This is a genomic window from Sulfurospirillum halorespirans DSM 13726, assembly GCF_001723605.1.
GTDB classification, from domain to species: domain Bacteria; phylum Campylobacterota; class Campylobacteria; order Campylobacterales; family Sulfurospirillaceae; genus Sulfurospirillum; species Sulfurospirillum halorespirans.
On record NZ_CP017111.1, the window covers coordinates 2,870,963 to 2,928,633 of the forward strand.

At 42.1% G+C, this 57,671-nt stretch carries 58 protein-coding genes (2 of these 58 running past the window's edge); 20 read left to right on the forward strand and 38 right to left on the reverse strand.

Annotated features, from left to right (window positions below):
• The 6 genes from SHALO_RS14405 to SHALO_RS14430 all read right to left on the reverse strand — a co-directional run.
• On the reverse strand, nucleotides 1-558 hold the 5' portion of the coding sequence (locus SHALO_RS14405) for a permease (protein WP_174543309.1). The gene continues 402 nt to the left of window position 1, outside the view; the window shows 558 of its 960 coding nt (coding positions 1-558); the start codon lies at nucleotides 556-558; its stop codon lies off the left edge, out of view.
• A gap of 11 nt (nucleotides 559-569) precedes the next feature.
• Complete coding sequence (locus SHALO_RS14410) at nucleotides 570-1,010, reverse strand: thioredoxin family protein (RefSeq protein ID WP_069479142.1); 441 nt, start codon at nucleotides 1,008-1,010, stop codon at nucleotides 570-572.
• A gap of 8 nt (nucleotides 1,011-1,018) precedes the next feature.
• Nucleotides 1,019-1,699, reverse strand: a complete 681-nt coding sequence (locus SHALO_RS14415; protein WP_238585254.1) for a cytochrome c biogenesis CcdA family protein — start codon at nucleotides 1,697-1,699, stop codon at nucleotides 1,019-1,021.
• Between the two features lie 23 nt (nucleotides 1,700-1,722).
• Nucleotides 1,723-2,121, reverse strand: a complete 399-nt coding sequence (locus SHALO_RS14420) for an arsenate reductase ArsC (RefSeq protein WP_069479144.1) — start codon at nucleotides 2,119-2,121, stop codon at nucleotides 1,723-1,725.
• A gap of 62 nt (nucleotides 2,122-2,183) precedes the next feature.
• The gene (locus SHALO_RS14425; RefSeq protein WP_025346168.1) at nucleotides 2,184-3,434 is read right to left on the reverse strand and encodes an arsenic transporter; all 1,251 of its coding nucleotides are present in this window, start codon (nucleotides 3,432-3,434) and stop codon (nucleotides 2,184-2,186) included.
• Nucleotides 3,435-3,555: 121 nt separating this feature from the next.
• Nucleotides 3,556-3,990 carry an arsenate reductase ArsC gene (locus tag SHALO_RS14430; RefSeq protein ID WP_238585255.1) on the reverse strand — a complete coding sequence of 145 codons (435 nt, stop codon included), beginning with the start codon at nucleotides 3,988-3,990 and terminating at the stop codon, nucleotides 3,556-3,558.
• Between the two features lie 294 nt (nucleotides 3,991-4,284).
• On the opposite strand from SHALO_RS14430, the gene SHALO_RS14435 reads away from it, so the two are divergent.
• Entirely contained in the window at nucleotides 4,285-4,770 is a 486-nt protein-coding gene (locus SHALO_RS14435; RefSeq protein ID WP_025346170.1) for an arsenate reductase (azurin) small subunit, read from the forward strand.
• Between the two features lie 10 nt (nucleotides 4,771-4,780).
• Entirely contained in the window at nucleotides 4,781-7,252 is a 2,472-nt protein-coding gene (locus SHALO_RS14440; RefSeq protein WP_069479145.1) for an arsenate reductase (azurin) large subunit, read from the forward strand.
• A 34-nt stretch (nucleotides 7,253-7,286) separates the two neighbouring features.
• Here SHALO_RS14440 and SHALO_RS14445 read toward each other — a convergent pair whose 3' ends face one another.
• From SHALO_RS14445 to phnD, 7 genes are read right to left on the reverse strand one after another with little or no spacing between them, the layout of a single operon-like run.
• Nucleotides 7,287-8,393, reverse strand: coding sequence for a hypothetical protein (locus SHALO_RS14445; protein ID WP_069479146.1), 1,107 nt, complete (start codon nucleotides 8,391-8,393; stop codon nucleotides 7,287-7,289).
• Complete coding sequence (locus SHALO_RS14450; RefSeq protein ID WP_069479147.1) at nucleotides 8,394-9,110, reverse strand: outer membrane lipoprotein-sorting protein; 717 nt, start codon at nucleotides 9,108-9,110, stop codon at nucleotides 8,394-8,396.
• A gap of 9 nt (nucleotides 9,111-9,119) precedes the next feature.
• Nucleotides 9,120-10,358, reverse strand: a complete 1,239-nt coding sequence (locus SHALO_RS14455) for an ABC transporter permease (RefSeq protein ID WP_069479148.1) — start codon at nucleotides 10,356-10,358, stop codon at nucleotides 9,120-9,122.
• On the reverse strand, nucleotides 10,355-11,041 hold the full coding sequence (locus SHALO_RS14460) for an ABC transporter ATP-binding protein (protein ID WP_069479149.1): 687 nt from the start codon (nucleotides 11,039-11,041) through the stop codon (nucleotides 10,355-10,357). The genes SHALO_RS14455 and SHALO_RS14460 overlap by 4 nt, the downstream gene beginning before the upstream one ends.
• Nucleotides 11,042-11,098: 57 nt before the next feature.
• Entirely contained in the window at nucleotides 11,099-12,481 is a 1,383-nt protein-coding gene (locus SHALO_RS14465) for a sigma-54-dependent transcriptional regulator (RefSeq protein ID WP_069479150.1), read from the reverse strand.
• On the reverse strand, nucleotides 12,478-13,845 hold the full coding sequence (locus SHALO_RS14470) for a sensor histidine kinase (RefSeq protein WP_069479151.1): 1,368 nt from the start codon (nucleotides 13,843-13,845) through the stop codon (nucleotides 12,478-12,480). Before SHALO_RS14470 ends, SHALO_RS14465 begins: the two co-directional genes overlap by 4 nt.
• Nucleotides 13,842-14,714, reverse strand: coding sequence for a phosphate/phosphite/phosphonate ABC transporter substrate-binding protein (phnD, locus tag SHALO_RS14475; RefSeq protein ID WP_069479152.1), 873 nt, complete (start codon nucleotides 14,712-14,714; stop codon nucleotides 13,842-13,844). The genes SHALO_RS14470 and phnD overlap by 4 nt, the downstream gene beginning before the upstream one ends.
• Nucleotides 14,715-14,833: 119 nt before the next feature.
• Here phnD and nrfD point away from each other — a divergent pair, with 119 nt between their 5' ends.
• From nrfD to SHALO_RS14500, 5 genes are all read left to right on the forward strand, one after another.
• Nucleotides 14,834-15,673 carry an NrfD/PsrC family molybdoenzyme membrane anchor subunit gene (gene nrfD / locus SHALO_RS14480; RefSeq protein WP_084010981.1) on the forward strand — a complete coding sequence of 280 codons (840 nt, stop codon included), beginning with the start codon at nucleotides 14,834-14,836 and terminating at the stop codon, nucleotides 15,671-15,673.
• 7 nt (nucleotides 15,674-15,680) lie between these two features.
• Nucleotides 15,681-18,242, forward strand: a complete 2,562-nt coding sequence (locus tag SHALO_RS14485) for a molybdopterin-dependent oxidoreductase (protein ID WP_238585256.1) — start codon at nucleotides 15,681-15,683, stop codon at nucleotides 18,240-18,242.
• A gap of 14 nt (nucleotides 18,243-18,256) precedes the next feature.
• On the forward strand, nucleotides 18,257-18,955 hold the full coding sequence (locus SHALO_RS14490; RefSeq protein ID WP_069479155.1) for a 4Fe-4S dicluster domain-containing protein: 699 nt from the start codon (nucleotides 18,257-18,259) through the stop codon (nucleotides 18,953-18,955).
• Nucleotides 18,956-19,145: 190 nt separating this feature from the next.
• Nucleotides 19,146-19,943, forward strand: a complete 798-nt coding sequence (locus SHALO_RS14495) for a phosphate ABC transporter substrate-binding protein (RefSeq protein WP_069479156.1) — start codon at nucleotides 19,146-19,148, stop codon at nucleotides 19,941-19,943.
• Nucleotides 19,944-20,071: 128 nt separating this feature from the next.
• Complete coding sequence (locus SHALO_RS14500; protein WP_158513729.1) at nucleotides 20,072-21,646, forward strand: methyl-accepting chemotaxis protein; 1,575 nt, start codon at nucleotides 20,072-20,074, stop codon at nucleotides 21,644-21,646.
• 52 nt (nucleotides 21,647-21,698) lie between these two features.
• On the opposite strand, the gene SHALO_RS14505 is transcribed toward SHALO_RS14500, so the two are convergent.
• Complete coding sequence (locus tag SHALO_RS14505; protein WP_069479158.1) at nucleotides 21,699-22,706, reverse strand: rod shape-determining protein; 1,008 nt, start codon at nucleotides 22,704-22,706, stop codon at nucleotides 21,699-21,701.
• Complete coding sequence (locus tag SHALO_RS14510; protein ID WP_069479159.1) at nucleotides 22,706-23,449, reverse strand: TerC family protein; 744 nt, start codon at nucleotides 23,447-23,449, stop codon at nucleotides 22,706-22,708. The genes SHALO_RS14505 and SHALO_RS14510 overlap by 1 nt, the downstream gene beginning before the upstream one ends.
• 293 nt (nucleotides 23,450-23,742) lie before the next feature.
• On the opposite strand from SHALO_RS14510, the gene SHALO_RS14515 reads away from it, so the two are divergent.
• Nucleotides 23,743-24,399 carry an MqnA/MqnD/SBP family protein gene (locus SHALO_RS14515; protein WP_069479160.1) on the forward strand — a complete coding sequence of 219 codons (657 nt, stop codon included), beginning with the start codon at nucleotides 23,743-23,745 and terminating at the stop codon, nucleotides 24,397-24,399.
• Between the two features lie 34 nt (nucleotides 24,400-24,433).
• Nucleotides 24,434-25,795, forward strand: a complete 1,362-nt coding sequence (gdhA, locus tag SHALO_RS14520; RefSeq protein ID WP_069479161.1) for an NADP-specific glutamate dehydrogenase — start codon at nucleotides 24,434-24,436, stop codon at nucleotides 25,793-25,795.
• 47 nt (nucleotides 25,796-25,842) lie between these two features.
• Here gdhA and upp read toward each other — a convergent pair whose 3' ends face one another.
• The 3 genes from upp to gltX are packed head-to-tail and all read right to left on the reverse strand — an operon-like array spanning nucleotide 25,843 to nucleotide 29,146.
• Nucleotides 25,843-26,475: a uracil phosphoribosyltransferase gene (gene upp / locus SHALO_RS14525; protein ID WP_069479162.1), complete on the reverse strand. Its 633-nt coding sequence runs from the start codon at nucleotides 26,473-26,475 to the stop codon at nucleotides 25,843-25,845.
• On the reverse strand, nucleotides 26,476-27,753 hold the full coding sequence (locus tag SHALO_RS14530; protein WP_069479163.1) for a malic enzyme-like NAD(P)-binding protein: 1,278 nt from the start codon (nucleotides 27,751-27,753) through the stop codon (nucleotides 26,476-26,478).
• A complete protein-coding gene (gene gltX, locus SHALO_RS14535) occupies nucleotides 27,743-29,146 on the reverse strand; it encodes a glutamate--tRNA ligase (RefSeq protein WP_069479164.1) in 1,404 nt (467 codons plus the stop codon). Before gltX ends, SHALO_RS14530 begins: the two co-directional genes overlap by 11 nt.
• Nucleotides 29,147-29,346: 200 nt before the next feature.
• Between gltX and SHALO_RS14540 the strand changes: the two genes are divergently transcribed.
• Nucleotides 29,347-30,201 (forward strand): peptidyl-prolyl cis-trans isomerase, encoded by an 855-nt coding sequence (locus SHALO_RS14540; protein ID WP_069479165.1) that lies wholly within the window; start codon nucleotides 29,347-29,349, stop codon nucleotides 30,199-30,201.
• Between the two features lie 76 nt (nucleotides 30,202-30,277).
• Here the strand turns inward: SHALO_RS14540 and SHALO_RS14545 are convergent, their stop codons facing one another.
• A complete protein-coding gene (locus SHALO_RS14545) occupies nucleotides 30,278-31,609 on the reverse strand; it encodes an acetyl-CoA carboxylase biotin carboxylase subunit (protein ID WP_069479166.1) in 1,332 nt (443 codons plus the stop codon).
• A complete protein-coding gene (accB, locus tag SHALO_RS14550; RefSeq protein ID WP_069479167.1) occupies nucleotides 31,609-32,076 on the reverse strand; it encodes an acetyl-CoA carboxylase biotin carboxyl carrier protein in 468 nt (155 codons plus the stop codon). The genes SHALO_RS14545 and accB overlap by 1 nt, the downstream gene beginning before the upstream one ends.
• 91 nt (nucleotides 32,077-32,167) lie before the next feature.
• Between accB and dcd the strand changes: the two genes are divergently transcribed.
• The 3 genes from dcd to SHALO_RS14565 are packed head-to-tail and all read left to right on the forward strand — an operon-like array spanning nucleotide 32,168 to nucleotide 33,840.
• Nucleotides 32,168-32,728 carry a dCTP deaminase gene (dcd, locus tag SHALO_RS14555; RefSeq protein ID WP_025346215.1) on the forward strand — a complete coding sequence of 187 codons (561 nt, stop codon included), beginning with the start codon at nucleotides 32,168-32,170 and terminating at the stop codon, nucleotides 32,726-32,728.
• A gap of 6 nt (nucleotides 32,729-32,734) precedes the next feature.
• Entirely contained in the window at nucleotides 32,735-33,373 is a 639-nt protein-coding gene (locus tag SHALO_RS14560; protein WP_069479168.1) for a GNAT family N-acetyltransferase, read from the forward strand.
• Between the two features lie 11 nt (nucleotides 33,374-33,384).
• Complete coding sequence (locus SHALO_RS14565) at nucleotides 33,385-33,840, forward strand: hypothetical protein (RefSeq protein ID WP_069479169.1); 456 nt, start codon at nucleotides 33,385-33,387, stop codon at nucleotides 33,838-33,840.
• Nucleotides 33,841-33,842: 2 nt separating this feature from the next.
• Here the strand turns inward: SHALO_RS14565 and SHALO_RS14570 are convergent, their stop codons facing one another.
• Genes SHALO_RS14570 through SHALO_RS14585 form a run of 4 tightly spaced genes read right to left on the reverse strand, consistent with a single transcriptional unit; the run spans nucleotide 33,843 to nucleotide 37,124 of the window.
• Nucleotides 33,843-35,015 carry a class I SAM-dependent rRNA methyltransferase gene (locus tag SHALO_RS14570; RefSeq protein ID WP_069479170.1) on the reverse strand — a complete coding sequence of 391 codons (1,173 nt, stop codon included), beginning with the start codon at nucleotides 35,013-35,015 and terminating at the stop codon, nucleotides 33,843-33,845.
• On the reverse strand, nucleotides 35,008-35,790 hold the full coding sequence (locus SHALO_RS14575; protein WP_069479171.1) for an alpha/beta hydrolase: 783 nt from the start codon (nucleotides 35,788-35,790) through the stop codon (nucleotides 35,008-35,010). The genes SHALO_RS14570 and SHALO_RS14575 overlap by 8 nt, the downstream gene beginning before the upstream one ends.
• A complete protein-coding gene (locus SHALO_RS14580; RefSeq protein ID WP_069479172.1) occupies nucleotides 35,787-36,374 on the reverse strand; it encodes a class I SAM-dependent methyltransferase in 588 nt (195 codons plus the stop codon). Before SHALO_RS14580 ends, SHALO_RS14575 begins: the two co-directional genes overlap by 4 nt.
• Nucleotides 36,375-36,404: 30 nt before the next feature.
• Nucleotides 36,405-37,124 (reverse strand): flagellin, encoded by a 720-nt coding sequence (locus SHALO_RS14585; RefSeq protein ID WP_069479173.1) that lies wholly within the window; start codon nucleotides 37,122-37,124, stop codon nucleotides 36,405-36,407.
• 114 nt (nucleotides 37,125-37,238) lie between these two features.
• Here SHALO_RS14585 and pseB point away from each other — a divergent pair, with 114 nt between their 5' ends.
• Genes pseB through SHALO_RS14620 form a run of 7 tightly spaced genes read left to right on the forward strand, consistent with a single transcriptional unit; the run spans nucleotide 37,239 to nucleotide 43,459 of the window.
• Nucleotides 37,239-38,228 carry a UDP-N-acetylglucosamine 4,6-dehydratase (inverting) gene (gene pseB / locus SHALO_RS14590; protein WP_069479174.1) on the forward strand — a complete coding sequence of 330 codons (990 nt, stop codon included), beginning with the start codon at nucleotides 37,239-37,241 and terminating at the stop codon, nucleotides 38,226-38,228.
• Nucleotides 38,225-39,346, forward strand: a complete 1,122-nt coding sequence (pseC, locus tag SHALO_RS14595; RefSeq protein WP_069479175.1) for a UDP-4-amino-4,6-dideoxy-N-acetyl-beta-L-altrosamine transaminase — start codon at nucleotides 38,225-38,227, stop codon at nucleotides 39,344-39,346. The genes pseB and pseC overlap by 4 nt, the downstream gene beginning before the upstream one ends.
• Nucleotides 39,334-40,041 carry a pseudaminic acid cytidylyltransferase gene (pseF, locus tag SHALO_RS14600; RefSeq protein WP_202968805.1) on the forward strand — a complete coding sequence of 236 codons (708 nt, stop codon included), beginning with the start codon at nucleotides 39,334-39,336 and terminating at the stop codon, nucleotides 40,039-40,041. The genes pseC and pseF overlap by 13 nt, the downstream gene beginning before the upstream one ends.
• Entirely contained in the window at nucleotides 40,019-40,882 is an 864-nt protein-coding gene (pseG, locus tag SHALO_RS14605) for a UDP-2,4-diacetamido-2,4,6-trideoxy-beta-L-altropyranose hydrolase (protein WP_069479177.1), read from the forward strand. Before pseF ends, pseG begins: the two co-directional genes overlap by 23 nt.
• Nucleotides 40,839-41,312, forward strand: coding sequence for a UDP-4-amino-4,6-dideoxy-N-acetyl-beta-L-altrosamine N-acetyltransferase (pseH, locus tag SHALO_RS14610; protein WP_069479178.1), 474 nt, complete (start codon nucleotides 40,839-40,841; stop codon nucleotides 41,310-41,312). The genes pseG and pseH overlap by 44 nt, the downstream gene beginning before the upstream one ends.
• Nucleotides 41,309-42,370, forward strand: coding sequence for a pseudaminic acid synthase (gene pseI, locus SHALO_RS14615; RefSeq protein WP_069479179.1), 1,062 nt, complete (start codon nucleotides 41,309-41,311; stop codon nucleotides 42,368-42,370). Before pseH ends, pseI begins: the two co-directional genes overlap by 4 nt.
• A gap of 30 nt (nucleotides 42,371-42,400) precedes the next feature.
• Nucleotides 42,401-43,459 (forward strand): NAD-dependent epimerase, encoded by a 1,059-nt coding sequence (locus SHALO_RS14620; protein ID WP_069479180.1) that lies wholly within the window; start codon nucleotides 42,401-42,403, stop codon nucleotides 43,457-43,459.
• Here the strand turns inward: SHALO_RS14620 and SHALO_RS14625 are convergent.
• From SHALO_RS14625 to SHALO_RS14690, 14 genes are all read right to left on the reverse strand, one after another.
• Entirely contained in the window at nucleotides 43,456-44,520 is a 1,065-nt protein-coding gene (locus SHALO_RS14625) for a DUF354 domain-containing protein (protein ID WP_069479181.1), read from the reverse strand. The two genes, SHALO_RS14620 and SHALO_RS14625, sit on opposite strands and share 4 nt — an antisense overlap.
• A complete protein-coding gene (locus SHALO_RS14630; protein ID WP_069479182.1) occupies nucleotides 44,507-45,202 on the reverse strand; it encodes an O-methyltransferase in 696 nt (231 codons plus the stop codon). The genes SHALO_RS14625 and SHALO_RS14630 overlap by 14 nt, the downstream gene beginning before the upstream one ends.
• An 8-nt stretch (nucleotides 45,203-45,210) precedes the next feature.
• Nucleotides 45,211-47,001 (reverse strand): asparagine synthase (glutamine-hydrolyzing), encoded by a 1,791-nt coding sequence (gene asnB / locus SHALO_RS14635; RefSeq protein WP_069479183.1) that lies wholly within the window; start codon nucleotides 46,999-47,001, stop codon nucleotides 45,211-45,213.
• Nucleotides 46,986-48,143 (reverse strand): glycosyltransferase, encoded by a 1,158-nt coding sequence (locus SHALO_RS14640; RefSeq protein ID WP_069479184.1) that lies wholly within the window; start codon nucleotides 48,141-48,143, stop codon nucleotides 46,986-46,988. Before SHALO_RS14640 ends, asnB (SHALO_RS14635) begins: the two co-directional genes overlap by 16 nt.
• Before the next feature lie 2 nt (nucleotides 48,144-48,145).
• Entirely contained in the window at nucleotides 48,146-48,898 is a 753-nt protein-coding gene (locus SHALO_RS14645; RefSeq protein ID WP_238585257.1) for a class I SAM-dependent methyltransferase, read from the reverse strand.
• An 8-nt stretch (nucleotides 48,899-48,906) separates the two neighbouring features.
• Nucleotides 48,907-50,055 (reverse strand): FkbM family methyltransferase, encoded by a 1,149-nt coding sequence (locus tag SHALO_RS14650; protein WP_069479186.1) that lies wholly within the window; start codon nucleotides 50,053-50,055, stop codon nucleotides 48,907-48,909.
• A complete protein-coding gene (locus tag SHALO_RS14655) occupies nucleotides 50,045-50,989 on the reverse strand; it encodes a methyltransferase domain-containing protein (RefSeq protein ID WP_069479187.1) in 945 nt (314 codons plus the stop codon). Before SHALO_RS14655 ends, SHALO_RS14650 begins: the two co-directional genes overlap by 11 nt.
• A gap of 140 nt (nucleotides 50,990-51,129) precedes the next feature.
• Nucleotides 51,130-52,164: a dTDP-glucose 4,6-dehydratase gene (locus SHALO_RS14660; RefSeq protein WP_069479188.1), complete on the reverse strand. Its 1,035-nt coding sequence runs from the start codon at nucleotides 52,162-52,164 to the stop codon at nucleotides 51,130-51,132.
• Between the two features lie 6 nt (nucleotides 52,165-52,170).
• A complete protein-coding gene (locus SHALO_RS14665) occupies nucleotides 52,171-53,592 on the reverse strand; it encodes a GNAT family N-acetyltransferase (RefSeq protein ID WP_145923270.1) in 1,422 nt (473 codons plus the stop codon).
• Nucleotides 53,573-54,583 carry a radical SAM/SPASM domain-containing protein gene (locus SHALO_RS14670; RefSeq protein WP_069479189.1) on the reverse strand — a complete coding sequence of 337 codons (1,011 nt, stop codon included), beginning with the start codon at nucleotides 54,581-54,583 and terminating at the stop codon, nucleotides 53,573-53,575. The genes SHALO_RS14665 and SHALO_RS14670 overlap by 20 nt, the downstream gene beginning before the upstream one ends.
• A complete protein-coding gene (gene asnB, locus SHALO_RS14675) occupies nucleotides 54,570-55,982 on the reverse strand; it encodes an asparagine synthase (glutamine-hydrolyzing) (RefSeq protein WP_158513730.1) in 1,413 nt (470 codons plus the stop codon). Before asnB (SHALO_RS14675) ends, SHALO_RS14670 begins: the two co-directional genes overlap by 14 nt.
• 4 nt (nucleotides 55,983-55,986) lie before the next feature.
• Entirely contained in the window at nucleotides 55,987-56,310 is a 324-nt protein-coding gene (locus tag SHALO_RS14680) for a class II glutamine amidotransferase domain-containing protein (RefSeq protein WP_069479191.1), read from the reverse strand.
• The gene (locus SHALO_RS14685) at nucleotides 56,310-57,572 is read right to left on the reverse strand and encodes a hypothetical protein (protein ID WP_069479192.1); all 1,263 of its coding nucleotides are present in this window, start codon (nucleotides 57,570-57,572) and stop codon (nucleotides 56,310-56,312) included. Before SHALO_RS14685 ends, SHALO_RS14680 begins: the two co-directional genes overlap by 1 nt.
• Nucleotides 57,559-57,671, reverse strand: the 3' end of a protein-coding gene (locus SHALO_RS14690; RefSeq protein WP_069479193.1) for a hypothetical protein. Its footprint extends 1,165 nt past the window's final position; only the last 113 of its 1,278 coding nucleotides appear in the window; its start codon lies off the right edge, out of view; its stop codon occupies nucleotides 57,559-57,561. The genes SHALO_RS14685 and SHALO_RS14690 overlap by 14 nt, the downstream gene beginning before the upstream one ends.

Genomic DNA, 57,671 nt, shown 5'->3' on the forward strand with positions numbered 1-57,671 from the left:
CCTTTTTTGCATCGTCATCTTAATCTCGACATCTTCCAAATCGCCACTCATCGGCACAACAGGAATCAGCACGTATTTTTCCATACCCAGCTTACCCACGATAAACCCGCCAATGATGGCGACCAAAAGCCCAAATCCGATGTACAGTGCTGTGATTTTCCAGCCAAAAAGCCCAAACAGAAGTGCGATCGCCACTTCGTTATTCATCGGACTTGAGATCAAAAAGCTAAAGGTGATGCCAAGTGGAATCCGCGCTTGCATAAACCCTAAAAAAAGCGGTATCGCCGAACAGCTGCAAAACGGCGTGATGATGCCAAAAAGAGCCGCCAAGATATTGCCTGTAAACTCACTTTTACCTTGCAGATAAATCCTGACCTTATCGGTATTAAAATAGGTTCGCAAAAAACTTACCGCAAAAATAATCAGCACCAAAAGGATGTAAATCTTCACCGTATCGAAGATAAAAAAGTGCAACGCTTGTGCTTTTTGCGTGCTCGCATCCAGTCCTAAAAGCCCGTATACCAGAGTATCAACCATTTTTTCCCACAGATCAAACATCTTCATACTCCTTAAAAAATAACGTTTTGCGCTTTAAGCTTAGCGATCAATTGTTCATAATTCACAGCACCTATATGTCGATCAGACTCCGTGCCCTTAGCATCGAGGTAAATTTGTGTTGGAATCATCTGTATTCTATAATCACGCGTCGCTGGTTGGTCATTGTAAACCTCTACAAAATAGATCGCACTTTGCGGATACTCTTGTTTCGCGCGGTACAACAATTTTCCCATCTCCACACATGAAGCACAACTGGTAGAGCCAAACTCAACAAGCATCGGTGTTTTACCGATGTTAGGAGCGATCTGCGCGTACGGCGTTGCTTCTAACATCGCTGAAGCCTCTTGAGTCTTTTTCAAAGGCGACGCGATAGGCGTTTTGGATTCTACTTTTGCCTCACCACACCCGACTAAAAGAAGCGTTAAAACCACTAAAATAATCTTTTTTTTCATCTTTTTTCCTAAAATACAAGATACGTTTGGTAGAGAAAATAAAAACCAATCCCCACCAAAATCACGATAAAAAAGCCATTGATAACGCGGCTCACCCTGCCTATTTTTTGACTTGAAACCACACTTTGTGTAAACCCAAGTGACGTTCCTGCCACCAAAAGCAACATGCCATGTCCTAGGGCAAATGCCAACACAAGCGCGTACGAATAAACCCAACCGCTTTGACTTGCAATGGTGATGATGGCAACCAACGGCGCCGACGCACAGGGTGTGCTCACCAGTCCAAAAATAAGCCCGATGATGACCGCACCCAAAAGTTTAAATCTCAAAAATTTGCGTGCCACTTTGTCTTTATCAAACCCTTGAATCCATCCAAGGGCATAAGCCACCACCGTAAATGTCGCAAGGGAAGCGAGCAGATACGCCCAAAAAGGCGCAAGGGAGAGCATCATGCCCATCTTGGAGACAAGCAGCATCAACAGTGAAAAGCTAATGACCAAACCTAAAACAAAAAGCAATGAGTATTGGTAAATAAAGACTTTTTTTTGCTTGGCGTTTAAATCTTGTGAAAGCCCCAAAACACTGCCTGCAAGCAGTGGCAAGGTAATGATGGAACACGGAGCCAAAGAGGTTAAAAGACCGATGCCAAACGAAGCAACAATCGCCCATGCCCCGAACTGCGAGGTCATTTCAATGAGTATCTGCTCCACATTCATGAGAGTTTTTCTGCAATAATCGGCAAGAGTTCTGCTTCAATCGCTTTACATGTAAGAATAAAAGCCCCGTAATCTTTGCCATCAGGATCGGAAAACCCCACATGAATTTTAGGAATGGGTTTAGGGAACATCGGACAGGTTTCATTGGCATGATCGCACACGGTCACCACCAAATCAAAGTCAAGATGGATGACTTCATCCAATGCTTTAGAGTGATACGAATCATTCCAAATGCCCTCTTCTTCTAAAACTCTTTTCGCATAAGCATTCACTTTGCCACTGGCACGCACACCCGCACTGTAGGCTTCAATGCCTTCTAATTTGGCATTGACCAATGCCTCGGCGATGATGCTTCGACAACTATTTCCCGTACATAAAATCAACACTTTTTTCATTTTTTTCCTTTACATGTAACCATGGTAAAAAACGTCTAATCCTTGTGGACGCTCATTTCTTTTTAAAGCGTTAATAAAACCAACAACAGCACCGGTGGCGTGATGATAAGACCGAACTTTGAGTACTGCCAAAAGCTTATTTTCACCCCTTTTTGAGCCAAAACATGCAACCATAAAAGCGTCGCCAAAGAGCCAAACGGCGTCATTTTAGGGCCTAAGTTACATCCGATGATGTTAGCGTAGGCTAACGCGGTATTGGGGATGTCGTGTAAGGCGATGTCCATGATCATGACAGTGGGCATATTGTTCATCACAGCACTTAAGAAAGCTGAAATAAACCCTGTTCCGATAATGGCGATCGTGTCGCCTCTGGTATTTAAATCTTTGAGGATGATGGTCAAATGCTCGGTCAATCCTGCATTTTTAAGCCCGTACACCACGATGTAAAGCCCGATGCTAAACCAGACCACTTGCCACGGCGCCGAGGTGATGATACGCCTAGGATGCACCACTTTAAACGCATTGGCAATGAGTAAAAAGAGCAGTGCTCCACCCAAAGCAAAGACCGAAATAGGCAGATGGTACGCATCGCCCACAAAATAGCTTCCCAAAAGCAGTGCTAAAAAGAGCCATGAGAGATAAAACAGTGGTTTGCTTTTAAGAACCTCATCGGGATGTTTCAGCAAGGAGAGATCCACACGTGCGACAATATCTTTGCGCAAAAAGAGCCATAAAAACACGATAGAGATGAGCGTGCTCGCCACATAAGGCACAAACATCACGCTTAAATACTCTGCAAAACCGATGTGAAAGTAGTTGGCGGTGACGATGTTCGTGAGGTTTGAAAAGACAAACGGAAGTGAAGCCGAATCGCTGATAAACCCACCCGCGAGCAAAAAGGCGATAATCGCTTTCGCTCCCAGCTTTAAAATGCGCATCTGTGCGAGCAAAATAGGTGTTAAGATCAGCGCGGCACCGTCATTAGCAAAGAGTGCCGAGATGAACGAGCCTAAGAGAATAGAATAGACAAACATCAGATGACCATTGCCACCCGAGAGTTTTGCCATCTGTATCGCACACCACTCAAAAAAGCCGATCTCATCAAGTACCATGGAGAGGATAATAATCCCAATAAACGCCAAAGTAGCATCCCAAACGATGCTGGTGACCACAAGCACATCCGCAAAACTCACAACACCCACCACCAAGGCAATCACAGCGCCTAAAACAGCGGTCGTGCCGATTTGCAAACCTTTGGGTTGCCAGATGACAAACACCAAGGTCGTTAAAAATAAAAGCGAGGCTAAAATCATGAAATACCTTCGTCATTAAATCATTGCGACGAGTGTAACACAATGTCTCTTTAATATCAAGATATATTGATGTTAAAGAGATGAATCATTCCAGAGCAAAAACGCATTTTAAATGATGCGTTTAGTAGTGCGTTTCAGCCATCTCAATAAACGCTAAAACCGCTGCTTTAATCTCTTCTTTGACCACTCTGGTTTGCGCTAAATTCTCTTCATACGTTCCCATAAACTGACTAGGGTCTTTAAAACTCCAATGAATACGACTTGTTTGACCTGGGAAAATAGGACATCGTTCGCTATTGCCCTCATCGCACACGGTGACGACATAATGAAATAATTTTCCATTTTTAAACAAATCAAACACCGATTGCGTTTGCTTGTTTGCGATATCAATCCCCTCTTCTTTAAGTATTTCAACCGCGAGAGGGTTTACAATGCCAGGCTCCAACCCTGCACTTTGAGCGTTAAATTTCTCTCCGCCGTATTTTCTAAGAAGCTCCTCCGCCATTTGACTGCGCGCACTGTTGTGAATACATACAAATAAAACCTTGATCATCATCTCTCCTTTTCCTTTTGCAAGTGCGCAAAGCTTACATAAGAAAATATACAAAATGGTTACAACGCTTTGCCTGTGTAAAAATGTGACCTAAAAATGACGAAAAAAAGTTAAAACTCATTTTACATGTAAACAAAAGTAATACAGCCTACACATAATTACGCACTCTTTGCTTACATGTAAACATAAAAAGCGTTTTAACATAACAAATATTTATAGTTTAACTTTTGATTTTTAGATTTTATTTATCTAAAACGCTCTAATCTAAGAAGGACAACATCCCGTAAGGAGAAACATATGGAGATCGTAGAAGTACAACAAACGAGACGAGAATTTTTTAAATTCTCAGCTTTGGGACTTGGCGCAGTTGTGGCTACCCCAGCACTCATTGCAGGTGATGCACACCCTTCAATGTCTGTGTATGGTGGTTACACAAAAAATAGAGTTGGCTCCTTAGCGCAACTCAAAAAAGCGGGAGAACTTGATTTTTCCTACCCTGATGAGAGTGCATTGTGTAAAGCTGTGTATGTCAATAATGAGGTCAAAGCCTACAGCATTATCTGCACCCATAAAGGCTGTCCAACGATCTACAACAAACAAAAAGCGATGTTTGAGTGCCCCTGTCATTTCACCAAATATGACGCAAAAAATAACGGACAAATGGTTATTGGTCAGGCAACAGGAGCCCTTCCGCGTGTCCTTTTAGAGATCAGTGGCGATGACATCTTTGCTATTGGCGTCGATGGCCTTATTTTTGGCCGTATTAACAACACTGTAGGTTAAGGAGAACACCATGGCACTTACGTTAAACGATAGATTACCTATTCCTCATAAAAATGCGGAAGTCAAAAATGTTACCTGTGAATTTTGCATCGTAGGATGTGGCTACAAATCTTATAAATGGCCTCTTGGAACCGAAGGAACATACAAAGACAATGCCCTTGGCATCGATCTTTCACAACAGCAACCCACCTATGGTGACTGGTGCAGTGAACGAATGTTCAATACGATTACAGATCGTGATGGTAAAAAATACAACCTGATGGTCATCCCCGATAAAACGTGCGTCGTCAACGTCGGTCAAAACTCTGTGCGTGGCGGTATGATGGGGGTTTCAACCTTCAATGTAGCCAGCGCAACCAGAGACAGACTCAAAGAGCCTCAAGTTTTTCGAGGTGGTATGCTGATGGAAAGCTCGTGGGAAGAAGCAACAACCATCATCGCAAAAGTGTATAAAAAAATCATCGATAACGATGGCGCGGATGAAATCTCGCATAAAACCTTTGACCACGGTGGCGGTGGCGGTGGCTTTGAAAACACATGGGGTACTGGCAAGCTCTTTCACTCCGCCATTGGCACCACATCGGCTTCGATTCACAACCGTCCTGCGTACAACTCTGAAGTGCATTCAAGCCGTGAAATGGGCGTGGGTGAGCTTAACAGCAGTTATTATGACACGAGTATCTCCGATACGATGCTTGTCATTGGGTGCAATCCTTATGAGTGTCAAACGAACCTTTTCAACATTCACATGCAAGCCAATCTTGATGGCAGTACGCTTGAAGATAAAAAGAGAGAGTATGACAAAGGCGAGAGTCTGGGCAAAGGGAAAATCATCTTTATTGACCCTAGACGCACGGCGTCCATTACGAACTCGATTGCAATTGCAGGCAAAGAGAACGTACTTCATCTTCAGATCAAACCCGCTCAAGATATTACGCTCATGAACGCACTGGTGAGTTACATCATCGAGCAAGGTTGGGAAGCTAAAGAGTTCATCAAAAACCATACCGAAAACTTTGATGCGATGTACAAGGTCAATAAAGTCTCACTCGAATATGCCTCTTCAATTACGAACATTAGCGTCGCTGACATCAAAAAAGCGGCGGAATGGATCGCTAAACCCAAACCAAGCGGTCACCGTCCTCGCAATGCAATTTACTATGAAAAAGGCATCATCTGGGGAATTAAGAATTACGAAAATGTTGCTTCCATCGTCAATTTAGCACTTCTTACGCACAGTGTGGGTCGTGTAGGAACGGGGGTCTGTCGCGCAGGTGGTCACCAAGAAGGCTACACGAGACCAGAGTATCATGGACCAAGCCGACAAAATCTTGCGGTCATTGATACCGACATTATCCAAGGCAAATACCTTGTCTATTCAATCTGGGGAACCAACCCTTTTGGTCAGTCTATCGCGACACAACGCCTGAGAAATGCGGTAAATAAGCGCAGCCAAATCGTCAAAGATGCGATCAACGGGTACCATGGAAACAACCTTGATGAACTCTGCGATATTATCTACAACGCATGTAAATCAGGCGGTCTTTTTGTCGTCGATATCGACATCTACCCAACGCAATCGAGTGAGCGAGCCCACATTGTATTACCAGCGGCGACAACGATGGAGATGAACCTTACGTCCATGAGTGGTGAACGACGAATGCGTCTGTCTGAAAAAGTGATGGACGCACCAGGAACGGCTAAACCAGACTGTCTCATCGCAGCGGACATCGCCAATGCGCTTAAGGCAGAGTATCTTAAAGCTGGCAATAAAGAGATGGCAAAACGCTTTGAAGGCTTTGAGTGGAAAAATGAAGAAGATTCCTTCAAAGATGGTTTTGCAGGTCAAGGTTCAAAAATGGCAAGTCAAGGAGGTCCAACCGGAACGCTTGCTACGTATAAACTTCTGCGCGATGCGGGAAATAACGGCGTTCAACTCCCTATCGTCAAAGTGGACAATGGCAAACTTCTTGGCACACGCCTTCACTACACCGATGGTAAATTTGGTACGAAATCAGGTCGCGCAACGTTCTTACCAACACCACAACCTGCCATGCCAAAACAGGTCGCAAAACAGGTTAAACGGTACAAATACTGGGTCAATACCGGTCGTATCAACGAAGTCTGGCAGTCAAACTACCACACAGGTCGCCTTGAATTTACCGCCAAACGCTGGCCGATGGCGCCGCTTGAAGTCCATCCAAGTGATGCAAAAGAGCTTGGCATTACCAGTGGCGATATCGTTCAGCTAAATAACGACTATGGCTCCACACGCGCAATCGCGATTGTCACCGATGCGGTACGAAAAGGTGAAGTATTTGGTGCTTTTGGTTTCCAAAACTCCATCATTAACGATCTGTGTACCGATTATGTCGATCCCGATACTAAAATTCCTTTCTACAAAGGAACAGCGGCCAATATCGTCAAAGTAGGACGAAGTGAGGGGCTTATCAAAGATATGACTTTCTTGGAACGCGCTTAAAAGCTCTACGGAGTAGCTTAGGCTACTCCGTAATTTAAAAATACCAATACAGCTTTGTCCATAGTGTATCTTGGACCAGTTTTGAGCCATATTCTGAGCCTATTTGACCATCGTTCATATTGTACGAAATATCCAAGAGCATATTGTTTTTGAAGCTATAGGTCGCGCCAAAAGAGTTTTGCATCGACTTATCTTCAAGGTTGTAGATATTTTTATAGTACAGAGACCCATACAGCCAATCAAAGGGCTCTTTTTGTGAAAACTTGTTCATGAAATACTGATGGTCGTAAAAAGGTTCTGATTTACTGCTCTGATTTTTTTGGTAAAAATACTCGCTGGTAATACTGAGTTCAAACTCGGTTAAATACTTCAAACCCACCAAATAAGCATAATCATCCGCGCCCAGTGTTTTAGCAAACTCTCCATGCACTTCAATGTTCGTTTGAAGATTTTTAGAAAAATCTAGCCCTATTTTATCGCTCTGCTCGCTTCGATGATAATAGATAAGATCAATATCTGTATCATACGCCAGAAAATAGGCTTTAAACCCTACATTATTTTCCTTTTTTTGGCTAAAATCACTGTTCATATGGTCATTGCTTTGCATCACAATGAGATCAAATGAGACATTTCTCACATCCCCATCGTAGCTTTTATTGTACCGATAATTCGCCATCACATACCCCTCGCGCGACGCATCAGGGTCGTTTGGGTCTTTTTTGCGATCAAAAAATGCGATGGGGTTGACGAAGTAACCTTTACCCCATTTAGGCGCTTTTTTGCCGACTTCAATAAGATTATTTTGATCAAACTTATACTGCACGAAGAGTTGCGCGATGGTGTAAGCATCACTGTACTCTCCATCAACATCGTTGTAATTCACCATCACTTCAGAATCTAACTTGAGCGCATCTTGAAAATAGGCAAATTTCACATCCCCTTCACTCGCATACGTCTTCATGCTCTCTTTATTTTTGGTATGAAACAGAGGCGAGTCTTCATTTAATCTTTGAAGCTTATTTTCACCTTTAAGGTAACCACTCAAAGTATAGGGTTTGACCTCGATGGCATCAAGGTCAAAATCGTAATCTCCTGCATTGCCTAAAACTGCTGCAAAAAGAATTACATGTAAAGGTTTCATCTATTTTCTAAACTCTTGAACTTTGCCGATATTTTCAATGGTAAAGAGTTCATCAGAGACATTGCGCTCTGTTATCTTTCCATAAACCATGATGGATTTGTAGCCTTTATAAAGTGGCGAATCCGTCTCAATCACCGCAGGTCTTACAATGCCCCCACCAAAGTCTTTCATCTCTTCATAGTAGAGCGTTTTTATAAGCATCCCCGTAGACGTATAACAGGCGATTTTTGTTGGTGTCACTGTTTTTTTATCCACATCCATCAACAATTTATCGTACGCAACCGTCTCATTTTTAGCTTTCAAATCTAAGACGATGATTGCCCCTTCATCTGTTTCACTTTTGATGTCATACTCAGCCGAGAAATCGAGTTGCATAATATCGCTGTTGTTAAATACGCCTCCTACCACACTTTGCATCGAAGTGATACGAATAGGTTTACCGACCTCAGGCAAATAAAGCCACATATTTTCATCCAATCTCAGTGTACTTCTGCCTTTTTCACTATCGGGCTGTAAGAACAACGAAACAATTTTATCTTTGCCTTTTTTGATCTGATACAGCAAAAACTCTTTTTTGCTCCCATCTGGCTCGATGTTAATGAGTTTTTTATAGCTATCCGCAGAACTAGGACTGAGCTTTTTATCCACTTGTTCTAAAATGCTTTCCGCTCCAAAGAGTGCTAGCGTTGTAAGTAAAAAAAGTATGATCTTCTTCATAGTACACTCCTAATAGGTACGTAAAGCTTCAACAGGATCAAGTCTTGAAGCTTTGATGGCGGGAGATATGGACGCGACGAGTGAGATAAAAATAACGATGATACTCACGCTAAGTATCTCATTTATCCCTAAACTCGGTGTTAAAATAAGACCGCTTTGTTGCCCAATGCTATAGGTAATTTTGACAATGTTGAGAAGATAAACAATTCCCAAAGATAAGATGCTTCCCACAACCGCCCCAAACACGCCTAGCATCAAGCCTTCACATAAAAAAAGTTTGACGATGGTCAAAGGCGGTGTGCCCATCGCTGCAATGGTTCCTATTTCTCTGACACGCTCAAACACACTCATGATCATCACATTGAGGATGGAGATAAGGACAATAGAGATAAGGATGATTTGAATCGAAATATTCATAACATCGATCATCTTAATGATGTTGTAAAACGGAGAAAGTTGTTGCCATGTATGAATTTCTAATGCAGGTTTGCCCTCTTTGTTGAGCTTTTCTAAAATAGGTTGAAGTGATTTTTCTGCATCTTTTAGCTTTTCTACATTTTTCAGTCTAATGACAATTTCGCTGACTTCGAGTTCATTATTCATACGAAGTGCCTTCTTCGCATCTTCGATGTGAATGTACCCATCACGTCCTCCAGGGCCCATGACTTGCCCCACGATACCTGCAACTTTAAGGTTAATGCCATTGACGGAGCCATTTTTGTTATTGGCAACCAAGACGATGGTATCGCCTATTTTTACATCCATACCTTTAATCAGCAGTTCAGGAACGATGATTTCGCCTGGTTTAAAGGTACCATTCATATCCGAAATTCGACTTTCAAGGAGTGGCAACGTTGGAAATTCATCTTTAGGATTAATCGCATTCAGTCTGATGTTGGTCGTACTGGTGAAGTTTGAAAACATTGCACCAAACTTTATGCGGTAAGAGTAACTCTGCACATAAGGGTTAGACGTTAACGTTGATTCGATAAATTCTAACATTTTGGCATTGAGGTTTTTATCGAGAGGGAGGTTATCGACAGAAGCCACATACCCTTTTTTGTGTATCTGAATATGCCCCATTAAAGAATCGGTAATCTGCCCAACCGTGTAACTTTTAAAGCTTCCTGACATCGCTGTGTAGATAAGCACAAAGATGACACCTATTGTAATAAGTGAAGCCGTTAAAAGCGTTCTTCGATAGTTTCGTTTGAGATTTCGATAGGAAATTTTAAGGATATTGTTCATTTGTTCATCCTTTGATCTGCTACAATTTCACCATCAACAAGGGTGATAAGTCTGTCCACATTCGAGACTATTTTTTCATCATGGGTTGCAAACACAAACGTCGTTTGATGCTCTCTTTGAATTTTTTTCATCAGCTCAATAATCATATGAGCCGTTTTGGTATCAAGATTTGCCGTAGGTTCATCTGCAAAGACAATTTTTGGATTGGTCACGAGTGCTCTTGCTATGGCGACACGTTGCATCTGACCGCCTGAGATTTTATCGGGGGTTTTATCTTTATGATCCAACATCCCAACCTCCTCAAGTAAGGTAAGTACACGCGATTTTCGTTCCTCTTCGGGAAGGTTTTGAATCATAATAAGAGGATATTCAATATTTTCATACACACTTAGCACAGGAATCAGATTGAAACTTTGAAAGATAAAACCGATGTTTTCGCCCCTAAAATGTGCCATCTTTGTTCTGTTCATCCCCGTAATGGGTGAGCCATTGATGGTAATGTCACCCTTAGTTGGGGTATCAAGGCAACCGAGCATATTTAAAACCGTACTTTTCCCACTTCCGCTAGGGCCAACTAAAGAGATAAATTCCCCCTCGCTAATTTCTAAAGACAAATCTTTGATAACTTCTTGACGTATCTCGCCTGTCTGATAGACTTTTTTGAGATGATGCGCTGTGATCATATCCGTTCCCCTTTATGACATTTGTGTAAAGTATAAGGCGACTATGTTAATGCGATGTTAATCACTATCATCTTGGTAAAGATTAAACGCTTTCAGCTGTTTTTTAAGTGTATTGCGTGAAATATCGAGTATGGTGGAAAGCTGTGTGATGTTTGGGCAGAGCGTAAAGCTTACATGTAAAAAGGTTTTTTGCATCATCTGCTCTAATTCATGCGCTTTTTCAACACCTTCTTTCTCTAAAAAATCACGACAAAATTGCTCTAAATTTTGCTTCTCACACGGCAATGCGTCTTCAAACTCTTTGATGTCATCCGCTTTGATCATCGCATCGCTGGCATTGAGACACGCACTGTAAATCGTATTGCGTAGCTCTCTAATGTTACCTCGCCAATGGTGTTGCATAAGCTTTTTGAGTGCCTCTTCAGAGATAGAGCTAATGGTCGTTTTAAGATCGCGGTTGGCTTTTGCGATAAAATGCTCACACAAAATAGGAATGTCTTGAATGCGCTCTTTAAGCGTTGGCATCGTGATGGTCAGCATGGAGAGACGAAAATAGAGATCTTCACGAAAGCTCTTTTGCTGGCTTTGCTCTTTGAGGTTGGCGTTGGTCGCACTGATGATACGCCCTTCAAACGTGATCTCTTTAGCACCTCCCACACGTCTAAACTTCTTCGTTTCTAAAAAACGTAGCAGTTTGCTTTGAAGCTCGATGTCAAGTTCTCCTATCTCGTCTAAAAAGAGCGTTCCTTCGCCTGTTTGCTCGGCGTACCCGATGTGCTGTTTATCGGCACTGGTGAATGAGCCTTTCTCATGCCCAAACAGCTGACTCTCAAAAAGCTCTTTAGGAATGGACGCGCAATTCACAGCCACAAACGGATGTTCGCTATGAGCCGAGTTGGTATGAATCAAATTGGCGATAAGCTCTTTGCCTGTACCTGTTTCGCCGTAAATGAGCACGGAGAGGTCATTATTCGCCGCGATGCCTATCTTTTTATAGATCTCTTTCATCGTCTCGTACGAACCTACAAACGCCTCTTCTCCTTGTTTTATAGGCTTTTTAGCACTTTTTTCTTTGCTGGAAGTGTCGGCATATTTCCCCACCAACGCCAAAAGTTGCACCTCATCAAAAGGCTTTTGTAAAATGTCTTTAATACCAATTTTAGACGCTTCGATCATATTGGTCGGCGTCGTATACGCCGTCATCAAGATGATAGGAAGATTCAGCCCAGCTTTTTTAAACTGCTTGATCAGATCAATGCCCGTAAGATTTTCGCCGAGCATCACATCGACGATTAAAAGCTCAACCCCTTGCTCTTCGATGATTAAAGAGAGTTCAAACTCTTCTCCGTTAAACTGCAACGGGGTATGGTGATTGCGTTGTAAAATTTTAGCAACCGAGTAGCGAATCTCTTGTTGGTCATCAATAATGGCAATTTTCATGCAACCTCTTCACAGGGGATATACAGACAAAATTGTGTCTGCTCGTTTTGACTTTCAAACTCGATGTAACCGTTGGAGAGATAGACGATTTTATAGATGCTAAAAAGCCCCAAACCAGAGCCCTCTTTTTTGGTGGTGTAAAAGGGTTTAAACAGATTGGCTTTGGTTTTTTCATCCATATTTTCACCACTGTTTTTTACACACAGAACAGAAAAACCTGCTTGTTCTGCCCTCTTCCATGTCACCTCAATCGTGCTGAGTTGAAATGCCGCATCAATGGCGTTACTCAGTAAATTGATCACAATAATTTCAATGGCATTTGCCCCCATTTTGACCTTCAAATCTTCTTCAATAGCGCTTTGAATCCCTAAATGTTTTCTACTCAAAGAAGCGCGCAGAAGTGCAATAGACTCTTCAACAAAAACCTTTACATGTAAAGGTTTTTCGTACTTAAAATCTGCGGGTTTTGCAAGAGCTAAAAAGTCCACCACCTGATGATCGATGCGTGCTAATGCGCCATGAATGATGGGCATATCTTCTTTGTCAGGCAGCTGAGCAGGAGAGAGCAGGAGTTTTAAGGGTTGCAATAAATTCTTCACTTCATGCGCAAACGAAGAGCCAATTTCACCCAAAATAATCAATGAGTGCGAAATACGAGCATTTTTCTCCTCTTTTTCAATAGAATCTCTGAGCTCACGCATCAACTGCGTCGTTTTTTCAATGATGCGTGTGATCTCGTCATTCTCTCTCCCTTGATAAATAGTGATGTCATCCCAGCGCTTTTCAATCATCGCTGTTGCATTGTTCGAGAGTAGATCGAGCCTGCCAAGCAATCTTCCCATAAAGATATTGGCAATAACTAAAGAGAGTAGCGCTACCATCATGAGAAGAACAAATTGCGCTAAAAAGGCATCTTGCAGCATGCTAAAAAGTGTTTGGTTTTTAACCTTAAGTACGAAAGAGCCAAAAAGGACACCATCTTCTTCAAAAGGGACAACATTATAGTGATCAAACTCTTTAAACGTATCGCCAATACGATAATTTTCCGTGTCCGTGTGGGCTACAATACTGTTAAGATTGTCGATAAAGCCTGAGCTTTCGATCATACTGCTAGAGCTGAGTGTTTTAAGAAATTTGTAAAGCTCCCATTGATTGTGCGTAAGGATAAACTCGCTCACAAAGGCTTTATTGGAGTTGATATTGGTCTTGATAAGCTCATCGATAATTTGATTGGTATGGTTTTTATGAATATCAATGTTGATAATAATCGAAACAGATGAGATCGCAAAAACGACCCAAAAAATAAGCGTTGCCAGCTTAACTTGAACGGAGAGTGCTAAGAGATAATCAATGACTCTTTTCATTGTCTTTGTTCAATCACTTCAAGCATCTTGGCTACATTGGAAAAATCTTGTCCTGAGGGAAGATCAAAACGATCAAGTGAGAGTTTTTCTAAAATACTTTGACCGTACGCATCTTGGTGCATCGTAATGAAAGCATTTTGGAGTGCTTCAAACTTCTTTTGAGGCAATGAACTTCGCGTGACAATCGGAGAATTGGTGTAAGGTCCCAAAATTTGCACGACTTTTAACTGTGCAATTTTGTCAGGATGCTTTTGTGCAAAACGGGTATACACGATACTATCCACACTTGCCCCATCCACAAATCCATCAATCACCGCTTTGATAGACTCGCCATGCTCATAGGTATAAATGTAGGATTTAAAAAACGTTTTAGGGTCCATTCCGTGACTTAACATGTAATAACTTGGAGCCGTAGCTCCTGAGTTACTTTCAGGATCCGTAAATGCAAAAATTTTCCCTTTGAAATCTGCAAGGGAATCAACCGAAGTGCTTTTTTTTGCAATGATATAGGAGTAATACTGATCACTTCCATCAAAAATAGGAATAACTAAAATTTTTCCTGTGCCATCTTTGTCGAGTTTGGTATAACTGGAGTTACAAATATAAGCGACGTCGACTTTATTCTCTTTGATGAGTGTATTCATCTCCGCATACGTTTTTGTAAAACGTATTTGTATGTCAAAATCACTGATTTTATTCTCCAAATATTGTTCCCAATCCATGATATTTTTAAGATCATCTTTAAGTACGGTTCCCGTTAATCCCAAAACAATTTTTTCTTTGGCACAGAGTGAAAATGGTAACAACAGCAGCAAAAAAAGCATGGTAAATTTTTGATAAGTGCTGGTCAAAAATTGATCGTTTTTCATCTCTTGGAAACTCCTTTTTTCTCCGAAAGTCCCTATTTTAGGGCTTTTAAAAGTTGGCACGTTAATTGCAGTAAGCACATTGTACTTGAAGAAAAGTTCAAAAAACTTTAAAGGAGTCCATGATGCATTTATTGTGGGATATACGGGTCTCGCTCGATCTGTTTTTAGGTGGTTTAGGGGTAGGTGCCTTCCTTATAGGGGCTGTACTTTACTATGTGGATGCAAAAGTTTACGATGGTTTTGTCAAAAAATCATTTGTGATTGCACCGCTTTTGGTGATAGCAGGATTGCTTCTGCTTCTGACAGAACTTGGTCGCCCGTTGAACGTGATTAAAACGATTTATGCGATTAATCCAACGTCGTTTATGTCGATCGGTATCTTTTTACAAAGTGCATTTGTAGCAGTTGCGCTTCTTATCGCCTTTAAAGTACTGACCAGTGGTGTTGAATCACTCTGCTCAAAAATCGTTTATGCAGGTGCCATTCTTGCAGGACTTGTTGGCTTGTATCATGGATTCTTGCTCTCAGGCATCGCAAAAGAGCCTTGGAACAACGCTATTCCTGTGATTTTCTTTGTCTCGTCTATTCTTTCAGGTGCATCATTGATGGTTCTACTGAACTTAGGAAGCCTAGAAAGTCTTGTAACACGCTTTAAACTTCCCCTCATCATCAATATGGTTTTAACCCTAGAGTTAGCCGCTGTTTTTGCATGGGTTTACAATCTAGCCCTTACAACAGCCTCTTCTAAACATGCTTATGATGTTCTCATCAGTAGTTTTAGTATGGAGTTTTGGGTACTCAGTATCTTAATTGGTTTAATTGCGCCTTTAGCCATTTTTACATTGGTAATTTTAAATAAATTATCCCTCAAAGCAGTCGCCATTCCAACCTTTTCAATTATTGTTGTGGGAAGTTTTTTCCTCAAAAATTTAGTTGTTTATCTTGGTCAAGCAGTATAAGGAGTCAATGATGAGTATTAACAGAAGAGATTTTCTCAAAACAACAGCAGGAAGCGCTGCAGTAGCTTCAACCCTTTCTATTTTCCCAGAAGTTGTCGAAGCCAAAATTGGAGAGCTCGCCTATGAGGGCGAATCAGGTAAATGGATGAGTTCAACCTGTCAAGGCTGTACCAGTTGGTGCAGTATTCAAGGACTCGTCGTTGATGGTAAGGTCATTAAAGTCAGAGGCAATCCAAACTCTCCAAGTGGTGGACGCATTTGTCCACGTCCACATTTAGCATTGCAACAAGTGTACGATCCTGATCGTGTTAAAACACCTCTTAAACGTACCAATCCTAAAAAAGGAAGAGGCGTTGACCCTCAATTTGTGCCTATTTCTTGGGATGAGGCCATTAACACCATCGCCGATAAAATTATGGAACTTATTAATGCAGGGGAAACACACAAATTTCTTTTAACACGTGGTCGTTACACAGGATTAAATGAAATTATGTATGGAACATTCCCAAAATTGATCGGTAGCCCAAATAACATCTCACACTCTGCTTTATGTGCTGATGCTGAAGAGTTTGGACGTGAACAGTCAGAAGGCTACCCAGCGTATGCTGACTTTGATCTTCAAAATACTCGTTATATTTTGGGTTGGAGTTCAGATATGGTTGCATCAAATCGCCAAACACCATGGTTTATCAACCAATTTGGAAATGTTAAAGATAGAGCTAAAATCACGACGATAGATCCTCGTTTATCCGCTACTGGAGCCAAATCTCACCGTTGGTTGCCTATTATTCCGGGAACTGATGGAGCACTTGCTATTGCTATTGCACATGTTATTCTTGTTGAAGGCAAATGGAACAGAGATTTTGTAGGCGATTTTGCTGATAAAGTGAACTATTTTGCTGTAGGGCAAGAAGTTCCAACTGAAATCATTGTTGAAGATAAAAAAATTCCTGTTGTCTTTAATGAAATTCATACCAATGGCGTTGTTGCATGGTGGAATTTAGAGCTGAAAGCTCGTACTCCTGAGTGGGCAGAACCCATCACAGGTATTAGCGCCAAAGAGATTCGTGAAGTAGCACGCGAATTTGCAGAAGCAGGAAGTAGAGCAATCTCATGGACAAGTCCAGGTGCTTCTATGCAAATTAGAGGAGGTATCTCTTCCTTTGCTTGCCATGCACTCAATGGACTTGTAGGATCCGTTGATTCCGTTGGTGGTATCTTACAACAAGGTTCAGCACCAACGGCTAAAACGCCTGATGTCAAGCCTTATCTTGATCCTCGTTTTGCCGACAGTTTGAAAAAACAAAAAATTGATCAACGAGGAACCAAAGGGTTCCCAGCACTTGAGCATATGAAATCGGGTGGATTTGTGTGTACGTCAAGAGTCGCACAAGCGATGCTTGATAAAGATCCATACGATATTAAAGTGGCTATTGGGTATTGGAATAACTGGGTCTTCTCTTCCATGGGAACAAAGCAATGGGAAGAGGCCATGTCAAAATTACCATTTTTTGCCCATATTACGACCAATATCGCAGAGATGACGATGTTTGCAGATATTGTCTTACCCGCTAAAATGCATATGCTTGAGCGTTATGGATTTGCTAAAAATAAACAAAACTTGACAGCCTATCTTTCCATCCATCAACCGCTTATCAAGCCTTATGGTGAAGCTAAAACGGATGAGACAGAAGTACCGTTCTTATTAGCACAAGCACTGGCTAAAAAAGGTTTTGATGCACCATTGCGCTATTATCAAGAAAATTTCAAAGATCCTGAAACGGGTAAAACACCAGAGACACCTGAAGAGTTTGACCTCTTTGCAACAAAATTCTATACCAAACCTTGTTGGGATGGCAGTAGTAATAGCAAAGGCGATACGATAAACAGCTGGGCTGAGTTACTTGAAAAAGGTATTTGGAAAACAAAACGCTACAAAATTGGCGAAAAAATCGGTCATTTTCATACAGCAACCCATAAATTTGAGTTTTTTAGCGAAACACTTAAAGCGGGAATGCAAAATCATGCCGACAAGCATAAAATGACGCTTGATGAAGCCATTGAGGCTGCAAATTATACGGTTAAAGGTGAGCAATTCTTTGTACCACACTATGAACCAGCCGTACGCTATGGAGATGAGGCAACGTATCCATTCATCTTTATTGACCACCGTTCACGTCTTAATCGAGAAGGAAGAAGTCAAAATACCCCTTGGTATTACAGTACCAAAAGCGTTGATCCAGGTGATGAAAATGAAAAAGATGTAACAAAGCTCAATCCGCTTGATGGTAAAAAATTAGGACTTAAAAACGGCGACAAAATACGCGTTAGTTCCATGTTTGGAACCATTGAAAGTGAAATCAAACTTTGGGAAGGCATCCGTCCCGGAACCGTTGCTAAATGCTACGGTCAAGGTCACTGGGCATATGGTCGCGTAGGATCTGAGATCTTTGGATCAAAACCTCGTGGTGGGAATAACAATGATCTCTATTGTTATGACTGGGAACGCCTTAGTGGATCAAACCCACGACATGGTGGACATACCCGTGTAAAAATTGAAAAGATATAGGTAAAGGATAAACCATGGCAAAAAAATATGGAATGATTATTGACCTCCATCGTTGTGTTGGATGCGGTGCATGCGATCTTGCATGTAAAAGTGAAAATAACACACCTGTTGGGATTGATTGGGCGAGTCATAAGATCGAAACGTATGGCGTTTTTCCAAAAGTTACCTATACCCATACGCCAACCTTGTGTAACCACTGTGAAGATGCACCTTGTGTAAGAGTGTGTCCAACACAAGCTATGCACAAAAATGAAGATGGCATGGTTATACACGATCCGAGCCTTTGTATCGGCTGTAAAAGCTGTATGCTGGCTGATCCTTATGGGGTTATCCACTTTAATACGCAACATGCTTTCTTGGATTATGCAACCGACGAAAGTAGCATTGTCAAAGGTGGAACTTTCTCGAAAAAAGAGCTTTCAGATAAAGCCAAAGCACCCTTCCCTAACTTTAATGCGGCACGTGGTGCAGATGGTTATGAAGCAGTACGTCGTAAAGGTGCCGTTGAGAAGTGTTCATTTTGTAACCACCGAGTTGCAAAAGGGCTCTCTCCTGCATGTGTGGTAGCTTGCCCTGCGGATGCGCGTATTTTTGGTGATCTCAATGATGAGAAAAGCAAAATTGCAACCACACTTAGAGCACACAAACCAATGGTGTTGCTTCCTGAAAAAGGTACAAACCCTAAAGTGTTCTATATCAGAGAGTACAACTAAAAGAAGACCCTCTTTTGAGGGTCTTCTTAATTTAATAGAGTTCTTGCAGACCTTTAAACACGTCATTAAAGCAAAGCTTCAAAGACTACGTTAACACTGGGTTTTCCTCGACGGAATGCCCGCGCACCTTTGGTGCTTTTACTTCTTGCAAAATGAATTCTGCGAGAAGTCTAATATAGGAGTTGCACTTATGCGTCTAATTTTCTTATGTCTTGGCTTTTTTTTAACCCTTCATAGCGCGGAACTCTCTTACGTAGGTTCATCAACTATTGGGAAAACTGTTTTACCAGAATTTGCAAAACAGTTTTCAAAAAATTATGGGCATACCTTTTCGCGTATTGAAAACCCTGGTTCTGGGCAAGGGGTTGATGCGCTTTTAAAAGATAAAACCGAACTGGCAGGTATTTCACGTGCCATTGAAACCAAAGAGAGAGCCTTAGGTCTTCGCTTTTTTATCATAGGTTACGATGCTATTGGTGTGGTTGTTCATAAGAACAACCCTGTAAAAAATCTCAGCATGGAACAGCTCAAAGATATTTTTTCAGGCAAAATCAAAAACTGGAGTGACGTAGGTGGTATCAATGAACCTATCATTGTGGTCATAGAAACGCTTGCCGACAAACGCGCCACACAAATTGTTTTTACAGAGATTGTTTTTGATACAAAAGTTTTAGTGGGAACCTACAGTAAGGATGCCATCGAAGTCGACGCTCCCATCGATGAAGTCAATTATGTCAAAAATCATCCCAATGCGATCACCGCAGCGAGTATGGTTTTTGTGAAAAACACACCTGAAGTTCAGGCATTGAGTATCAATGATGTCGAAGCGATTGATAGAAACATTGCCGATGGCTCTTACCCTATTTCAAGACCGTTAGTGCTCGTAACCAAAGAGAACCTTTCAACGGCTTTAGTGCAATTTCTAAACTATGTTTACACCAAAGAGGCACAAGCGATTGTTGCTAAAACCTTTGTCGCCGTACGATAGGAGTTGATATGAACCACTTTAAATTAACCATACACGCTAAAATTTTTACGTTAATGTTTCTCTTTTTTCTTTTTTTTGTAGGCTATGCTTCCTACCTCTCTTTCTCTTTTTTTAGTATGGAGAGCCAAATGGAAAGCAGACTGGACTCTGTTTCATCCAAGACAGCGCATCAAAGCAATGAACTCTCAAACCTCGATACCTTGCAAAAAGAAATAACTTTACTCTTAGAAGCAAAAGCACTCTTTGAGTCTATGGAGAAAGCACAAAAAAACTATGCCTCTTTACACGATGGTGCGTATTGGCTTGATTTTAACGCACTCTATTCCACGCTTGAAAAAGCGCTCAATCATGCTTTATTTACGACACTTTCGTCCACGTTGAAGGCTGAATTTGAGGGATTAAAAGAGGATTTTGAGAGTATGGATAAGCTCATTGTTTCTTTTAATGATGAGCGCGCCAAACAAATTTCGCTGATCTCACTTTCCCCAAAAATTGACCGTTTTAAAGCGCTGATTGATAAAGCAATGAGCCAAAGAGAAGCGATACGCCAAAATGTCATTGCCTCAGCCATTGAAACACAAATCCTCACACTTGAAGGGGTGAAAGAACTCAAAGTTGCCAATGATACGATGCACCGTAAAATGGTCATTGTCAATATTTTTGGAGGCGTTATCGCGCTGGTGATGCTCTGTTTAGCGACCTATTTACCGATGATTCTTTCCAAGCAACTCAAACACTTTAGAGAAGCGTTTCAAGTACTTTCCGATGGAGATTTTAGACATAAACTCACCTTTAGTGGCACCGATGAAGTCGCAGAACTAGGCCCTTTATACAATAGCATCGTGGAAAATCTAAGTCAAAAAATTCATTTTATTGTGGCAAAAGCGAAGGAGCTTGATCATATTGCTACGGTAGTTAGCCAAATTGTGACAACGCTTGAAAAAACAGCAGAACACGTCGCAACGCACACGCAAAAAATCAATGAAACCAATCAGAATTTCAGTGCCATTTCCCAACAAATTAGGCTCATTACCAGTGCTACCATGGAAGACGCCCAAACGCTTCTTAGCAATAATGCACAGGTTAGCAGTACCGTGCAAGTCTCTATTGACGATCTTAAAATGGCGGCACATGCCACAAGTGAAATTCAACAAACGACGGAGTCACTCGCCATTGCAACCGAACAAATCAGTCAAATTCTTTTGGCGATTGAAGATATCTCAGATCAAACGAATCTTTTAGCCCTTAATGCTGCCATTGAAGCGGCGCGTGCAGGGGAACATGGGCGTGGGTTTGCGGTTGTCGCAGATGAAGTACGTCACCTTGCCGAGATGTCACATCAAGCAACAGGGAACATCGAGCACATTGTTGCCAATGTCCATGGTAAAGCTTTGGAAGTCAAAGGGCAGATTGAGCGCAGTGCGCAAAGCTTGCAAGAGGTTATTTCACAAACTCAAATTGCGCTTGGCTCTTTTGATGGCATTAGCCATGCGATTGTGGCACTCAATCAAGAACTCAACACCGTAGAGCATGAGACCAATACACAACAAAAAGAGAGCCAGCAGATCCATAAAGTCACCACAGAACTCACAGCACAAACACACTCAATGGGAGAAATTTCTAATGAGCTTTTATCGTTTTCCAAACAGCTAAAAATAACGGCAGACACGCTTCAAGCAAACATGCAAGAGTTTAAGCTTTAAGTTTTTCATGAGAGCTAAATATCTTTACATGTAAAGCATGAACCTAAAAGCCTTATGTGCCTAAAAGGGAGCTGTAACGCGTCTCTTCCATGGCACGTCCAGCACCTAGGATGATGTTGTGCAGAGGATTTTCCACAAGATTGACCTGTATCTCTAATTTCTCACTGAGGTAGCGATCGAGCCCTTGAAGCATCGAAGAGCCGCCCGTGAGCAAGATGCCTTGATCGTAAATATCTTGCGCAAAAGAAGGCGGGAGCTCTGAGAGTAGCGAATGGGTGAGTGCTACCATTTTATCGGCAAGGGGCATGATGGCACGGTGCACATCGGTAGAGCTGACCACAAAACTTTCAGGAAGTCTTGAGACGAGATTTTTTATATTGATCTTCATCGTTTTTTCTTCGTTTTCAAACAAATTTCCAAGCTCTTTTTTCAAACGCTCTGCATCATTATGCGAGACAAGAATACGTTTATGCGCTTTAAAATACTCGATAATCGCCTCATCAAGGTCATTGCCCGCAAGGCGAAGCGACTTACTCATCACAATGCCATTGCATGAAAGCAGCGAAATATCGCTCACGCCCGCACCAATATCAAGCACTAAAACACCTTTGGGTAGCTCAATGGACTGCATGGAACCAAGAGCTGCAGAAAAAGGGTCTTTGATGAGCATCACCTCACGCGCACCCCCATCTTTGCATGCTTCCATCACCGCACTTCGCTCCATAGACGTCAGATCACTCGGAACACTCACCACGATGGTTGGCTTGAAAAAACGACGTTGTGCAATGCGTGAAATAACCTCTTTGATGTAAGCTTTCGCCACGGTCAAATTGGCAATCGCACCTCTGGAGAGTGGGTGCATCACTTCAATGTATTTGGGGTTTTTGCCCCACATACGCCTTGAAGAAGCACCGCCATCAAAAAATGAGTTTCGGTTATTATCAAAGGCAATGGACGTTGGCTCATCTAAAATGATTCCACGACTGGGTTGATACACCAGTGTATTATTGGTGCCAAGATCAATGGCAAAGGCGTTGGAAGATCGAAGTATTGCAAACATTATGACTCTTTGGGTGCGACTGATTTTTTAGCTTTTTTCTTACGACTGTAGATGTTAATCGACTCAACCGCAAGGGAGAATGCCATCGCAAAGTAGACATACGCTTTTGAGATATGAAGTCCAAGTCCTTCCGCAATCAGCGTCACACCAACTAAGATCAAAAACGAAAGCGCTAAGATTTTGATCGTAGGATTCACATCGATAAAATGCGAGATGCCTTTACTAGCGAACATCATCACCCCAACAGCAATGACAACGGCTAAAATCATAACGATGATGTCATTTGCCATACCCACAGCAGTAATGACAGAATCAAGAGAGAAAACGATGTCTAAGATCGCGATCTGAATGAGTGTATTGAAAAAACCGCGTGAGCCTTTTTTAAGCTCTTTTTCCTCTTCGCCTGCCTCTTCAATATCTTGGTGAATCTCTGTCGTTGACTTTGCAAGCAGGAAAAGTCCTCCGATAATTAAGATCAGATCGCGCCCTGAAATATCTTGCCCTAAAATGGTGAGAAGCGGTGTTGTGAGCTTCATAATCCAAAAGAGTGATAGTAAAAGCATAATGCGGGTGATCATCGCAAGGGCGAGTCCAAAAATGCGCCCCTTATCTCTTTGATGCGCCGGTAAACGCCCTACTAAAATCGCAATAAAAATAATATTGTCGATGCCAAGTACAATTTCCAAAGCCGTCAAGGTCAATAACGCCATAAGCGCTTCGAGGGTAAACAACGATTCTAACATTTCATTCTTTCCTGATTTTTGTTTATTTCATTGTACCGACTTTTGGGTATAACTCTTCTTAGTAGCTAATGTTACGCCGTATGCGTAACGGTATCTTCACCAATGAGTAAAACCCATTGGTGAAGGTCAGGGATAATCCCCGACACCCCCTAAAGCTTCATAAAACACGTTTTATGAGAACTAAAAGGTGAGACGTTGCGCTCTTTTGAAAAAGTGCGTAACATCCACTACTCAATCCTCTTGTTAAGCTAGCTGCGTTATAATTTGTCTATTGCTATCAAAGGAGTTTTTAGATGATTTTTGGAAAGATAGATTATATCAATCTTCTTCCGTTTCATGTTTTCTTAAAAAAGTCTTCTCTACCCAATGCTTTTAAACGCTCATGTGAACATCAAAAATCCGTTCCCTCCGCCATTAATCGCAAATTTAGAAAACGTGCTGTGGATGCTGCTTTTATCTCAAGTATTGAGAGTAAACGCACAGGGATTAAACGCCTAAATATCGGCATTGTGGCGCAAAAAAATGTTAAAAGTGTCATCATCAAAGAAGGTGCTACCAAAAGTGATCCTGCTTCCGCGACATCGAACAAGCTAGCACGTGTCCTTGGGTTACAAGGCGAAGTGTTCATAGGCGATCGTGCACTGAAGCTCTATTTGGAATCGCCCAAAACTTACATCGATCTTGCGCAAACATGGCATGACACATATCATCTGCCGTTTGTTTTTGCCCGTTTTTGTGTCAATGCGCGTCAAAGTTTTTACAAACGACTCTCGACTCAATTTGTACGACACAGGGTTAAAATTCCCAATTACATTCTCTCCAAGTACGCCAAAGAGCGTGGGATAACAGAGAAAAACATTAAAGAATATCTCAAACTGATTAGCTATACTATTGGAAGAAAAGAGCAAAAAGCACTCTTTATGTTTTTGAAAAAAGCCAAACGCCTTTAAGCCTTCATCGTAAAATCCCCAAAGGAGTTGCCTGATGTCTGTGAAAAGTGATATTGAGAAAGTTTTAAAATCCACGATCCAAAGTACCCCGGGACAAACAGAGTTCTACCAAGCCGTTGAGGAGGTTTTGATCTCCCTTGAACCCCTCTTGCACGCTGAACCAAAATACGATCAGTACAACATTTTAGAGCGCATTGTCATCCCAGAGCGCCAAATTCTATTTCGCGTCGTCTGGATAGATGACCAAGGCAAAATTCAAACCAACATCGGCTACCGTGTGCAGTTTAACTCTGCCATTGGACCTTACAAAGGCGGTCTTCGTTTTCACCCGAGCGTCAATCTTGGCATCATCAAGTTTCTAGGCTTTGAGCAGATTTTTAAAAATTCCCTCACAGGTCTTGCCATCGGAGGGGCAAAAGGTGGAAGTAATTTTGACCCAAAAGGCAAAAGTGAAGGCGAAATCATGCGCTTTTGCCAATCGTTTATGGTCGAACTCTCCAAACACATCGGTGAAACTAAAGACATTCCTGCGGGTGATATTGGTGTGGGTGGGCGTGAAATTGGCTATATGTTTGGTGAATACAAACGTCTTACGAGTCGTTTTGAAGGTGTACTAACGGGCAAAGGGCTCAACTGGGGCGGATCACTCGCTCGCACCGAAGCGACGGGGTATGGCTCGGTCTATTTTGCAGAAAACATTCTCAATAAAGCAGGCGACTCACTCAAAGGTAAAATCTGCACCGTCTCAGGTGCTGGCAACGTTGCACTTTACACGATTCAAAAACTCTATGAGATGGGCGCACTTCCCGTTACATGTAGCGATTCAAAAGGGATGATTTACGATAAAAATGGCATCGATTTTACAGCGCTTAAAGCGATCAAAGAGGTGGCGCGTAAAGACCTGAGCGAGTACATCAAAATTCGCCCTAATGCCGTCTACATTCCCCTCTCCGACTACCCACAAGGCACCAATGCTGTGTGGAGTATCCCTTGTTTTGGGGCTTTCCCCAGTGCAACGCAAAATGAACTCAACCTTACCGACATCCAAATTCTCTACAAAAATGGGTGTCGTTTGGTCAATGAGGGTGCGAACATGCCCAGCACACCCGGCGCGATCGACTTTATGATCTCTCACAAGATGTTTTATGGTCCTGCCAAAGCGGCGAATGCGGGAGGTGTTGCAACCAGTCAACTAGAGATGAGCCAAAATGCCAGCATGCAAAAATGGACTTTCCCTGAGGTGGATAGCAAACTTCACACCATTATGAGATCTATCTTTGATCTTGCCTACGCTACCTCGAAAGAGTTTGGAAATGAGGGAAATTTGATGCTAGGAGCCAACATCGCAGGTTTCAGGAAAGTAGCCGACTCCATGATCGACCAAGGCGCGGTGTAGTAAAACGGGCTTTGCCCGTTTTACATGTAACGATTTAAAACGTGTTTTTAGGCGCCCAAAGTATTAAAAACTCTATCTCCCGCGTCTCCAAGACCCGGAACGATGTAGCCATTTTCATTGAGTCCATCATCAACACACGCGGTAAAGACAGGAACGTCTGGGTGAATTTCACCAAAACGTTTTAAGCCCTCCGGTGCTGAAACCAAGGCGAGAAAGCGAATATCTTTCACCCCTTTGCTTTTGAGAAAATTCACCGCATCAATCGCTGTTCCACCCGTGGCAAACATCGGATCGATGATAATCGCGGTGCGTTCAACATGATCCGCAGGAAGTTTCGCATAGTAAAACTCTGCTTCAAGCGTTTTTTCGTTACGTTGAAAACCCAAAAAGCCCACACTCGCATCGGGAATCAGTTTAAAAACACTGTCCAACATACCAAGCGCAGCACGAAGAATGGGGCAGATCATAATCTTGACATCCAATTTATGTGTGTTTGCCACCGCAACAGGAGTCTGAACCTTCACGTCTCTTAGGGGCAAATCTCTCGTTGCCTCAAAGAGCATCAAATAAGAGATTTCGTCCACCAAAAGTCGAAACTGAAAGGGCTCTGTTTTTTCATCTCTTAAGATCGAAAGTTTGTGCTCGATGAGAGGATGTTTGATGACGTGAACATTTTTCACTTATTTTTGCTCCGCGTCGATGATTGCTTGAAGTTTTGCACGGTATGCTTTGATATCAAAATCTTTTACACGCGCAACACCATCTTTAATCGCCGCTTCTGCAACCGCAGCTGAAATCCACACAAAAACTCTTCGATCAAACGGTTTTGGAATAATGTAATTGATACCAAATTTAAGCTCTTCACCATTGTACGCCGCTTTGACATAATCAGGCACATCTTCTTTGGCTAGTTTTGCCATTGCAACCGCTGCTGCCATTTTCATGCCTTCGGTGACTTTCGTTGCTTTCACATCAAGCGCACCTCTAAAGATGAAAGGGAAACCTAAAACGTTGTTGACTTGGTTTGGATAATCGCTTCTTCCTGTTCCCATCATCACGTCATCTCGTACCGCATGAACCTCTTCTGGCAAGATTTCCGGTGTTGGGTTCGCAAGGGCGAAAATGATTGGGTAGGGATTCATCGATTTGACCATCTCTTTACTGACAACACCCGGTGCGGAAAGACCGAGGAACATATCTGCACCATTCATCGCATCTTCCAATGTTCGATCGCTTGTCTCTAGGGCAAACTCTGCTTTGTAGCTGTTAAGATCTGTTCTACCAGAATGAATAACACCTTTGGTATCGATCATCACGATTTTTTTAGCACCTAAAAGTTTATACATTTTGGCACATGCAATACCAGCAGCACCCGCACCAGATACGACAATTTTCATCTCTTCGATTTTTTTACCACTGATTTCAAGGGCGTTAATAAGACCTGCAGAGGTGATCATCGCTGTTCCATGTTGGTCATCGTGCATCACAGGAATGTTCACAGCCTCTTGAAGTTTTCGCTCAATCTCAAAACATTTAGGTGCTTTAATATCTTCAAGGTTAATGCCACCAAAGGTTGGAGCCAACGCTTTACAGATCGCTACGATTTTATCGGCGTCATGTTCATCAAGTTCAATATCAAAAGCATCAACATCCGCAAATTTTTTGAAAAGAACGGATTTGCCTTCCATAACAGGCTTGCCAGCAACAGCGCCAATATCGCCAAGTCCAAGCACCGCGGTTCCATCGGTAATGACCGCAACAAGATTTCCCTTGTTGGTGTAGGTATAGGCTAATTCGTTATCTTTTTCAATCTCTAAACATGGATGGGCAACACCCGGAGTATAGGCCATAGAAAGGTCTCTGGCTGTATCACAACGTGTTTTAACACTGATCTCTATTTTTCCACCGACATGGTATGCTAAAGATTCCTCTTTCGTTACTTTTCCTTTATGACTCACCAGAACTCCTTTTAAATAAAATTAATGTTTCGATTCTTTTAACCACGTCTTCATATCCAATAATTTCCAAAACATCAAAAATGGAAGGACTGACCGAACTTCCTACCATCGCAATCCGAATCGCTTGCGCCAAATCTTTCAGCTTTAAACCACGATCTTCTAAAAATGCTTTGGTAAATGTTTCAAATTCACTCGCTATTAAAAGCGATTTTTCGCCGTTTAATGCTACCAAATAGTGCTCTAAAACAGCTAATCCATCGGCTGTTAAGAACTTTTCAACTGCTTTCTCATCGTAACACATTGGTGGCTCTAAAATCTGCTTTACAAGGCTTGCAAACTCAACCAAGGTCTTTGCACGATCACGAAGTGCGTCAATTAGTAACTCTTTCTTTACATATAAGGAAATATCGACATCAAAAAAGCGCAATTCAGAGATAATTCGCTCATAACTGGCTTGTTTAATGTAGTGTGCATTCAGCCAAACCAACTTCTCTTGGTTATACGCCGAAGCTGATTTATTGATATGGGAAGGATCAAAGAGTGTTTGCATTTGCTCAAAAGAGAAAATCTCCTGATCGCCATGACTCCAGCCCAAACGAATCAGAAAATTCAGCAATGCTTCTGGCAGGTAACCTTCGCGTTTATACTCCATCACATCCACTGCACCATCGCGCTTGGAGAGCTTTTTACCTTGAGGATTTAAGATCATCGGGACATGGTAAAATTTGGGAATGTCAAAACCAAGTGCCTCGTATAAAATGATCTGTTTCGGTGTATTGGAGAGATGATCATCGCCACGAATAACTTCATTCACACCCATAAGCGCATCATCAATCACAACGACAAAGTTATACGTTGGCGTGCCATCACTGCGTGCAATGATAAAATCATCCAACATATCGCTCGCATTAAAATTCACTTCGCCTTTGACACCATCAACAAAGGAAACCACACCCGTCGTTGGCGCTTTAATGCGAATGACAGGCTCAACACCAACGGGTGGTGTGCCTGTAAAATCACGGTATCTACCATCGTAATGTGGGCGCTCTTTGCGTGCGGATTGCGCCTCACGAAGGGCATCAAGATCTTCTTTACTCATATAACATTTGTACGCTTTTCCCGCATCTAAAAGCTTTTGAACATAGCTTTTGTACAGATCAAAACGCTCAGACTGATAGACAATCTCGCCTTCATGCGCCAATCCCACCCATTTAAACGCTTCTACAATGGCATCTGCGGCCTCTTTGGAGTTTCGCGCAAGGTCTGTATCTTCAATGCGAAATAAAAATTTTCCATTGTTTCTTTTTGCCCAAAGATAGCTGTAAAGGGCGGTTCTAAGCCCTCCAATATGCAAATATCCCGTAGGGCTCGGGGCAAAACGTGTCACTATCATGACTCTACCTTCACTATAATTTGATGAATTATGTATAAATTATGTATCATTTTGTTACGTGATCAACAAAAATTCTACGAGAGCGGACGCAAAAACACTTTTTTAATTTCTTTTGTCTAAAAACATGTTATCATTCGTAGCTCTTATTTTTAATACAGACACGATTATATAGCTATTTTTCTTAAAACAAAGGACTATTGATGAAGATAAAACTAAAAGTGTTAACTTTGGTAACGTTGAGTGCTACCCTTCTTTTTTCACCTGCAAATGCAGGAACCATTGATGGCGTTTCAGTCATTATTAACAAAGAACCCATCACACTTTATGATGTTTTCAAATACTCACAACGCTTTAATATCTCTAAAAAAGAGTCTTTGGATATTTTGGTAAGACAAAAACTCGAAGAGTCTGAGATCAAAAAACAAACGATTACTGTTGATAGTTTTGAAGTCGATCAGTACATCGAAAACTTGGCAATCAGCAATAACATGAGTCAATACGACTTTCTTAATATGATTCGCTCAAAAAACATTGATGTCTCTGAGTACAAAGAAGATCTTAAAAAGAAATTGCAACGCGATAAACTCTACAAAAAAATCGTCAATACCAAAATGCAACAAATGGGTGATGGTGAGCTTCAAGCCTATTACAATGAAAACCTCAATGAATTTTCACAAGCCAGTGCGTTTGATGTAACGATCTATACCAGTGCAAATCAACAAAGCCTTGCAGCGATTCAAAACAACCCCATGAGTGCCGTTAATGATGTCGAACTTAAAGAGGGGAAACTTGAAGCGAGTAAAACCGATCCAAAATTGGCAGCCCTGCTTAACAAAACGGCCATTGGTAAATTTTCGCCTGTTGTCAAATCCGATGCAAATAACTACGCGATGTTTTTTGTGAAAGAGAAACACAATGTTCAAAGTGTCTCATTTGCGGATGCTAAAAATTATATCTATTCAAAGTTGAGTGAAGGTAAAGAGCAAAAAGCGATTGAAGAATTTTTTGAAAAACTCAAATCTTCTGCCAATATTCAAGTCGTTAGAGCACCCTAAAACGCTTCTAAACGTTTACATGTAAAAAGGGGGTTGAGCTATTTTAAGCTCAACCCCCTTTTTTTATGGCTCATTTTTAATAACGTGAGAGGTAATTCGTATCGAAATTATTCTCGATAAAATCTTCATTGTCCATCATATTTAAGTGAAAATCACGAACCGTTTTAATGCCTTCGATTTGTAACTCACTCAAGGCTTGTTTCATTTTCGCAATAGCGCGCGTGCGGTTCTCACCCCACACAATAAGTTTTCCAATCATGGAGTCATAATTGGGTGGAACAATGTAGCCTTGATACGCATGCGAGTCCATACGCACATTGCGACCGCCGGGGATAATGTACTTTGTAATTTTACCTGGGCTTGGAATGAATTTGACAGGATCTTCCGCCGTAATTCGACATTCAATCGAGTGACCTTTAAACGTAAGTGCACTTTGGTCAAAGAGTTTTTCACCCTCTGCCACACGAATCATCCACTCGATGATGTCAATTCCACTGACCATTTCACTCACACAGTGCTCGACTTGAAGTCTTGTGTTCATCTCCATAAAGTAGAAGTTTTTATCGGCATCTAAAAGGAACTCAAATGTACCGGCATTTTCGTAGCCAATGTATTTGGTCGCTTTAACCGCAACTTCATGAAGGCGTGCTCTTGTTTTGGCATCCAGCGCAATCGCAGGAGACTCTTCGATCAGTTTTTGATGACGTCGCTGCATCGAACAGTCGCGTTCACCAATGTGCACGACATTGCCAAACGAGTCACCAATGACTTGCACTTCGATGTGGCGAGGATTTTTGATGTATTTTTCCATATAAAGCGCGCCATCGCCAAACGCACTGAGCGCTTCACTTTCCGCGGCAAGAAACGATTTTTCCAAATCCTCCATCTTCTCAACCACACGCATACCACGTCCGCCACCGCCCGCACTGGCTTTCACAATGACAGGAAGTCCGATCTGCTCAGCCAATTTTTTAGCATCTTCGACACTCTCAAGGATGCCTTCGCTCCCAAGAATAACCGGCACACCTGCTTTTTTCATCACATCTTTGGCTTTGGATTTATCGCTCATCAAAACCATAGAGTCAACCGAAGGACCGATAAATTTGATGTTGTGGTGTTGGCACACTTCGACAAAGGTTTGGTTCTCACTTAAAAAACCATACCCTGGGAAGATCGCGTCACACCCACTGATTTCAGCCGCGCTGATGATAGAAGGAATGCTAAGATAACTCTCCGATGATTTTGGCCCACCAATGCAAATACTCGCATCGGCATGTTGAAGATAGAGCGCATCTTTGTCCGCCGTGGAATAAACCGCAATCGCTTGCTTGCCCATCTCTTTGATGGTTCTTATTGCGCGAAGGGCGATCTCACCACGATTGGCAACAAGAATTTTCTCAATCTTCATTACACTTTCTCCACCGCAAAGATTGGCATATCGTACTCTACTGGCTGACCATCTTCAACAAGGATTTCTAAAATTTTACAGTCAAACTCTGCTTCGATTTCATTCATAATCTTCATCGCTTCGATAATGCCGATAGGCTGACCTTTACGAATGACATCGCCCACTTTTGCAAATGGAGCCGCACCTGGAGCTGGAGATTTGTAGAATGTTCCGACCATGGGTGATTTGATGCTAAGCCCAGCAGGAGCTACATTGATACTTGCTTCGCCACCGCTTTGTGCGACAGGGGCGACAGCAGCTACTTGAGCAACGCTTGGAGCTTGCATAACAGGCGCTGCTGCATACGCAACAGGACCATCAAAACCTTTTTGAAGTTCAATGCTAAAATCACCCTCTTTGATTTTCAATTTTGTAATATCGCTTTTATCAAAAATACGTATTAACTCTCTAATCTCACTTTTGTCCATTCGGTTTCTCCTAAATATTTGCCATTTTTTGGCATGACATAAAATGTGTTATAATACCACACTAAATATATACGATCACTTAAGGGAAGTTATGGGTTTAAAAGCAGACAGTTGGATACGAGAAAAATCGCTCAAAGAGCGTATGATAGAGCCTTTTTGCGAAGAGCAAGTGGGCAAAGATGTCGTCAGTTATGGTGTGAGCAGTTACGGGTATGACATCCGCGTGGGACGTGAATTCAAGATCTTCACCAATGTCAATTCCACCGTGGTTGACCCGAAAGAATTTGACGATAAAAATGTCATAGATTTTGAAGGTGACATCTGCATTGTCCCCCCAAACTCGTTTGCTTTAGCACGTACGGTTGAGTACTTTAGAATCCCAAAAAACGTCCTAGCCATTTGTCTAGGGAAAAGCACCTATGCACGTTGTGGCATCATCGTGAATGTAACACCTTTTGAGCCAGAGTTTGAAGGTCACATCACCATCGAAATTTCAAACACGACACCACTCCCCGCCAAAATTTATGCCAACGAAGGTATCGCGCAAGTCCTCTTCTTAGAGGGTGACACCGCGTGTGAAACCACCTACAAAGATAAACACGGTAAGTACCAAGGACAAACAGGTATTACCTTACCACGCATTTTAAAATAACCGCTGATGGCTTTACATGTAAAGGCTTTAGAGCACAACAATTCAGAAGAGTTTGATGGCTTTTACGCCATCTACTCTACTTCGTTTCCCCTTTGTGAACAAAAATCTCGCGAAGCACTTTTAGCGATGCAACACGCCTCTTTTTACACGATCTATCTTGCTTACAATGACGAAAAAATTGTTGGATTTTGCATTATGTACCATCCGCACGATGACAATTTTTTCTTGCTTGAATACATGGCGGTTGATGAGCGTCTTCGTGGCATAGGACTAGGCTCCACGCTTTTACAAAGTAGCATTGAACAGCTTTTCAAAACGCATGGCACACGCGCACTTTTGATCGAAATCGACTCACCTGAAAAAAGTTCAGTAGAGCAAGAAATTCGTGAAAAAAGAGAAGCCTTTTACCGTCGTTTGGGTGCATTAAAAATTGATCCGTTTGATTATATCCTTCCCTCTCAAACCAGTGAGCTTGCTCCTCCAATGGAACTTTTGGTGTACCATCCAACTCTGCGTGAAATTTCGAAAGAGACCTTGCAAACATGGCTTGAAAAGCTCTATGTTGATGTGTATGGATGCTCCAAAACAGACCCACGTATTGCGCACATGTTAGTACATGTACCACCGATTTTAACCCTTATGTAAAAGGATTTTTGATGGAGATTTTTTTAAGCGACCAATACGAAACCCTCTGGACAGCAATTAGCTCCATTATGGGCGTTATCGCAACGACTTTGGCTATTTTTGCGCTCCTTTATTCGATGCGAACCTATCGTAAAACGATGCAAATCGTCCACTACGGTGAGATCGATAAAATGTACTTCGAGATTCTCAAAGAAGCCCTTGCCAAACCTCACTTGGTCCAAAAAAACAGTGAACGAAGTGCCGAACAAGAGGTGGAGTATGACATCTACGCATTTATTATCTGGAATTTTTTAGAGTCGATCTATGATCGCTGTATGCTCGATCATGATCTACAAAAAACATGGTTTCCCATCATCCAAGCCGAACGAAAGATCCACCTTTCTTGGATTCAAGAGAACGAGAACAGAGCAAAATTCAAAGTAGAATTTTTGAGCTTTATTGATGAGGGGAAGTTTGAAGTAGCGTAAGGCTACTTCTCAACCCGGAGCAACAACCCATTCAAATAAAACGACGCACTTGCATTGATAAGGCACGGATGGTCGCTGTCTTGTTGCATCTGCTCTAGCAAAATGTATTGCACTTTAAGATCGTGGGAGACTTCCATGGCGATCTCTAAAAGTTCTTTTTTGCCAACGTGAAAGGAGCAGGAGAAGAGTGCGATTAAACCGCCATCTTTGACCGCTTTGGTGGACTCCATCAAGAGATGTTTGAAGCCTCGTTTGGCGCCACTGGCTTGCTCTTTGGTTTTGGCGAAGGATGGTGGATCAATAACGATCAGATCGAAACTGTTTTTATATTTTTTCTCTTTCATAAACGTAAACGCATCGGCAGTATAGGTTTCGTAATTTTCCATTGCATTGGCAAGTAAATTGACTTTGGTTTGCTCTATCGCTGATTCAGAGATGTCCACAAAGACGGTATTTTTTGCACCTTTGGAGAGTGCGTAGATGCCAAATCCACCGGCATTACAGCAGATGTCAAGCACCGTGTCTCCTACTTTGATGTAGCTGGCGCAGATGGCTCTGTTTTTGCGCTGGTCGAGGTAAAAGCCTGTTTTTTGGGCATCTTCGATGTCGACTAAAAAATTGAGCCCATTTTCACTCAAAGTAAACTCTTTATTGGGAGTTCCAAAAAGTGTGCCATTTTTACTCTCCAAACCTTCGATTTCGCGGGAGTGAACATCTGATTTTTCGACGATCCATGAAGGATTCACGAGCTGTTTGAGTGTGCTGAGGATGAGTTCGCGAAAGACTTCCATGCCTGCGGTGTTGATCTGAAGGGAGAGTGTGTCGCCGTATTTGTCGACGATCAGTCCTGGTAAAAAGTCTGCTTCGGAGTGGATGAGACGTACGGCATTGGTTTGAGACAAAAGTGCCTCACGTTTGGCAATGGCTCTTTTGATGCGGTTGTGAAAAAACTTTTTGCCGATCTCTTCTTTGCCAAAACTCAAAATTCGTGCGAAAATGGCGCATTTGGGATTGACATATGCGGTTCCTAAAAAACCGTCTTTTTTGGAAAAAAGTGCGACTATTTCGCCACTTTGAAACTCTTCAGCGCTTGAGTCGATTTCGTTGGCGTACACCCATGGGGTAAAGCGTCTGATTTTGGGAACAACGGAGTGTTTTACGTATACTTTATTCAATGATTTTTCCTAATATAGTTTGTAACTCTTTGGTAAAGGCAGGATATTCGAGCACGCTCTCGTGCGTTGTGTTAAATAACGTTACATGTAAAGGTTTGGTTGGCATCGCTTCTAAGAGTTTTTCAAGATGATACCTCGGAATGAGCAGATCATTTTCAACTTCGATGACAGCAATTTTTGCTTTGACCAAAGGGAGGTAATTCACACTTTCAAATTTGTTTTTAAGCAAAAGATCGATCGGGAAGAAGGGATACTTGAGTTTGGCTAAAGAGAGGATCGAATCATACGGTGTGATTAAAACCAAGCCATCCACAACGCGTTTACTGGCAAGATACGTCGCAACGCCTGTGCCTAAACTTCGCCCTATCACAACCACTTTGCGACCCTTGGCGTAGGTGTCATAAATCTTCAAAGCGTCTTCAAAAAACGCTTGCTCGCTAGGCTCGCCTGTGCTTTCAACATACCCTCGGTAGTTAAAGGCAACCACGTCATAGCCTTGTAACGCTTTTACATGTAAGACAAAATGCGTTGCGTCATCGGCATTTCCACCAAAGTAGAGAATCAGCCCTGCATCGCTTTGCGCATCGGTGCGAAGCACGCCATCTAACACTGCGCCATCGCTTACATGTAAAGTGAGTGGCGCAATGTTTTCACCACTAACTTTGGGGTGCTTTTCAATCAATTGAGAAGGAAAAAGCTGATCGTTCTGTGTAAAATAGAGATACCCCATCGCTACCAAATAAAATCCGATCACCCCAAATAAGAGTTTTTTCATCGTTCTTCCTTCTTCAAAAACACCGTAAAATCGCCATCCATATAGCCCTCATACATTTCCACATCGTACACAAAATCACTCACGTGCGCTTCGATTTCTTCGGGCAAAAAGTAGTTAAAATGCCCCTGTGTTTCTTCACCTCTGAGCAGGTTAAAGACAAATCCTTTTTTTGAAACTTCGTAACAACGGCGGATAAACAAAAAGGTCTCAGAACGGTTCAAAATATTCATCGAACCACTAGCGATGTAAAAGTCCGCGCATTCTAACTCATCGTTTAAAATATCTTTATGCACACACGTCTGCTTGGTGCGTTTATGCGCCACAAAAAGGGCCTCTTCAAGCATATCGTAGCCTGTGTATTTTCTAGGCAACGCGCCTTTTTGCTGCAAAAAAAGATACAAATCGCCAAAACCACACCCCGCATCAATAACGCTACTGGAGGGCAAATGTTCCCCCAAAAGCTCATGAATCACTTCAAAACGGGTGTGTTGCGACTGTTTGGAGTTCCAGTTAAGTCCACGTGCCGTACAGCCATAACGCTTTATGGCATTTTCATAAAATGTTTTATTGTTAATTCGTGGCATAAAAGGAGGCTAAAAAAGAAGGGGACACTTTTAGCTTAAAAGTGTCGAAACGCTTTGTTGCATCATGCTATTTTGATGTACTTGTGCGAGAACTGAGCTGGTTAGTTTGATCTCATCGCTTTTTAATGAGGCAATTTTTTGATCGAGTGGAGTTTCAGAAATCTGTGAATTCGCACTGCTTAAATTGGTAATGGCAGTGAGTGAATTGGTAATAGAACTGCTGGCAGAATTGATCTGCGTGCTTGTCGTTTGGCTTAAAGTACTAAGATTTTCTCTAAAGTTAGCGATGCCTTCTTGATCATCTACTGAGAGTTCACTCAGTCCACTCACATCGAGCCCATAGTTACTGGAAAGTAAATTTTGTCCATTGTAGGTGCTCTGTTCTGCAATGTCTTGCATGGAGCTGCTAATCGCGTCAAACTCCTCTTGAATCATCGCTTTTTGATCGCTACTTAAGGAAGCATTATTGTAACTCACAGAGAGTTCATTGAGCTTATCCGTTCCCGCACTAATCGCTTGCAATGAAGAGTCTGCAATCTGGTACATGCTGATCGTCTCATTGGCATTTTGAACATTTTGCGTCAATGAAGAAATTTGAGAACTCAGCGCATCGGAGATGATAAGATTGGCACTGTCTTTGCCACTGAGTTCTTGAACGGCTGCAATTTTTTCTAATGTAGTATCGGTGTTGGTTTTATTGTCAGAAATAAGGTTTAAAATCTGACTATTGGAACTGCTTGAAATAGTCATCACAGGCTCCTTGTTTAAAGATGTCTTTATTATACTACTCCTATGATACACTTGTCAAATAAGAAGCGGAATTAAAATTGCTTTAAAATCAAAAAAATGGCACAAAGGGCTAGCGTGTTTAATGGTAAAAATATACTCATTACGGGTGGTACGGGCAGCTTTGGTAAAAAATATACCGAGATTCTTTTAAAAAATTACAAACCCAACAAGATCATCATCTTTTCACGCGATGAGCTTAAACAGTACGAAATGGCGCAACAATTTAGCGATCCTTGCATGCGTTTTTTTATCGGCGACGTGAGAGACGCTGCACGCCTTAAAAATGCCATGTATGGTGTGCATTTTGTGATTCATGCTGCCGCACTCAAGCATGTACCTATCGCTGAGTACAATCCCATGGAGTGTATCAAAACCAACATTAACGGGGCAGGAAATGTCATCGATGCTGCACTCGAATGTGGAGTGCAAAAAGTGATCGCTCTCTCCACTGATAAAGCCGCCAATCCCATCAACCTTTATGGGGCTACGAAACTTGCGAGTGACAAGCTGTTTGTCTCTGCCAATAATATCAAAGGTGCAAGACGTACGCAGTTTTCAGTTGTTCGCTACGGCAATGTCGTTGGAAGCCGTGGCTCTGTCGTACCGTTTTTCAAAAAACTGATTTCGGAGGGAGTACAAGAGTTGCCCATTACCGAACTTGATATGACACGCTTTTGGATTACACTCGAACAAGGGGTCTCTTTTGTTTTAAAAAACTTTGAGCGGATGCAAGGTGGCGAGATCTTTATCCCAAAAATTCCTTCTATGAAAATGGTTGACCTAGCCAAGGCAATGGCACCAAACCTTGGCATCAAAGTCATAGGTATCCGCCCAGGGGAAAAGATGCACGAAGTGATGGTTCCTAAAGATGATAGCCATTTAACCCTTGAATTTCACGACCATTATGTCATTCAACCTAGCATCGTTTTTACCCAACACAATGACTTTACATGTAATGCCCTTGGCGAAAAGGGAGATGCCGTCAAATACGGATTTGAATACAGTTCAGAGAGTAATAAAGAGTGGCTTGACGCCAAAGGTTTGATGGAGATGATAAACGCATGATTCCCTACAGCAGACAGAGCATTGACCAAAGCGATATCGACGCGGTGGTCGAGACATTAAAAGGCGATTTTCTCACGGGGGGCAAAACCGTCAGCGACTTTGAGGAGGCTTTAGCAGCGTATCTTGGCATCAAACACGTCTGTGTGCTGAACTCCGCAACTTCGGCGTTACATGTTGCCTATCAGATCATCGGACTGGGAGTGGGTGATGAAGTCATCACAACACCTCTCACATTTGCTGCCACTTCAAATACCGCCATCCAATGCGGTGCCAAACCTATTTTTTGTGACATTAAATACGATGGAAATATCAACGAAACGAAACTAGAAGCGCTTATAACACCCCAAACCAAAGCCATTGCACCCGTTGATTTCGGGGGCAATCCTCTCCCTATCAAAACTATTAAAGCACTTTGTGACAAACATAAACTTTTTCTCATTGAAGATGCAAGCCATGCGCTTGGCAGTGAAATAGATGGCGTAAAAGTAGGCAATGTCGCCGATATGACCATCTTTAGTTTTCACGCGATTAAGCCTATCACCACGTTTGAAGGCGGTGCTATTGCGACCAATAATACAGAATTTTACGAAAAAGCCAAACTGCTTCGTAGTCATGGCATCGTGAAAAAACCCCATTGGAATTCCGACATGATCGCACTTGGCGAAAATTATCGTTTGAGCGATGTTGCGTGTGCTTTGGGGCTTTCTCAGATGAAACGACTCGATAGCTTTATCGCCAAGCGCGCAGACATTGCACGTTACTATGACACACGCTTTCAGAACAACCCTTATTTTACGACGATTGCGATTGCCCAAACCAAAAAAAGCAGTTACCACCTCTACCCTATTTTGCTCGATTCTTCCCTGTGGTGCGCAAAAGAAGAGCTTTTTGAATCTTTACATGTAAAAGGCATTGGGGTGCAAGTTCACTACAAACCGATCTACCAATTTAGCTACTACAAAGCTCTTTTTGGCGAACAACGTCTCTCAACCGCCGAAGATTTTTACCGTGCGGAACTCTCCATCCCGTGTCATCAAGGTATGAGCATGGAAGACGCCATCTGGATTGCCGATACGCTTATCGAGGAGATTGAAAAAATCAAAGGATGCACGAGGTGAACATCGCCATCATCCCCGCACGTGGCGGAAGCAAGCGCATTCCTCGCAAAAATATCAAAGACTTTTGTGGGAAACCTTTGATCGCCTATAGCATTGAAGCAGCACTTCAAAGTGGGCTTTTTGACAAAATTATCGTTAGTACCGATGATGAAGAGATCGCAACGGTTGCTAAACAGTATGGCGCCGAAGTTCCTTTCCTGCGTCCTCGTGAACTTAGCGATGACTTTACAGGTACGATTCCTGTCATCAAACATGCTATTGAAGCTACATGTAAAGATCAAACGCTGTTAAAAGCAGTCTGTTGCATCTATGCAACCGCTCCTTTTGTACAACCTTACTACATTCAAGAAGCCTATGCAAAGCTCAAAAGCACTCAAAGTGCCTACGCTTTTAGCGCGACAACCTATGCTTTTCCTATCCAGCGAGCTATCAAGCTCACACACGATCATGTGGAGATGTTTGATTCTAAACACTTCTCAACCAGAAGCCAAGACCTAGAAGAAGCGTACCACGATGCAGGGCAGTTTTACTGGGGAACGCCAGAAGCGTGGATGGAAGAAAAAATCATCTTTGCGCCACATTCAACAGCCGTGCTACTGCCTCGGCACTTGGTTCAGGACATCGATACAGGTGAAGACTGGGTACAAGCGGAACTGATGTACAAAGCACTCCATGAAAACACTCTTCAGAGCTGATAGTTCAAGCACTATCGGGCTTGGACACATTATGCGTGACCTTGTGTTAGCGCAAGAGTTAGAGGGTGAAATCATCTTTGCTTGCCAAGCGCTTCAAGGGGCTATGATTGAGCGCATTCCCTATGAAGTTCGCATCTTAAAAACCAATGATGCTGATGAACTCATTGCCCTTATAAAATCTTTACATGTAAACGTACTCGTGATTGATCATTACAGCATTGATGCCCATTTTGAGCGACAGATTAAAGAGACAACAGGCATTACGATCCTCAGTTTTGATGACACATACACACCTCATTACTGTGATAGCCTGCTCAATCCTAATCTCTACGCCGATGCTTCGCGTTATGAAAATCTCGTACCAAAGGGATGTAAACTTCGCTTGAGTACACCACTCATTCGTGAAGAATTTAAAGAAGAAAAAAAACAAGAACGTGAAAAAATTTACGATGTGCTCATTGCCATGGGAGGAAGTGACGCGAGCAATCTAACGCTAGAGATTCTCAAAACCCTTCCAAAATCGTTACATGTAAGCATCCTAACCACCACGGCGAATGCCCATCTTCCTGAGCTTAAAAATTATGTCAAAACAGTGCCCAACATCGCTTTACATGTAAACTCAAACGAAGTGGCAAAAATCATGCATCAAAGCAAATTGGCTATTGTAACACCTAGTGGCATGGTACAAGAGGTTCTTTTTATGGCGTTGCCGTTCATTGCGATTAAAGTTGCTGTGAATCAAGACGATATGTTTGCATATCTTAAACAGCAGGGATACGCTGTTTTAAAGGAGTGGAATGCCTCTTCATTTACGCAACTTTACCACACTTACGCACGCTGAGAGCGATATGGTTTTGCGCTGGCGTAACACAGAAAAGGTGCGTACGTTTATGTACAATCCCACACTGATTAGTGAAGAGGAGCATGCTTCTTTTCTTGCTTCACTTCGCGAACGAGACGATAAACGTTACTTTCTTCTTTTAAGAGATACCGAGCCTATCGGGGTTATTGATATGACCCAAATAGGTCAAGATTCTGCCATGATAGGGCTTTATGCCAATCCTGAGTGCAATGAAAAAGGGATTGGGTTGCTTTTGATGCAAAGCTTGATTTCATACGGATTTGAGCAATTGCACCTCAAAACACTTTACGCAGAAGTTTTTGAACATAATGCCAGAGCCAAAGCACTTTATGAAAAATGTGGATTTTGCGAAATAAACCGTAAACAGGTGAATGAGAAAAAAGTTATTTGTATGGAGTTACGGGCATGAAGATCGGTCATTTTGATTTGAAAGGTACGCAAACCCTGATTATTGCAGAATTATCCGCAAACCATGGACACAATTTAGCTATTGCAAAACAAACGATACAAGCAGCTAAAAAAGCAGGGGCGAATGCTATCAAATTTCAAACCTACACAGCAGATACCTTAACACTAAACTGTAACAAAGAGGACTTCATCGTCAAAGGTGGCACACTCTGGGACAATCAAACCCTTTACGCCCTCTACCAAGAAGCGTACACACCGTGGGAGTGGCACGAAGAACTTTTTGCCTGTGCAAAAGAGGAAGGATTACTCTGCTTTTCAACGCCCTTTGATAAAAGTGCTGTGGACTTTTTAGAGCGCTTTAACCCGCCAGCCTATAAAGTAGCGAGCTTTGAAGTGACCGATTATGAGCTTGTGCGCTATATCGCTTCCAAACAAAGACCTATCATTATCTCCACAGGAATTGCAACATTGAACGAGATCGAAGATGTGGTTGCTATCTGTAAACAAGAAGGCAACCACAACATTATCTTACTGCAATGCACCTCCTCTTACCCAGCACCGTTAGAGAGCGCAAACCTTTTAACACTTCCCGATTTGAGTAAACGTTTTGACGTTATTGCAGGATTTTCAGACCATACATTGGGCATCACCGCACCCATTGCAGCCGTGGCACTGGGCGCAAAAGTGATCGAAAAACATTTTATTTTAGATAAAAATATTGGCGGAGCCGATGCGAGTTTTTCCCTTGATGCTGCCGAATTTAGTACGATGGTTCAAGCCGTACGTGACACCGAAAAACTCTTAGGTCAACCCACCTACGCCATCGATGAGAAGCGCATTAAAGGAAGGCAATTTGCACGAAGTCTGTATGTTACCAAAGATATTAAAAAAGGTGAACCCTTCACGGAAGAGAATATCCGCGCTATTCGCCCAGGATACGGATTGCACCCTAAATATTGGCATGAGATTTTAGGCAAATGTGCTCACAGTGATTTGAGCTTTGGCGATCGACTGAAAGAAGAGAATATTACCTCATTCTCTTGTGAAAAAAAACTATAAAAATCACGATCATAAGAGAAGATACGTAACATGAAAATACTCGTAACAGGTTCAGCTGGTTTTATAGGATTTCACCTGAGCAAACAACTTTTAGAAAGAGGCGATTGTGTCATAGGGCTGGATAATATCAACGATTATTATGACGTTGATTTAAAATATGCGAGGCTTCATGAACTGGGTATTGAAAAAGAGGCAATTAGCACGACACTCACTCCTTCAAAACGCTATGCAAAGCACTCTTTTATCCAAGCAGATTTAGAAGATCAAGCTATTTTACACCAACTCTTTCACGATGAAAAGTTCGATGCCGTATGCCATCTTGCGGCACAAGCGGGGGTTCGTTACTCTTTGGAAAATCCCCATATTTATATCCGATCGAATGTGACAGGTTTTCTTACGATTCTTGAATGCTGTCGCCACCATCAGATTAAAAATCTCTCATTTGCCAGCAGTTCTAGTGTTTATGGGCTTAATAGCGCTCAACCTTTTTCAACAAGCGATTCTACGGATCATCCTGTGAGCATTTATGCCGCAACCAAAAAAGCAGCGGAAATGATGGCGCATACGTATGCTCATCTTTATGGTATTCGCATAACAGGGCTTCGATTTTTTACCGTTTATGGACCATGGGGAAGACCCGATATGTCTCCTTTTCTTTTTGCTGATGCTATTCTTCGAGGTCGGCCTATTTCTGTTTTTAATGAGGGAAAGATGAGTCGAGATTTTACCTATATTGATGATATTATCGAGGGAATCATCCATGTTATCGATTCTCCTGCAAAAGAATCTTCCCATTTTGATCCGCAGCACCCTGATCCTTCTATCTCAAGTGCTCCTTACAAGCTATACAATATTGGGAACAACCAACCTATTCCCCTTCTCTCTTTTATCGAAATACTTGAAAAAACGATTGGTAAAAAAGCGCATAAAAACTTTATGCCGATGCAAGATGGCGATGTCGTATCAACCTATGCCAACATCGATGATTTGGGCAAAGACTTTAACTATAAACCGCATACCAATCTTGAAGAAGGTATCCAAAACTTTGTACACTGGTATCGACAGTTTTACGCTATTGAGCCTATTTAAACTAAGATTGCATCGACGATACCATCGATATTAAGGCTCATTGCACCAAAAACGCTCTGCGCTCTTTCATCATAACGCTGACCCAACATTCGCCCCACCGTCTCTAAAAGCTCTTCTTTGGTATTGACCCATTCCATTAATCCTTGATCGATCTGGTATTTGTCATAATGGCTAACAAAGCTGCGTGTTGAGATAGTTGGTGTTCCAAAATAGCATGCTTCCGTATTTAACGTTCCACCACCGCCAATAAACAGATCGGCATAAGCCAAAAGATGCTGAATCTCAACCTTCTCTTCTAAAACCGTTACAAAGGGAAACTGCTCTTTGAGGTAACGACTCTCATACCGAGGGATAATAACGATATTTGCCCCTGTTTGTTCAGCAATAGTGTGCATTGCATCGTACAAAATAGGGTACTGTTTATCAACATAGCTCGCCTTATACTCCTCTTCTCGAATCACGATCAATGGCTTTTTAAGATCAAGTTTATAAGGATGGAGGATGGCTTCAACACTCTTCATGGAGGGTTTAAAATCTTTGAGCCAGATGAATGGATCAATAAACTGATACGAAAAGATCTGCTCATCATCGAGTGAAAAACGACGAAAGATGTCATCGGGGACCACAAAGGGCTTGATCACACGGTTAGAAAGAGGGAGTGTGAGTCTGGCTTGTGGAAGCGCTTTTTTAAAGTTCTCTTTATGGTCGGATAGAGGGATGTCATAGAAGTTGATTACCGGAATTCCCAAGCCAAAGGCGACACGATTGGCATCGACAGAACATAGACTTACAAGGCGGTTGATATTATAAATGCTGACAAACTCCATGAGTGCCTTTTGCCTTTCAATGGAAGCATGCAACTTGTCTTTTAAACATGCCCCTCCAAACTCACCACGATTGGTAAAAGCAATATTGTGTAGTTTTAAAAGCTCTACGACTTCACTATACCCCTGACCTTCACGAGCGGTAATCAGTGTCTTACGACCTCTTTTTTCGATATGTTTAATAATAGGAATAAAAAAAAGTACCGACTTTGGTGTCACTAAATCAAACCAGATCATCCATCTCTCCTTTTACAAAGCAGATTCCCAATTTTTTCATGTCCACACAGCGCTCAAAAAATGAATCGCTGCCAATTTTATCCCATGCCTCTCTCATCCCCTCAGACCATGAAATATCATCAAATACAACGACCGCTTTGGGGCTCAAATAGGGCTTTAACATCTCCAAATACTGTAAGGTCGCCTCTTTATCGTGATGCCCGTCGATAAAAGCCAAATCAATCTGCAAGAAAGCTTCTAAAAGAGCTGGTAACACATCTTGAAAACGCCCAACATACTGCGTAATGTTCTCACACCCTGCCTCTTCGATATTTTCCTGCGCAAGCTTTGCCACATTGGCATCACCTTCGATGGTATAAACCATCGACTCGCGGCATCCTTTTGCCATATAAATCGCTGAGAAACCGCAACAGGTTCCAAGCTCTAAAACTTTTTGAGGACGATGCTTTTGCACCAAAGCGTAAAGCCTCTGCGCCCACTCTCCTTTAAGTCCAATCGATGAGAGCTGTGCAATCGTTGCCTCTTTCGTCACACCTTGATACATCTCCTCCTGACTTCGTGTAGCTTCTGGAGCTCCTGCCCCGTAATCAACAAGGCTAATGACTTCATCTTGTTCTTTTCGTTTGGTACGAATGGCTTCAATCGTCTTGAATATAGCATGGTCGTAAGATGTGAATTGCATAGTGTTCCTTATAAATAGAGCTTCGCGTACCATCTGCAAAAGAGGTACAGCGACCAAACATGCTGTTTGAAACGCCCCTCTTTGCCTTCGTGGTATAAAAATGTCACAAATGATGGGTCAAACAGTCCACTTTTGTGGCTTACATGTAACATCAATTCTAAAATTTTATCCTTATATTCATCATACAGCCACTCGATAAACGGTGAGCTGAACCCTTTTTTCTTACGTTCAATAATAGCAGAAGGTATGTACTTTTGAGCAATCTGCTTTAAGAGGTATTTATTGGTATTCCCCGCTCGTAACGCAGGAGGTAAAGCAAGACAATAATCCACCAAGCGATAATCTAAAAAGGGTGCTCGAAGCTCCAAAGCATGTGCCATCGACATACGATCAATCTTGCTCATCAAAACCTCAGCAACCCAAATCTTAAAGTCGATCTTAGACATCCATAAAAAAGGATTGTTTTCAATAGAATCCATCCCTCGTACATCATCTGTTTCAATACCACGCAGTGCGTCAAACTGCCATTTTGTGAAGGTTTCACCGCCACTGTAAAAAGGGTGTTCATTGCTGCTTATGCGTCGAAAATACTCCCAATTCCGTGACCAATTAGGGTTGCGTTCTAAATAGTTTTTTAAAAGCATTTGACTCTGAGGTGAAAGCTCTGCGTGCATTTGGTAGTATTTTGCCATCTCAAAGTAGTTGTCATAGCCTAAGAATATCTCATCGCTTCCCTCACCACTAAGACAGACTTTAAGACCCGATTGATGTACCATTTGGGAAATCAGATAGGTTGGCATGCACGCCGTGTCTCCCATCGGTTCATCCAAGTGAGCAAGTGTGTTCTCAATGGTATCCATATACGTCTTTTTGTTGATGCGAAGCTCATGATGATGTGAGCCGATGTGCATAGACGCCTCTTTCGCTTGATCTAATTCATCGTAATGCAAATACTCATCATACCCAATCGAAAACGTATGAATCTTCTTGCCTGAAGCCTTCGCATAGATGGCACTTACCAGTGAAGAGTCGATGCCACCAGAGAGCAAGGAAGCAACCTCCACATCGCCTACGAGACGCTTTTGTACAGCGTCTAAAAGGAGTTCTTCGATCTTAACAAGTGCATCAGCTTCGCTTACATGTAAAAGCTCTTTTTCTCCAACATCATAGTAGCGTTTACATGTAAAAATACCTTTGTCATACGTCGCATACATTCCTGCTTCAAGCTTATGGATTCCCTCAAAAAATGTGTGAGGAGGAAGCGTGCTTTGAAAAGCAAAATAGTTTTGAAATCCTTGCATATTCATAGCAGGTGTTGTCTCTAAAAGTGTCCTAATAGCTTTGATTTCACTCGCAACGATCAGCCCTTTATTCTGACTAAAATAGAGTGGCTTCTTACCAAAGCGATCCCGTGCCATAAAAAGCGCTTGGGTTTGTCTATCATAAAGACAAAACGCGAACATACCATTGAGGTGTGAAAGCATGGAATAACCCAATTTTTCGTAAAGTTTGATAAGCACTTCGGTGTCGCTCGTCGTTTTACATGTAAGCGCATATTCACGTTTCAGCTCTTCAAAATTGTAGATTTCGCCGTTAAAAACAAGCGCATAACGCTCATCAATCATTGGCTGATTGGATCTGGCATCAAGGTCGATGATGGAAAGCCTCGTATGCCCCATCAAAACCTCTTTTTCACCCCAAACACCTTGTGCATCAGGGCCACGGTGAGAGAGCGTGCAGAGGGCTTGCTCGAAATTTTTTGAGTTATGATTGCCGATGGCTGCTAAGATTCCGCACATACACACGCTTCCTTTGATACAACATTTTTAACCAACGTTACCCATTGTTGTTGGCACCTATCATGACGATATGCTTGAATGATTTTTTGAGCTCCTTGTTCCAACGCCACTTTAAATATCGGCTCTTTTTCAAAACGCACTAATGCCAAAGAGAGCGATTCAATATCGCCTCGATTGATAAATAAAATACCCTCTTTACCATCAAATTCACGCCATGATGGCTCAAATTTGTACGCCACAACAGCACATCCTAGGCTTAATGCTTCTAATAAAGCATTTGGCATTCCCTCATAATGTGACGAGAAAATAAAGCCTTTACATTTGTGCATGTATTTGTAAGGATTGTCATCAAATCCTATAAAGAAGATGCGCTTTTCAAGCCCGTATTGAGCGACTAAGGCTTCGACACTCGTCCTATCTTTCCCATCTCCAACAAATATCAGTGAGCTTTGAAGGGTGTCTGAAACCTTTGCATAAGCATGTACCAACGCATCTTGAGCTTTTTGAGCCGTATCAAACCGTCCTACATGTAAAAAGAATTCACCCTCATACGCAATAGGCTCTTGTGCCAATGGTAGTAATTTTTCTATCTCAATCCCATTGGCAATACTCACAGACGAAATACCAAGCTTTGCTAACTCCTCGCCAACACCTTCACTCACAGAAACAACCGTTTCTGCTTTTGGGTAAAGCGCTTTGATATGCGTTTCATAAAAAGAGCGCGGCAAGAGGTGAATCAAGCGATCTTTATAGCCATATTCCAAACTGACACGGGAGGAGACGATGGCTTTGCTCTTTTTGGGTAAAGTGCTAAGGGTGCAAAGGCTATTGTAATCTTCAAAGGCGATCACCAGATCAAACGACGCTTCTTTAAGAAGAGTCCCAAGTTCACGAGAGCGTATGTCAAAAAGTTCCATGCCGACGGACTCTAATTCCAAATCGTTTTTATCGGAAAGATGGAGCGTGTGCTGCGGAAGTGTTAGAAGCGAGATGCTTTTATCAAGCGCATACACAACCTCTTTGTTTTCAAAGAGAATAATCGTTACCGCATAGATGTTTACCAAAGTATTCGCAAGCAGTGCCACATTTTTTTGTACACCGCCTAAGCAGAGATTGTGGGTAATAAAAGCAATTTTTTTCATGGCTATTTTCGGGCAATCACAAAGAAATTGGGAGAAAAATGCTTTGCAGGAATCCCATCAAGAAGTAACCCTAAAAGATTGTTACATGTAAAGAGGCTAAGCACAAAAGGGAGTAAAACGGTATTGCGCAAAAAGCGGACACACGCCAATTTTTCCCAGATAAACCCATTAATAATGCAAAAAAGCGTCGTGCCAAGATACCCCTGATAATGCCACTCAAGCACCTCTAATCCATGTTTTTGAAGTAGCGTGCGAAGTCCATACTCACTAAAACGGTGAAAGTCATACGGCGTTGCATGCGCTTGATACATAAAAGGAACAGACAGAAGCATCACCCCTTTAGGTTTTAACACGCGCATGGCTTCGTGCATCGCTTTTTCATACTCAAACACATGCTCTAACACTTGTGTAAGCACCACCGTGTCCATACTCGCATCTTCAAACGGCAGGGCTGTAGCTTCGGCAACAACAAAGTTCGCGTGAGAGTCTTTAAACATATGGCTATGCGTCTTTTCACTATCGGTAATGATGTAATTTTCACACGCACCTTCAAGATAACGTTTATACGGAGCTTTCCCCGCCCCAATATCTAAACAAATCCCTTTTACATAGGTTTTTGCTTTAAGCATGGAGCGCTTCATCTGCCTCCAATTGAGATAAAACCCATCGCTGATATAGACTTCAGGCGCATGGTTTGAACCTGTGAGAAAAGGAATCAGTGTGTAGGCGCAAAAATTTGAAAATATTTCTAACATACGCATACCTACATTTTTTTAGGAAAAGCATACAAAACCGTCTCTCCCAAATCATAGTGATATTGTCCCAAGCGATAGCTGTAATCTTCAAGCGTCTCGCTTAAAAAGAGTGCAATTTGGTACAAATCGTTATACGAATGGTAAATAGAGATCGCCAATTTTGGTCTATCTTTTTGAAGGGTTTTAAAAGCACCTTTAAGGGCATTGAGCTCAGCTCCTTCAATATCAAACTTGATAAAATCGACTTTTTCAATACCTCGTTGCGCTGCAAATGTATCGATACTCACAACTTCTATTTCAATTTGTGAGGCAAAATCAGCCTCTTTCAATGGCGCAACACGGGCAAGAGGGAGTTCACTGGAGGTGTCAATTGCTAATGTGGTATTTTCATTCCAAAGCCCTTGCGTTAGAATTTCTACTTTTGGATTGGCATTTAAATAAACTTTATGCGGATGCTCATACGCATGATACAGCGGCTCAAACCCATACACTTTTTCTACCTGTGGCATCAAGAGTAAAAATTCAATCGTATTGATGCCATCGGCTAAACCGCCTTCAATAATTACTTTAACATCCGAAAAATCCAAATGCTCCAAATAATGCCTTCCAATAAAAGGAAAATGGTGCACATAATAGCTACGTACATCCAAACTTCGCTCATGCCAATCGTGAACAATCATGCTGTACAAAGCCCTGTCTTCTTCTCTTTCAAACAGACTTATTACTCGCTCAAATACCCCATTCCGATGCTCTTTTAACGAGGTATAACGTGGTGTTATCGCCAAAGAAGATTGACGCATTGCGTGAAGCGCTTCACACTCTTTCACATCATGCGGATAGTTCAATCTCGCAAGGGCATAACGGAGTGTTTTGATGCCATCTAAACGAATCAAGAGATTTTCGCATAACAAAACAGAGACTAAGACTAAATCTTCTGGTCGATACACTTTTTCAAGTGCATCAGAAGCAATAACAGGGATACCCTCAACCTCTCCTCGTTTAACATCATCCACAACATAACGTATGGACTGATCGGGGCGATAGAGTTTTAAAAGAGCAATCAAAAGCGCTCCCGCATGCCCTCCTCCGTAAATGATCAACGAAGCCTCTTTGGGAATATCCTCTATACGAATGAGGCACGGAGTGTTATGCGCCACGTCGAAAACCTTTCATCCCCAAAAGGTAATGGCAGGGCTCGATCGTTTCAAATCCTTCTTCACTAAACCACCGATACACCTCATCGACATAGTGACGATTGATATACGTTGGACTGTAAAGATCATAGGTATTTAACGCTCTGACATGGCGGTCTTTGTCCATCGCAATGGGAAATGTTTCCCTAAACGCATGCCCTATAAAAGGAATTTTGTAGAGATAATAGAGCCATGACGCGATAATCGAGAAGCGGTACAATGCCATCGGTGACATTTTAGAGGTAAAGAGTTTACGAATACGATCTTGATTCACGCTCTTTTTCAGCCAATACGCGCCATAAAGCCATACGCTTAGAAGCCCTTTAGGTTTCACAAATGGTGCAATGGCTTGAAACGCTTGATGCGTATTGGGAGTATGGTGTAAAACGCCAAGGGAGTAAACCACATCAAACGTGCTTTTTCGCAAAGGCAGATGAAAGAGATTGGCTTGAATGATGGTAACATTTTCTAAATGCCCCACATTTTCATACGCAGCGTCCACCGCACGGCTTAAATCGACACCGATGATATGTCCCACTCCAAATGCTCTTGCGCTAATATCCAAATAAGGCCCTGCTCCACAGCCAATTTCAAGCACGTGCTTGCCAGCAATAGCCTCTTTTTTCAATCCCATATACTGATACATTTCATCTTCAGACATGGTAGGTCGTTCATTTTTTACATGTTTAAACAGATGCCACTCCTCCCCAAAAGAGGCGACATACTCTTGGTCACTCACAAAACGAGGAATAAAATGATGAATCGCAAACGATGCTTTGCACGATGGGCAAAAGAGTTTCCCCTCTTTAATGCGATCTTTCTCTTCAACGGTATCACGAAGTTCAAAATCACACTGACATGTAGGGCAGACCAAATACTCTAATGCTTTTTTTTGCATACAACGTTCCTTTTTTAATAGAGTTCTTGCAGAACTCTGAACACGCTTTTAAAGCAAAGCTCTAAAAGCTACGCTAACACTGGGTTTTCCTCGGCAGAAAGCCCATGCACCTTTGGTGCTAATTGAGTTTCGTAAGGACTCTAATGAATAACTTTTTTACCGTCTTTAAGCATAATGGGCACTTGGCGCATCCAAATCTGCTTTTCCCACATCTCTTTATTGTTTCTATACCATTCAATCGTTTTGCTAAGTCCCTCTTCAAAAACAACTTCGGGCTTCCATCCTAAAATCCGCTCGACCTTTGATGTATCGGCAAGATGGCAATCCACTTGCCCAGGGCGATCTTCATTGTAGATGATTTTCTCTTCGCCCACACCAAAAGCATGCGCAACGCTTAAAGCAATCTCTTTAATTGAGATCGATCGACCCGTACCAAGGTTAAACACTTCGCCTTTGACTTTCTCAAGGGGTGCTTTAATAATCGCATCTAACCCTTTGCAGGTATCATCCACATAAATCCAATCGCGTGACGCCTCGCCTTGCCCATGCACGGTTAGCTTTTCATCTAAAAGAAGCGCTGTAATAAAACGAGGAATCGCTTTTTCAAGATGCTGACGCGCACCATAGTTGTTAAAAGGACGAACGATGGTCGCTGGAATATCATAGGTATTGACATACGAATACACCAAGCGATCTGCCCCTACTTTAGCCGCGGCATACGGCGAAGCGGGATTTAAAGGATGGTTTTCATCCATAAAACTGCCATTTTCAGCCGTTCCATAGACTTCTGAAGTGGAGATATGAATAAACCGCTCAATGCTTTTTTTATGATTTAGTACCGCATTGGCAACTGTTTGGGTTCCAATAACATCGGTCTCAAAGAAGTTTCTATTATCGTAAATGGAGCGTGTGACATGCGTTTCTGCCGCAAAATGGACCACAATATCGCTACGAGCGACAAGCTCTTCGACCAATGCACTGTTCGTTACGCTTCCATACCAAAATTCAAAACGCCCCGACGTTTGATTGGGGCGGACGGGAAAGTTGTCGACATTGCCCGCATACGTCAAAAGATCCAAAACGATGATTTTAGCATCAGGATAGTGTTTGAAAAGATAATGCAAAAAATTTGAGCCAATAAACCCAGCTCCTCCTGTAATGAGAAAAGTTTTCATCGTTATTTATCCTTTTACATGTAAGGTTTTATTTTTCGTTTTTTCAGCATTTTCAACCAATTTCCAGTAGTTATGATGCCAAGAACGGTACTTCCAATCAGGGCATTCTTTACACATCGCTATCTCATCGCCTTTGCGCGCTAAATGCTTTTGGCGGTAAAAATCAAATGCCTCTGCGTGCCAAATCTCTTGAATACTTTTTTCCGTAATATTGCCCATATTGGTATGAGCGGCAATGTCATACCCACACACCATCACTTGCCCACGACTATCGATGTTTAAACGTTCAAAGATAAACGGACAGGGAATTTTCTCCTCAGGTGGAAGATAAGGTGTCTCATCGGCTGAATTTTGAGGGTCATTAATGCCCCATGTGAGATACTTTCGTTTTTGAAATTGATCCACATACGGTTGCCAAAACTGCTCTACCGCATCCACATCAATGCCTTGTTGGTTGATAGCAGAAGCGATGATTTTCGTTTTAGCACCCATTTCGTTTCGCAAGGCATACGCCGCTTGCAGCTGCGATACCAGTTTTTCAAAACTAAGCCCTTTACGCACGATGTCATAATCGTGCTCGGTGGAAGCATCAACAGAAAACTCCAACATCTCAACGCCCATTTCAAACAGTGCTTTGGCTTTATCAATGCTCATGAGTGAACCATTGTTAATGATGCCCAGCTTACACCCTTTTTCCTTAGCGTAGCGCATCAACTCTAAAAATTGAGGATGCATTAAAGGTTCACCGCCGCCTGAGATACGAAGCCACGCTCCAAATTTTCCTGCTTCATCGGCAATCTTTTTAAAAATGGCTTCACTCATGTATTTGGCATCTTTATAATCAGCACGAATGGTCGAGTTGGTGTAAGGGCAATTGGGGCAAAGGGCGTTACACACGTAGCTAAACGATAAAACGATCATCATTGGAAAATTTAGGGCTTCATCTCTTATGCCATAATGCTCTTTGGTATGTTCTATTTTTTGCATGGTTAATCCGTATTGAAAAATTGCACCTTGATGGGCTACATCGTGCACTGTTTTGGTCTCATCTCTGAGAAAAATAAATCCATTTTTACTAAAAACGTTTTTGGATGCTTCATTTTCATCCGCAATCCATGCCCAAAGATGGGAAAATTTTCGCGCTCTACCACGCTTCTTAATGGCATCTAAAAGCTTTGAAGCAACTCCTTGATTGGGCTTTGCAACAAAAATGGTTACTTCACCCTCTTTGTGCGCATATAAAATTCCAACGCCCAAAAGTATTTCATTCTCTAGCGCTACTAAAACTTCAACATCTTTACTCTCCAACCAATTTTTTGTCTCTTTGACACTCATGGCAGACGAGTAAAGTGCCTTTGCATGGTGGTTTCGAAGATTGACATATGCATCGATGAAAGAGGGGGACTCTTTAAGATTCGTGATTTTCACTTTTATCCCACCAAAAAGGGCGTGCTTCCTCTTTTGCTTCGCCTAACGTTTTATTTTCATAGTACTCCGCACCGACAGCTTGCCAATCGGGACAGGTTTTGCACACTTCTGGCAGGTCATTCCAACGGTGTTCTTTATGCACTTTACGCAGCTTTGTATAGTGCTCATTCTGCCAGATAGACGCTAAACTCTCGTTTTGGGCATTTCCTGCGACAAAATGTCCTTCATAATCTACCGCACACGCTACAATGTTACCATTCGCGTGAATCGCCATCGTATTATTGCCCCATGGGCACGCGATGCGAAAATCGGTTTCATAGTCCAAATTATGAGCGACAACATCACCACTGTTGGTCCAAGAGAGCATATTGCGTACTTTGACCTCAGCACCCCTGAGCTCCCAAAAAGCCCTAAAATCAGCGACTTCTGACACATTTTCTTCCATGGCTGAGAATTGGCACTGAATGATGGGAAATTCAAGCCCAAGCTCTTTTTTGCGCGCTAAGAGTTTTTCCACATTGGCATAAATTTTATCACGATCACCCCCCACACGAATGCGCTCAAACGTCTCTTTTTTAAACCCATCCAAAGAGAGAATAAAACGCTTGAGTCCACACGTTAAAATCTGGTCAATATAATCTTTACGCCCCAACAATTTACCATTAGAATTTAAAACCAGCTTGCGAAGCCCTTTATCTCGCGCATAACGCAATCGCTCAAACAGTGCATCCCCCAATGTAAATGCTTCGCCGTAAAAAGTCGGCCACACTTCAGTAGCAGGGGATATAAGAGCAATTTCATCAATAATTTTACGATACAGTGTATCACTCATATGAAATTTGGGGCGTTGCATAATTTTGTGGTTACAATGCACACATTTCATATTGCACACGGACGTTGTTTCAATAACAATCTGTGGAGGGAAAATGTACTGCTCTAATTTGCTTTCAATCACAAGCAATTTTTCTTTATGTGCTTCAGAGATAACCATTTTTTCGTTCCCTATTCCAAAGTGTCAGTATCAACAAACTCCAAAGTTTCGCATGATGAGGAGCACCCTCTTCCCACTCTTTGAGCAGCTTTTCAATAAAGACCTGTTTAATGCCAAGATCAACGCTAATATCGGACATTTGCAAGGTTTCTTTGACTCTTTGTCTCCACACACTATCCATCCAACGCCAAATCGGTAAAACAAACCCCTCTTTAGGTCTAAACACAAGCTCTTTGGGCAAAAATTGCAATGCCACTTTTTTAAGAAGATACTTCACTTCAGCATCTTTGATTTTAAGAGCACTAGGAATGTGCCCTACCAATTCTACAAAACTTCTGTCTAAAAAAGGGCTTCTTACCTCAACACTGTGTGCCATAGAAAGACGATCGGCATATTTCAGTACTTGATTGGGCAGTTGGTCGCAAAACTCGCCCTCAAGTGTTTGATGCAGTTGCGTCTTTGCATGCGCTCCTCCTGCAAAAAGGGCTGGTGTACTCACGCTCTTTCCAAACATCATGGAGAGCTCTTCATCACTGAAAACATTTAGTTTTTTACGCCAAACACCATTTTCCAAAGCAAAAAGTTGATCCGCATCCAGTTTAGCGGAATTACGGTGTGTGAGGTAACTGCCAAACAGCTCATCAGCACCATCTCCGCACAAAGCCACTTTCACGTGTTCTCGCACAAGAGAGCATAAAAAATAAGGGCTGATGGTCGCGGAAAAAGGCTCATCAAACGCGCGCAAGACATGAGATAAGCTATGCCAAACCTCTTCATGCCCAAGGCGGTAGATGTGCCGTTTAGCGCCAATTTGCCCTGCCACCATCTGCGCAAAACGCTCATCTTCATCTTTGCCTGCAATGCTATCGTCATACACCAGCGTAAAGGTTTCTAATTGCTTGCACGTATGCTGAGCTGTGAGAGTTGCAACAAGACTTGAATCAAGACCTCCTGAGAGAAACGCTCCAAATTCAACATCCATTTGACAGCGCATTTTCACAGAACGCTCTAATGATTCTGTGAGTAGTGTCACATACTCCTCTTCATGGGCAAGCACCAAATTACCGTCAAAACAAGGAGTCCAATAATGTCTCTCTTCTACTAAAACACCTTGATGAAAGAGCATCAACGTCGCAGGGGGAACCTGCTTGATACCCTCATAAATTGAGTGGGGTGACGCAACCGATTTTTGAGCTAAAAACGTATAAAGTGCCTCTTCACAAATCGTAGGATTTTTCTTTACATGTAAAAGCGCTTTGATCTCTGAAGCAAAGTACAAGCTCCCCTCTTCAAGCGTATAATAGCACGGTTTTTTACCCACAGGATCACGCACTAACAGAAGGTTTTGCACACGACCATCCCAAAGGGCAATCGCAAACATACCCTCTAAATGGTTCACAAAATCAAGCCCCCCATGCCTTATACGCAGCGGGAATAAGCTCAGCATCCGAGTGGTTGGAGTTAAAACCGTATCCTAGTGCTTCAAGCTCAACCCTTAGCGCTTGAAAATTGTAAATTTCACCGTTCATTACAGAGACAATCTCGCCACTCACGCAAGGCTGCATACCACCTTCAAGATCGACAATAGCCAAACGATCTAAGCCCAAAGAGCATTGAGAAGAGTGCCAAAATGCTGTAGCATCAGGTCCACGATGTGTTAAACTCTGCCCCATTTTTTCTAGTAGCGTTCTATTAGGCGGTGCCGTAAAACCAAAAAGAGCACACATTATTGTGGCTCCATCAACATCGCTATTATGGCTCGGTAACCTTCAATATTGTTAGTAACCATCTCATGAGCAAATTCCCCACTCTTTTTTGCAATACTCTCTAAGCATTCAGGATGAAGCACTAATGCCTCAAGTTTTTCGTAAAGCGTCTCATGTGTAATACCCATCAAAGGCAAATCGCGAAAAAAGGATTGATACTCCAAAGGGGCAATTTGGGTAAAAAATGTTTGCAGTTCAGCATCAATCAACGAAAGCGTCACTCTTCCTTTGAGCATTGCTTCAAGCGAAGAAAATTGCAAATAGCCATCATTGAGTGAATCAATAAAAATATGTGCCTCTTCTAATTTTTGAATCGCTATATCACGTGGTAAGCCACTTAAACACTCTATTTCTACGTGAGGATAATGTGCGGCTAATCGCTCCAATTCATGCGCTATAAAAAAGCTTGATTTTCGTACTCCGTGTGATGCAAAATGAACAATTTTAATTTTTGGTAAAAGCGAGGGGAAAGGGAGCATGAGGACATCTTGAACAATATGCCCATGCCATGTCAGCACATCAAGCCTTGGCAAAAAATCAATGTAGGGTGCATACCCTACAATCAAGTTGGCATATTTACTCCACCAAAAATTGCGCTCTTCTCGTTTTTTATCTAAAAGAAAATAGCGCTTGGAAAACCGCATATGCCCAAAACGTTGAATGCGATTGGTATTATGCGAAACACTCATGACATCAGTTCCATAAGGATACATCACTATTTTAATGCCACAAAGCTGATAGCACCATGCCTCTAATCGCCACCACACGGTGCGCTCTAACAACCCACCATCAAAATAAAGATGAACCATATCAAAGCGCACCAATACCCAGATCATCGCCCAATAACTTCCTAACATGTAAGGTGATTTTCCAATGAGAAATGAAGGCATAATGTCTCGAAGCGTCAATCCATCGTGCATTTTTCCTTTTGAATAATCCTCAAATGCAAATAAAACACACGCATATTCCTCTTCTAAAACATGCTTATTGTGCATAAGGATTACAATAGGATGTGAACCAAAAAACATTCGTTTCTGTGAAGGTTGCTTTCGGATTTTTTTCCACAATCCTATTCCTAACACCGCACACACAAAGAAAGGAAAGCAGAAAAGATCAAGAATGACCCTTTTTGTATAATAACTCCATTCTTGCCAAAAACATACAGGAGGCTCAAATGGAGTATCAAGTGCAACCCAACCATAGGTTTGTTTATCTTTGAGCATAATCGACTCCATCAAATAAGTCTTGAAAATCACTGTTCTCACAAAACCCTTCAACAACACGACGGCTACAGTGTTCAATAAACATACGTGACGTTTCAA

Bases quoted from the DNA above. Each gene is read 5' to 3' on its own strand.
- SHALO_RS14410 (WP_069479142.1), bottom strand. From the start codon at position 1,010: ATGAAAAAAAAGATTATTTTAGTGGTTTTAACGCTTCTTTTAGTCGGG.
- SHALO_RS14415 (WP_238585254.1), bottom strand. From the start codon at position 1,699: ATGACCTCGCAGTTCGGGGCATGGGCGATTGTTGCTTCGTTTGGCATC.
- SHALO_RS14420 (WP_069479144.1), bottom strand. From the start codon at position 2,121: ATGAAAAAAGTGTTGATTTTATGTACGGGAAATAGTTGTCGAAGCATC.
- SHALO_RS14425 (WP_025346168.1), bottom strand. From the start codon at position 3,434: ATGATTTTAGCCTCGCTTTTATTTTTAACGACCTTGGTGTTTGTCATC.
- SHALO_RS14430 (WP_238585255.1), bottom strand. From the start codon at position 3,990: ATGATGATCAAGGTTTTATTTGTATGTATTCACAACAGTGCGCGCAGT.
- SHALO_RS14435 (WP_025346170.1), top strand. From the start codon at position 4,285: ATGGAGATCGTAGAAGTACAACAAACGAGACGAGAATTTTTTAAATTC.
- SHALO_RS14440 (WP_069479145.1), top strand. From the start codon at position 4,781: ATGGCACTTACGTTAAACGATAGATTACCTATTCCTCATAAAAATGCG.
- SHALO_RS14445 (WP_069479146.1), bottom strand. From the start codon at position 8,393: ATGAAACCTTTACATGTAATTCTTTTTGCAGCAGTTTTAGGCAATGCA.
- SHALO_RS14450 (WP_069479147.1), bottom strand. From the start codon at position 9,110: ATGAAGAAGATCATACTTTTTTTACTTACAACGCTAGCACTCTTTGGA.
- SHALO_RS14455 (WP_069479148.1), bottom strand. From the start codon at position 10,358: ATGAACAATATCCTTAAAATTTCCTATCGAAATCTCAAACGAAACTAT.
- SHALO_RS14460 (WP_069479149.1), bottom strand. From the start codon at position 11,041: ATGATCACAGCGCATCATCTCAAAAAAGTCTATCAGACAGGCGAGATA.
- SHALO_RS14465 (WP_069479150.1), bottom strand. From the start codon at position 12,481: ATGAAAATTGCCATTATTGATGACCAACAAGAGATTCGCTACTCGGTT.
- SHALO_RS14470 (WP_069479151.1), bottom strand. From the start codon at position 13,845: ATGAAAAGAGTCATTGATTATCTCTTAGCACTCTCCGTTCAAGTTAAG.
- phnD (WP_069479152.1), bottom strand. From the start codon at position 14,714: ATGAAAAACGATCAATTTTTGACCAGCACTTATCAAAAATTTACCATG.
- nrfD (WP_084010981.1), top strand. From the start codon at position 14,834: ATGATGCATTTATTGTGGGATATACGGGTCTCGCTCGATCTGTTTTTA.
- SHALO_RS14485 (WP_238585256.1), top strand. From the start codon at position 15,681: ATGATGAGTATTAACAGAAGAGATTTTCTCAAAACAACAGCAGGAAGC.
- SHALO_RS14490 (WP_069479155.1), top strand. From the start codon at position 18,257: ATGGCAAAAAAATATGGAATGATTATTGACCTCCATCGTTGTGTTGGA.
- SHALO_RS14495 (WP_069479156.1), top strand. From the start codon at position 19,146: ATGCGTCTAATTTTCTTATGTCTTGGCTTTTTTTTAACCCTTCATAGC.
- SHALO_RS14500 (WP_158513729.1), top strand. From the start codon at position 20,072: ATGGAAAGCAGACTGGACTCTGTTTCATCCAAGACAGCGCATCAAAGC.
- SHALO_RS14505 (WP_069479158.1), bottom strand. From the start codon at position 22,706: ATGTTTGCAATACTTCGATCTTCCAACGCCTTTGCCATTGATCTTGGC.
- SHALO_RS14510 (WP_069479159.1), bottom strand. From the start codon at position 23,449: ATGTTAGAATCGTTGTTTACCCTCGAAGCGCTTATGGCGTTATTGACC.
- SHALO_RS14515 (WP_069479160.1), top strand. From the start codon at position 23,743: ATGATTTTTGGAAAGATAGATTATATCAATCTTCTTCCGTTTCATGTT.
- gdhA (WP_069479161.1), top strand. From the start codon at position 24,434: ATGTCTGTGAAAAGTGATATTGAGAAAGTTTTAAAATCCACGATCCAA.
- gltX (WP_069479164.1), bottom strand. From the start codon at position 29,146: ATGATAGTGACACGTTTTGCCCCGAGCCCTACGGGATATTTGCATATT.
- SHALO_RS14540 (WP_069479165.1), top strand. From the start codon at position 29,347: ATGAAGATAAAACTAAAAGTGTTAACTTTGGTAACGTTGAGTGCTACC.
- SHALO_RS14545 (WP_069479166.1), bottom strand. From the start codon at position 31,609: ATGAAGATTGAGAAAATTCTTGTTGCCAATCGTGGTGAGATCGCCCTT.
- accB (WP_069479167.1), bottom strand. From the start codon at position 32,076: ATGGACAAAAGTGAGATTAGAGAGTTAATACGTATTTTTGATAAAAGC.
- dcd (WP_025346215.1), top strand. From the start codon at position 32,168: ATGGGTTTAAAAGCAGACAGTTGGATACGAGAAAAATCGCTCAAAGAG.
- SHALO_RS14560 (WP_069479168.1), top strand. From the start codon at position 32,735: ATGGCTTTACATGTAAAGGCTTTAGAGCACAACAATTCAGAAGAGTTT.
- SHALO_RS14565 (WP_069479169.1), top strand. From the start codon at position 33,385: ATGGAGATTTTTTTAAGCGACCAATACGAAACCCTCTGGACAGCAATT.
- SHALO_RS14575 (WP_069479171.1), bottom strand. From the start codon at position 35,790: ATGAAAAAACTCTTATTTGGGGTGATCGGATTTTATTTGGTAGCGATG.
- SHALO_RS14580 (WP_069479172.1), bottom strand. From the start codon at position 36,374: ATGCCACGAATTAACAATAAAACATTTTATGAAAATGCCATAAAGCGT.
- SHALO_RS14585 (WP_069479173.1), bottom strand. From the start codon at position 37,124: ATGACTATTTCAAGCAGTTCCAATAGTCAGATTTTAAACCTTATTTCT.
- pseC (WP_069479175.1), top strand. From the start codon at position 38,225: ATGATTCCCTACAGCAGACAGAGCATTGACCAAAGCGATATCGACGCG.
- pseF (WP_202968805.1), top strand. From the start codon at position 39,334: ATGCACGAGGTGAACATCGCCATCATCCCCGCACGTGGCGGAAGCAAG.
- pseG (WP_069479177.1), top strand. From the start codon at position 40,019: ATGAAAACACTCTTCAGAGCTGATAGTTCAAGCACTATCGGGCTTGGA.
- pseH (WP_069479178.1), top strand. From the start codon at position 40,839: ATGCCTCTTCATTTACGCAACTTTACCACACTTACGCACGCTGAGAGC.
- pseI (WP_069479179.1), top strand. From the start codon at position 41,309: ATGAAGATCGGTCATTTTGATTTGAAAGGTACGCAAACCCTGATTATT.
- SHALO_RS14620 (WP_069479180.1), top strand. From the start codon at position 42,401: ATGAAAATACTCGTAACAGGTTCAGCTGGTTTTATAGGATTTCACCTG.
- SHALO_RS14625 (WP_069479181.1), bottom strand. From the start codon at position 44,520: ATGATCTGGTTTGATTTAGTGACACCAAAGTCGGTACTTTTTTTTATT.
- SHALO_RS14630 (WP_069479182.1), bottom strand. From the start codon at position 45,202: ATGCAATTCACATCTTACGACCATGCTATATTCAAGACGATTGAAGCC.
- asnB (WP_069479183.1), bottom strand. From the start codon at position 47,001: ATGTGCGGAATCTTAGCAGCCATCGGCAATCATAACTCAAAAAATTTC.
- SHALO_RS14640 (WP_069479184.1), bottom strand. From the start codon at position 48,143: ATGAAAAAAATTGCTTTTATTACCCACAATCTCTGCTTAGGCGGTGTA.
- SHALO_RS14645 (WP_238585257.1), bottom strand. From the start codon at position 48,898: ATGTTAGAAATATTTTCAAATTTTTGCGCCTACACACTGATTCCTTTT.
- SHALO_RS14655 (WP_069479187.1), bottom strand. From the start codon at position 50,989: ATGCAAAAAAAAGCATTAGAGTATTTGGTCTGCCCTACATGTCAGTGT.
- SHALO_RS14660 (WP_069479188.1), bottom strand. From the start codon at position 52,164: ATGAAAACTTTTCTCATTACAGGAGGAGCTGGGTTTATTGGCTCAAAT.
- SHALO_RS14670 (WP_069479189.1), bottom strand. From the start codon at position 54,583: ATGGTTATCTCTGAAGCACATAAAGAAAAATTGCTTGTGATTGAAAGC.
- SHALO_RS14680 (WP_069479191.1), bottom strand. From the start codon at position 56,310: ATGTGTGCTCTTTTTGGTTTTACGGCACCGCCTAATAGAACGCTACTA.
- SHALO_RS14685 (WP_069479192.1), bottom strand. From the start codon at position 57,572: ATGCTCAAAGATAAACAAACCTATGGTTGGGTTGCACTTGATACTCCA.